The organism is Ruminococcus sp. D54t1_190329_F1, from assembly GCF_015551645.1.
Classification (GTDB): domain Bacteria; phylum Bacillota; class Clostridia; order Lachnospirales; family Lachnospiraceae; genus Blautia_A; species Blautia_A faecis.
In genome coordinates, this window is record NZ_JADNDC010000036.1 from 1 (window position 1) to 40930 (window position 40930).

Genomic DNA, 40930 nt, shown 5'->3' on the forward strand with positions numbered 1-40930 from the left:
ATCAATATAACAAGCCCCAGCAAAAAGCCGGGGCTAATACTTCAATTATTTTAGGACATTTTCAAAAACGCTTGACAGCGCTTAAAATAATACAATCCTATGGACTGCGTTCACAAATAAACACCTCGGGGAACAGCACCTGCTGAATAGTTGCAAAATAATAAAAAAAGGGGCTTGAAAGTAGAAAAAATATCGCCTATAATCCCTCTCAAACGATATTTTTTCTTATGGAGGAAAACTGAATATGCAGACAGATATGACTGTGGGAAAGCCCATGAAAATGCTGTTGAATTTTACTATTCCTGTATTTCTGGGAAATGTTTTTCAACAGCTGTACAGTATGGCAGATGCAGTTATTGTTGGAAAGTTTGTTGGAACCAAGGGGCTGGCAGCGGTAGGCGCTACTGGAACCATTACGTTCCTTATTATTGGATTCCTGATGGGGGTTACAACAGGAGTTACAGTTCTTACCTCTCAGAAGTTCGGAGCAGGAAGAATGGATGAGATGCGTAAGACGGTTGGTAATGCAGCAATTCTTTCTGCTGTGATCGCAGTTGTTATGACTGCAGTAAGCATGTTGGGAATGCACAGGCTTCTTGTATTCATGCATACACCTGAAGATATTTTTGATGGTGCATATGGTTATATTATGATCATCTGTGCCGGAATTTTTACCCAGGTATTGTATAATCTGGTGTCCAGTATCTTAAGGGCACTGGGAAACAGCAAAACGCCTCTTTACTTTTTGATTCTGGCGGCAGGACTGAATATTGTACTTGACCTTGTATTTATTATCTTTTTTCACTGGGGAGCGCCGGGAGCTGCCTGGGCTACCGTTATTTCACAGGGAGTGTCAGGAGTTCTTTGCCTGATTTATATGTGGAAGGCCGTGCCGGAACTAAAGATGAAAAAAGAAGACTGGTATTTTAACCGTGATATTGCCGTAAAACAGATCAGTGTGGGAATTCCCATGGGACTGCAGTATTCCATTACAGCCATTGGAGGCATGATGGTACAGAGTTCTTTGAATATACTTGGCTCTTATGCAGTTGCGGCCTTTACAGCAGGCTCTAAGATTGATAATATCTTTACCCAGGCATTTGTAGCTATAGGAACTACAATGTCTACATATAGTGCACAGAATGTTGGTGCGCGTAAGCTGGACCGTGTGCGTCAGGGGTTCCGGTGTGCAGATGTGATCGGCTGTGCATATGCTGTTGTTGTAGGATTTGTCCTGTTTTTTGTGGGAAAAAGCTTTTCTTATCTGTTTATCTCTGATAATGCAGAGGCGGTGATCCCTATGGTGGATACATATCTTCGCTGTGTTGGAATGTTTATGATTCCCCTTTATGTGGTCAATTGTTACCGTAATGGCTTTCAGGGAATGGGATATGGGCTTCTTCCTATGCTCTCAGGCGTGGCAGAGCTTATTGGAAGAGGTGTGATGGCAGTTGTTGCAGCAGATGCCAGGAGTTATACAATGGCATGCATGGCCAGTCCATTTGCATGGATTGTAGCAACAGTCCTTCTTATTGTACTTTACTTCTATGTGATGAAGGATATGAAGAGAAAATTATGTCTGCAGTGAAAGCCAGGATTACAAATCCGTAAACGTGATTTAATAAAATGAATCTGTTATAGACTGTTAAGGCTGAAAAAAGGTCGATTGCAATCCGAGTTTCCAGTTTGAAAGGGTAACTTCCACATATTCTTTCGGAAGAATTAACTTTCACGGATAAGCTCTTGGGGTGGAAGTTTGAATTGCAATTAACATTAAAGGGATTCTTTTGAAGGAAATATACATTTTAAGATACAAAATGGAAAATATATGTTATAATGAAACAAGGTTTCGCCATTAGATGGAGAAGCCTTGTTCAAACAGTGTTTTTATCAGAGGAGAGTTTTATACATGAGTAAGGACAATAAGCATACTCAGGGAAGCCCGGGAGACTTTGAAGATAAAATAGATTCGGCTATGGCAGGTCTTGAAGCAGATCTGGACGAGGAATTCCACGGCGCAGACTTTTATGATGAAGATGACCAGGAGAGCGATTTTGATTCCTGGGAAGGTGAAGACGATTCCGATGCAGAAGAACTGGCTGAGCAGGATTCTGAAGAGGAGTATCCAGAGGAAGAAGAGTACGACCAGGATGAGGCAGAGCTGAGCACGGAAGAAGAGGACTTCTGGGACGAGGAAGAGACAGAATCTGAAGAAGAGAATTCAGAGGAAGAAGATTCAGAGAGCGAAGATTCAGAGGACGCTGAATCTGCAGATGAACCGGAAACATCTGAAAAAGAGCTTCAGGTGGAAATTATTCCGCCCTATTCAAATAAAGGCAGAAAGCACCGAAGAAAAGATTCTGCCGGTGCGGTAGCACCTAACCAGCCTGAGAAGCAGACTTCTAAGAAATCTGCCAGACCGTCTCCGAAGCCGGCAGCCAGATCTGCCCGTCCGACGAAGATTTCCTATGTTCCTATTACTGATGAGGAACTGGATGAGAAGATCATCCCTGTTCCCAGAAAGAAGCATAAGGGACTTAAAGTTACGGGAATTGTGGCAGCTATTCTTGCGGTGACAGCAGGATGCGCTTATGGAGCAGTGAGTTACTATTATGCAGACAGATTCTTTGAAGGAACCTATATTAACGGAATCAACTGTTCCAATAAGACTGCCTACGAGACAGAGCAGCTGATTGCAGGCAATGTGGAGGATTATTCCATTGAGGTTACCGCGCGGAACCAGGAGCCACAGACCATCAGCGGAAACCAGATCAATTACCGCTATGTGTCTGATGGAGAAGTTCTGGATCTTTTGAAGCAGCAGAAGCCATATGAATGGGTAAAAGGGTTCATGGAGACCAGAAGCTATACCACCCAGGAGAATGTGACTTTTGATAAGAGTTTGCTTCAGAGTGAAGTAAAGGAATTAAAGTGTGCACAGGCAGAAAACCAGGTTGAGCCGGAGAATGCATATGTGGCGCTTGAGGGAAGCGAGTTTACCATTGTTCCTGAGACTGAGGGCAGCAAGCTGAAGGTGAAGGAAGCCTATAAAGCGCTGGATACCGCCATTTCCGGAAGCCAGACATCCATTGATCTGGGAAGTACGCCGGATGTATATGCAGTGGCAGCAGTGACCAGCGATGATCCTACCCTTCAGGCCACCAGGGATGCTTATAATAATTATACCAAGGCCAGCATTACCTATACATTTGGAGAGCAGACAGTCACTCTTGACGGAAGCACCCTTAAGGAATGGCTGCAGTTTGATGACAAGGGACAGCTGGTGCAGGATGATGCTTCCTTTACCCAGCATATCAAGGATTTTGTGGCACAGCTGGCAAGTGAGCATGATACAGTTGGAACAACACGTTCCTTTAATACGACCAGTGGCCGTACCGTTTCTGTTTATGGCTCTGCATATGGCTGGAAGATCGATCAGGACGCAGAAGCAGCACAGCTGACAGAAGAGATCCGTACAGGCACTCAGACTACACGGGAACCGGTATATTCCATGAGAGCCAATTCTTACGGATATAATGACATTGGAAGTACCTATATCGAGGTAGATTTGAGTAGTCAGCACATGTACTATTACCAGAATGGCAGCATCATCTTTGACTCTGACATTGTTTCCGGAGATATCCGTTATGATGACAGAGCCACACCTCCGGGAATTTTCACCCTGTATTATAAGAAGAGCCCGGATGTGCTTCGTGGAGAGAAGAAGCCGGACGGCACTTACGAGTACGAAACCCAGGTTACCTACTGGATGCCGTTTAACGGCGGAATTGGTTTCCATGACGCTACCTGGCAGGCATATTTCGGTGGTGACCGCTATACCTACGCCGGATCCCATGGATGTATCAATATGCCGCTGGATGCAGCAGCTACTCTGTACAGCATTATTGATACCAATGTGCCGATCGTGTGCTTCTACTAAAAGATCATTTATCTGACTGGAAAATTGCGGGAATGATTTTTCAAACATGCTCTAGCTGAATGAAAAGGCAGCTGCATGTCTTTGAGGCTGCGGATAGCAGAACAACACAAAAGAAGTGGAGAATAAGTTAATATGAATATGGATTCATTTGATATGATACTGACTATAGCAGCTCTTGTAATGGGAGTTATGCTTCTTACCGGTCATGGAGATGTTCTTATGAAAGGCGGAAATGCCGCTGAGCGTAAGAAGCTTTACGATGACAAAAAGGTCCAGCTGGTTTCCGGCGTGACCCTGCTCATTTTCGGAATCCTCACCGGTCTGGATATGGTGATCAAGAGCTATGTGTACGATATCATTTATCTGGCAGCAGTAATTATTATCTTCATTATCATGGTGGTAGTGATTCGCAAGAAATGTAAGAAATAAGATGAAAAAGAAGCACTTGTATATCTGGAAATTGATATACAGGTGCTTCTTTTGTAATCCAGATATTGAGCTGTACTAGAGCGTGTTTGAAAAATCATTCCCGCAATCTGCTGTTGAATAACTGTGTGTCACATTCTCGTTACTTCAGTGATGAGTCAGGCACACTATTTTTTGAAAAGTAAGGACTGCTAATAAAAATTTGTATAAATAATTAGAATAATTTCAACAAATCCGCCGGCTTCTCAATCACATAATCCGGTGTATCTACCTGTCCAAATCCATAGGAAGCAAATACAAATGGTACCCCTGCCTCCTGACATGCCTGGTAATCTCCGAAGGTGTCTCCTACATAAACAGGTGCTTTCAGCTGATACTTCTTAGCAATAGAACGGATATTAGCCGCCTTGGCTTCCCCGCTGTCTCCAGGACAAAGATGGCCGGTGAAGTATTTTCCCAGCCCTGTTTTCTCAAAAACAAGCTCAATATATCCAGCCTGGCAGTTGCTTACTACAAAAAGCGGGTAGCGTTTGTTAAGCTCCTTCAAAGTTTCTTCTAGTCCGTCGTAAACAGGTGCGCCCATCGCACCCAGCAGATCGTGCTCAGCCTGGCAGCAGATATCGATAACCCGAAGCTGTTCCGCTTTGGTCTGTTCTGGAAGGATTGCCTTCGCAATATCCGGGAGAAGTCTGCCAAACAGCCCTTTCAGCTGATCAGCCGTCACACGGACATTAATATTCTCTTTTTCTAAAGCCTTATTCCACGCCATAGCTACAACGTCAGTGGAGTTCCATATAGTTCCGTCAATATCAAAAATAATACTGTCCATTTGAGGTTTTTAGTCCTTTCTGGTGTGCTTAAAATTCTAAAATTGCTTCTTTTCTCATTCTGTTTTGCAATCTGACGGTTTCTATTCTATATAGGAAAATCAAAAAAATCAATCTCCTAATATGGGATTTTTCAATTTTAACTGGCTTTTTGCCGATTTTATGTTATGATAGGAAAGGTGACTGCTGCTTTTGAACTATTGGTCAGTTTTATATTGCAGTGAAATAGTTACATTATTTCTTAAGACTGTCATTGAAGAAAGCCTTTTTCAGACACGTTTTGGGAGTCAGACAGCAGCACGAGGTGAACTATGAAATACGAAAATATTACAGAAGGCCGTTTCCTGGATCGTCCGAACCGATTTATTGCACATGTGGAGATCGCGGGACAGACAGAGACGGTTCATGTAAAGAACACAGGCAGATGCAGGGAGCTTTTGATTCCTGGTGTCCAGGTTTTTCTGGAAAAGAGCAGTAATCCGGCAAGGAAAACGGCATACGATCTGGTCTGTGTAAATAAAGGCGGACGCCTGATCAATATGGATTCCCAGATTCCCAATAAAGCCGCCCTGGAATGGGTAAGGGCAGGACATCTTTTTCCAGAGGAAGTGCAGGTAACTCCTGAGAAAACTTATGGAAATTCCAGATTCGATCTGTATGCCTGTTCAGATAAGAGAAAGGCTTTTATTGAGGTCAAAGGTGTAACCCTGGAAGCAGATAATATTGCCCGTTTTCCCGATGCTCCTACTGCGAGGGGCGTGAAGCACCTGGAAGAGCTGATTCATTGCATGAGGGAAGGGTATGAGGCTTATCTGCTTCTGGTGATCCAGATGAAGGGAATTACAAGATTTGAACCAAACTGGGATACGCACCGGGAATTTGGGGAAACCTTACAGAAAGCGAAAAAGGCAGGGGTGCATATTCTGGCCTATGACTGTCTGGTAGAGCCAGACGGGATGGAAATACAGAATCCAGTGCCTGTGTGTTTGGAGGAAACTAGATGACAGATGAGTTTATACAGCCTCTTCTTGCCTGGTATGATGAGAACAAAAGGATTTTGCCCTGGAGGGATAAGTACAACGCCTATTACACCTGGGTATCCGAGATCATGCTCCAGCAGACCCGCGTGGAAGCTGTAAAGCCCTATTTTGAAAGATTTATTAGGGAACTGCCGGATATCCAGGCCCTGGCAGTCTGTCCGGAGGAAAAGCTGTTAAAGCTATGGGAAGGTCTTGGATACTATAGCCGTGTGCGGAACATGCAGCTGGCAGCCAGGGAAATGGTAGAAAAATATAATGGCAGACTTCCTGACGACTTTTCCCTTCTTATCTCGTTAAAGGGAATAGGAAGTTATACCGCAGGAGCCATCGCTTCCATAGCGTATGGCATTCCGGTGCCAGCCGTAGATGGAAATGTTTTCCGTGTAGTCACCAGAATGACGGAAGATTCGGAAGATATTACCAGACCTGCATTTCGCAAAAAGACAGAAAGCGCATTGCAGAAAATTATCCCGAAAGACCGTCCAGGTGATTTTAATCAGGCAATGATGGAGCTTGGAGCAGTAGTGTGCGTCCCCAACGGACAGCCCAAATGTGATCTTTGTCCGGTGAGATGCTTTTGCCAGGCGGGACTTCACGGCACCATGGAAAAGTTTCCGGTGAAAGCACCAAAGAAGCCAAGAGTGGTGGAAGAGCGTACCGTGCTGGTTATTCAGGATGGAAGCTGCACTGCGATCCGCAAGCGACCGCCGAAAGGTCTTCTTGCCGGATTATACGAGCTTCCCAATACAGAAGGATACCTGAACCGTGAGGAAGCCCTGGAATACGTGAAAGAGCTTGGCGCAGAGCCCTTATATATAGAAGAACTGCCAGATGCCAGGCATATTTTTTCCCACATTGAGTGGAGGATGAAAGCGTACCGGATCCGTGTGTCCTCCCTGGAGCAGACACATGCCCCGGGAATTCTTTTTGCAGATAAAAAAGAATCAGAGAGAAACTACGCCATACCTTCTGCGTTTGGCGCTTATGAAAAATATATGTAATGGTTCAGCTGGAGTTTTTGAGAACATAATTCAAAGAAAAAAAAGGAAAATACATCGCAAGGTGCGTAATTTTAAAATACAGAATCGTTACACTACATGAGGAGGAAAATAAATGAAATTACTGAGCATAGCAATTCCATGTTATAATTCTGAAGCTTATATGGAGAACTGCATCAAATCCCTTTTACCAGGCGGAGATGAAGTAGAGATCCTTGTAATTGACGATGGATCCAAGGACAGAACAGCCGAGATCGCAGATGAATACCAGGAGAAATATCCAGGCATTGTCCGCGCCATCCATCAGCCAAACCTTGGCCACGGCGGCGCCGTAAACACCGGTATCCACAATGCCCAGGGGCTCTATTTCAAGGTTGTAGACAGCGATGACTGGGTAAATGAAGAATCCTACAAAGAGATCCTGAAAACTCTGGAAGAGCTGGTAAAAGGCTCCAAAACAGTTGATCTTCTCATCAGTAATTTTGTATACGAGAAACAGGGTGCTACCCGCAAGAAGGTTATGCAGTATCGTCACTGCCTGCCAGTGAACCAGATTTTCACCTGGAATGAAGTAGGTCACATGCCAAAGGGAAAATATCTTCTCATGCACTCCATGATCTACCGTACCCAGCTTCTCCTTGAGTGCAACTTGACTCTGCCGGAGCATACCTTCTACGTAGATAATATTTTTGCCTTTGATCCGCTGCCGTATGTACAGAACATGTACTACCTGGATACTAATTTCTACCGTTACTTTATCGGCCGCGATGACCAGTCCGTAAACGAGACAGTTATGATCCGCAGAATCGACCAGCAGCTCCGCGTAAATAAACTGATGGTAAATTCCTACACCAGCTGCGGCAGCATGAATAAACGCACCAGAGCCTACATGATCAGTTATCTGGATATTATTACTACCATTTCCTCCATTATGCTGATCCGCTCCGGCACAAAGGAAGCTCTCGACAAGAAGAAGGAGCTTCTGGAATATATCCGCTCCACGAACCGTGCCCTCTACGGAAAACTTCGCCACAGCCTCATGGGTAACTTCATGAACCTTCCAGGCCGCGGCGGACGTAAGGTGTCTGTAGCTGCATACAAGCTTTGCCAGAAGTTCTATGGATTTAACTGATTAATGATAAGGGCGTTCTGGAGATTTTTGAAAAATCATTCCTGCAATCAGTACGCCCCACTTTGCGGCATATTTTATCCATATTCGGTTGCCGTCGCCCATATTTTTGTTAATAAAAAAACGCGCCTTCCAATTTCTGGAAGTGCGCGTTTTGTTTAATAATGTTTCCTGCGATTATTCCGTCCAATTCTCTCTACTGCCATGCCACTTGCTTCTTCTCCCGCCTTCTGCGGATAGAAAAACAGATATCCAAACAGCGCCAGCGTAGCACCACAGCACACATCAATTACGGAATGCTGCTTCAGGAACATAGTAGACATGATAATAAGTAATGTAAGAACCAATGATCCATACCTTACCCCTTTGTGGTCTCTCAGCGCCTCACAATTGGTAAGTGACATATGAACTGCCAGAGAATTAAACACATGAATACTTGGCAGAACATTGGTCGGTGTATCCGTCCGATACAGCCATCTTACCATATCTGTAAACACGTTTTCCCTTGGAAACTCCGATGGTCTTAAGTGCAGTACATTTGGATATATATAAGACACGATCAGGAAAACAGTCATACCCATCATCATATTGAAAATCAACTGATAATATTCTTTTTTATTCTTGTTCCTGAAGATAAAGTACAAAACTGTGACAATCTGATAGGGAAACCATAACAGATAGGGGACAATAAAATATTCACAAAATGGTATGTAATCATCAAAAACAGTGTCGATCACATGAAATCCCCGCACCGGCCTGCGCTCCAGATACTCAAAAAAAAGCATATAAACAATGGCATACGCAAGTATGATCAGACCATGCCTGTATTTTTTTATAAATTGTACCAAGTCTTTTTCACTCCTTTTCCAATCCGGGTTATCGGTCCTGTAATTCCGGATATCCCAAATCGTGAGAGATTATACCACAGGTAAAATGATTTTTAAAGAGCTTTTTTCAATGGAAACTGTTAAATCTTCGCGAATTCCGCCAGATTCCCCGTCAATATGAATGGGAAGAGCGGACGCACTATGTACATGGATATCTCTGCAGGTGAGAATATGTATTCCCCTGATGCCCACATGCTTTCCGAAAAAAGCAGTAGGCAGGCAAAATAAAAGCTTTATCTTACGGATACCTTCCACAAGGATCACGTCCAGAACCTGGTCGTCAGGCTGAGCATCCGGGCAGAACTTAAAACCGCCGCCTTCATATTTCTGATTCATAACCGCTGTAAAATATACGTGGTCATAGGAAAAAGTATTCTCTCCATCAAGGGTCACTGTCATTTTTCCTGGATTAATAAAAATCAGCTGCTTCAATGCAATGAAAAGATAAATCAGCTTTCCCAGCCCAAGACGATTGAATACCTTCTTTAAGGGCGTTGCCAGAACCTCCTGGCATACGCCGGCGTCATATCCGATTCCCGTGCTGATACCGAATCGGGACTTCTTATTATTGCGGAGCAGGTAAGGAACATCCATTTTGCTGATATACTCTGCCTTTAGGATATATTCCAGTGATTCCATTGGATCAAAAGGGAGTCTCATGCTTCTGCAGAAATCATTGCCAGAGCCGGTTGGAATGTATCCGAAGACTACCCGGTCAAAATCGGTGATGCCGGTGAGCACCTCGTGAATGGTGCCGTCACCTCCCACTGCAATGATATATACAGGCTCAGATTCAGTGCCAAGAGCACAGGCATCAGAAGCAATCTCTGCGGCATGTCCAGAATATCTTGTAAGGCAGTACTGGAAATCAACTCCCCGAAGCATAAGCTGCTGATGAATCTCATTCCAGATGGAACGTCCCCTGCCAGAGCGGGAATTGGGATTAACAATAAAATAATACATAACTTCTCCTAGGTTTTTAGAACATGTTTGCAAAATCTCCCATAAATTGTGAAGCACATATCAGGGAACGTATTTGGGGGCATGCTCTGTTGCAAAGAACCTGAAGTATCGCGATGTAGATTCTCTGTCTTTTATGGTTACATAATATCATTGGTGGGATCGTTTTACAAATTAATTTTAACAAAATATTCTTAAAAATTTCTGAAGTGTGTTATAATGTAACTATTCCTTAACAATTATGGAGAGGATTTCACTGTTTGCTTAAGCAGACATCATCAAATACGAAAATAATCAGGAGTGTATACATGAAATCACTTGTAATTGCGGAAAAACCATCCGTCGCCAGAGACATTGCCCGTGTTCTTGGCGCAAACCAGAAGAACGGTGGTATTCTCGAAGGCAAAAACTATGTAGTAACCTGGGCGCTTGGACATCTTGTAACCCTGGCTGACCCGGAAGAATATGACAGAAAGTATGAAAAATGGGAAATGGCGACTTTGCCCATGCTCCCCAAGGAGATGAAGCTGGTAGTCATCCGCCAGACAGGCAGGCAATTTTCCGTAGTAAAGACTCAGCTTTTCCGAAAAGATATTGGAGAAATCATTATAGCCACAGATGCAGGACGGGAGGGGGAACTTGTTGCCCGCTGGATCCTGGAAAAAGCAGGCTGCCATAAGCCAATTAAGAGACTGTGGATTTCCTCAGTCACAGATAAAGCAATTAAAGAAGGCTTTGCCAATCTGAAAGACGGGCATGACTATGACAATCTTTATCGTGCAGCTGTTGCAAGGGCAGAAGCAGACTGGCTGGTGGGAATGAACGGTACCAGAGCCCTCACCTGTAAATACAATGCCCAGCTTTCCTGTGGCAGGGTGCAGACCCCCACCCTTGCCATGATCGCAAAGCGCGAAGAAGAAATCCGCAAATTTGTTCCAAAGGAATATTATGGTATTTCTCTGGAAACCCAGGATGTGAAATGGACCTGGAGAGATGAGAAAACAAAGAGCTTCCGTACTTTTTCCCGGGAAAGGGCAGAGCAGATCAAGGGCAGGCTGGAGAACGCTGCTCTTGAAATAACCAGTGTAGAGAAAAAAGCGAAAAAGACTATGGCCCCAGGTCTGTATGACCTGACAACTTTGCAGAGGGAAGCCAACCTGAAATATGGTTTTTCTGCAAAAGAGACCCTGAATATTATGCAGCGCCTTTACGAAAACCACAAAGTACTCACATATCCCCGAACCGATTCCCGATACATTGGAAAAGACATTGTTCCTACTATTAAGGAAAGGCTGAAGGCCTGCGGAATCGGTCCGTACAGGAAGCTTGCAGGCGCACTTATGAATAAGCCTGTGCAGGTGAATGGAAGCTTTGTGGATGATAAGAGGGTCAGTGACCACCATGCGATCATTCCGACAGAACAGTTTGTTCAGCTGGACCACATGACAAATGAAGAACGGAAGATTTATGATATGGTTGTCCGTCGTTTCCTTGCGGTTCTTTATCCTGCAAGTCAGTATGAGCAGGTGACCATGGAGGCGAAAGCGGCAGGAGAAACATTTGCAGCCAGCGGCAAAGTGATAAAGAGCCTGGGCTGGAAGGAAGTTTACGAAGGCGGGGCAGATGATGATTTGGAAGATGAGGCGGAAGATGAGAAAAAACTGAAAGACCAGCGCCTTCCGGAGATGAAAACAGGAACCAGACTAAAGATTTTGAAAACTTCCTTAAATACAGGAAAAACAAAACCGCCAGCAAGATTCACAGAGGCAACTCTTCTTGCAGCTATGGAAAATCCGGTGAAATTTATGGAGACAAGGGATAAAGAAGCGGTGAAAACCCTTGGAGAGACTGGGGGGCTTGGAACCGTTGCCACAAGAGCAGACATTATTGAGAAACTTTTCCATTCTTTTATGATGGAGAAAAAAGGCAATGAGATCCATATTACCTCCAAGGCAAAACAGCTTCTGGAGCTGGTGCCGGAAGATCTGAAAAAGCCCGAGCTCACGGCTGACTGGGAGATGAAGCTTTCCCAGATTGCAAAAGGCAGGATACGTCAGGGGGATTTTCTTCACCAAATCCGTGACTATACCTGTGAAATTGTGGATGAGATCAAGACCGGGGAAGGCACTTTCCGCCACGACAATCTTACAAATAAAGTGTGTCCGCAGTGCGGCAAAAAACTTCTGGCTGTTAACGGAAAAAACAGCAAAATGCTGGTATGCCAGGACCGTGAGTGCGGTTACCGTGAAACGATTTCCCGCACCACCAATGCCCGTTGTCCGAAATGCCATAAACGTATGGAAATGTATGTAAAAGGTAAGGAAGAGACGTTTGTCTGCCAGTGCGGTTATAAAGAGAAGCTTTCCGCGTTCCAGGCAAGACGTCAGAAAGAGGGCGCAGGAGTAGGCAAGCGTGACGTGCAGAACTATCTGCGCAGGCAGCAGAAAGAGGCAAATGAGCCGGTGAATAATGCTTTTGCACAGGCATTGTCTGGAATTAAGCTGTAAATACAGAGGATAGATAATACGGAGATGCTGTTGATGGCAGCATGTTATATTACTGTTCACTGGCAATGTCCCGCGGGGTGTTTTTGGTGAATATCGTTTACAGAAAAATGGGGAATCTCAGCGGGAAATCTTGAAAATGCATGATTTCAGTGCATCGCGAAGTGAACCGTAACCATGTTTGTCTACAAAAAAATAAAAGAAAGAGGAATTTGCATATGCGCCGAGAAGTATCTTTGGAAGAGATTTCCGACGGAAGACTTTATGAATTAAACGATATGGTAAAGGCAGACTGTCAGGATTGTGCGGGCTGTCATGACTGCTGTGAGGGTATGGGGGACTCAGTTGTGCTGGATCCCATGGATGTGTACCGTCTGTGTACGAATCTGGGAAAAACACCACAGGAACTGGTAAGCACCGGGCTGATCCAGTTCGATGCCATGGATGGGAATATTCTGCCTCATCTTTGCATGAGTGGAAAAAACCAATGCTGTGTTTTCCTGAATGAACAGGGACGGTGCAGCATTCATGACTTCCGTCCTGGGTTCTGCAGACTTTTCCCATTGGGACGTTTCTATGAAAATGGAGGATTTAAGTATTTTCTGCAGATCCATGAATGTAAGAAGACAAGCCGGAGCAAGATCAAGGTAAAGAAATGGATCGACACTCCGGATCTTCGCCAGTATGAAAAGTTTGTAGCTGACTGGCATTATTTTTTGCTGGATGTGCAGGAGGTTCTTTATAATGCCACAGATGCCCAGCTGATCAAAAATCTGAATTTGTATGTGGTGAATCGTTTTTATATGAAAACATATGAAGTGGGCAGAGATTTCTATGAGCAGTTTGAAGAAAGACTGACAGAAGGAAAGCAGCTGTTAAGTCTGGCATAATTGAATAGAAAAACTCCCGGAACACTTGAGCCTGTTTGAAAAATCTTATAGAAAGCTTTTTCAGACACGCTCTAGAGCGCCCGGGAGTCTTTTATTTTTAGATTGCAGTATTCCATTAGAAGCTTTGGGAGGGACTATGGTGTCTGCGCACTAAAAATCAGAAATATATATCAAATGTTAAGTGAAAATCAAATTGTTGAAAAGTAGTCCGTATAATAGAATACACGAATTTCTCCATTTTGGCAAGAGATTTTTTGTAAAAAACTAAGAAATGCCAAGATATATAAAAAATAAGATAGTTACTGGTCACAAAGTGAACAATAATACAAGACAATGCTGAATTATGAAACAGGCCAACTCATTCTGGACATTAGAGAAAAATGTTGTTATAGTAAGAAAGAAAAATTAGAGAAATATATCCCTTTAAATACACAGGAAAGAGGAAAAAGCTATGCCAGTATTTGATTTCAGCGGTGCTTCTGCAAGCAAAGCGGAGGCAAAGTGTACTTACACAACATTTCACAGCAGCCATACGAAGCCTTCACCGGAGCAGCCGATTATGGTGCTTGACAATAAAGAGAGACAGTGGAAACATCATTCCTGCGGTGTGTTTACCAATCCGGTAAACCGTACTGCTTTTGATTTTAAGGAAGAAGACGGTAACCATACAGCAGATGTGGTGAAAATTGATTCCAGATTTACCAGTCTTTTGAAATGGCTGGGAGACAGCAGGATCAATGTACGTTTGTCTGGTACTAACAGGGAGGACGGATATGCGGTATACCGCATTCGCGAAACTGCTTTTGGCGGCGGCACAAAGCTTTCTGCAGAGGATGGCTTTCTGCAGTTTATGATTGAGAGACTTCTGGAGAGTAATGCACCTGCCGAGGCAGAAGAGGATGAGGAACAGGAGGAAAACGGTGATGAGATGAAACTTACCAGCATTCAGAGCATTACCGATTTTATGACCTGCGCAGGCAAAACACTGCCGGATAATATCAGACTCTGGACCAGAAGAAATCTGGCAGTGGCAAGATCCAGTGAAGTTTCTCAGGAAGAGCGCCATCATGCACAGAGGGCTCTTTCTATTATGTTGAATATCCAGTGGAAGAACAATTATTTTGAAGCAATCGATCCTGTTGAGGCAAGGAGAATCCTGGATGAAGAGCTTTATGGAATGGAGCGTGTGAAACAACGTATTATTGAGACGATTATCCAGATCAACCGTACACATACCCTTCCGGCCTACGGACTTCTTCTGATCGGACCTGCCGGTACTGGCAAATCCCAGATAGCCTATGCAGTTGCAAGAATCCTGAAACTTCCGTGGACTACGCTGGACATGAGCTCAATTAACGACTCCAAGCAGCTTACCGGAAGCCCCCGTATTTACGCAAATGCAAAGCCCGGAATTATTATGGAGGCATTTTCCATGGCTGGTGCCTCTAATCTGGTATTTATTATTAACGAGCTTGATAAGGCAAATTCCGGCAAAGGAAATGGAAATCCGGCAGACGTACTTCTTACCCTTCTGGACAATCTTGGATTTACAGATAACTATATGGAGTGTATGATCCCAACTGGCGGTGTTTATCCAATTGCTACTGCAAATGACCGTGACCAGATCAGTGCACCGCTGATGTCCAGATTTGCAGTAATTGATATTCCGGATTATACAGCTGAGGAGAAGAAAGTAATCTTTTCCAGATTCTCTCTTCCGAAAGTTCTTAAGAGAATGCATATGGAAGAGAGTGAGTGCATTATCACAGAGGGTGCGCTGGAGGCAATCATCCAGCGTTATTCCAATACTTCAGGTATTCGTGATCTGGAGCAGGCAGCAGAGCACATTGCGGCAAATGCACTGTATCAGATCGAGGTCAACCATGTAGAGAAGGTAGAGTATACCAGAGAGATGGTGGAGGAACTGCTGAAATAGAAAAAGATGAAAAACTGCATTTGATAACAATATTTGCAAAACAATCGTAATATAAAAATATACATAAGAAATATATAACAGGAGTGATAAAAATTGGAATTCTGGGACATCTATGATATTAACAAGAGACCTACCGGCCGTACCATGAAACGAAACGACTGGTGTTTAAAGGACGGAGAATACCATCTCACCGTACTTGGAGTAGTGGCAAGACCAGATGGTACGTTTCTCATTACCAAACGTGTGCTGACAAAAGCCTGGGCACCAGGCTGGTGGGAGGTTTCCGGTGGTGCAGCACAGGCAGGGGAATCCTCTTATGACGCTGTACTCCGCGAAGTGAAAGAGGAGACAGGTCTTGACGTAAGCAGTGCGCAGGGCGGCTATCTTTTTACTTACAAAAGAGAGAATCCAGGGGAGGGAGACAACTATTTCGTAGATGTTTACCGCTTTGTGATGGATGTGAAAGAAGAAGATCTACACCTTCAGGAAGAAGAGACAGACGGCCACATGTTTGCCACCCTGAATCAGATCAAGGAATTTGCAGCCCAGGGAAAATTCCTGCACTATGACAGTATTCAGGCTGCCTTTGAGAATCTGTAGATTTATTATATATTCTGCAGGAAATAACTGTGATATGCAGGGGGATTTTTTTTACGAATTCTGATGAAATGGGAATATTAATTAGAGCGGCTGGTCAGACTGCGAGCAGTACAATTCTGTTAAGGGTATGTAAAATATAATTGAGATAAAAATAGTTTCTTGTAATTTGAAGAAAGGTGTATTATAATAAGCAACGAAATCTGAATAACGACCAGGGGAGTTTCAATTGAGAAGCTGAGAGTAAGGTAGTCCTTAGACCCTTTTAACCTGTTGGATCATGCCAGTGTAGGAAGTGTTTAACGATGTAATTAGGAGCATTTGTCTGGATGGCAGGTGCTCTTTTTTTCATACTGACTGACAGAGCCTGTTCAGTTCCGTCACAGTTTCAAGAATGGTTCTTATTCGATTTTTAACGCAAAGTCCTGTTTATGGGACAGAAAATAGGAGGAAAAGAAAATGAACGCAAGTGTAGCAATTCAGGTACTGCCAAATGTACAGGATGAAGAGGAAGTTATCCGCATTGTAGACGAGGTGATCGCCTACATCAGATCTACTGGTCTGAACTATTATGTAGGACCATTTGAGACCACCATTGAAGGTGATTATGACCAGCTGATGGACATTGTAAAAGAGTGTCAGCATGTAGCTGAGCGCGCAGGCTGCAAGGCTATGAGCGTATATGTTAAAATTGCATACAAACCAGAAGGGGATGTACTTACCATTGAAAAGAAAGTTACCAAACATCACCAGTAAGATACCTCCAATTGCAGCCATGGCCGTGATTCTGCTTGGCTGGGAAGTGGTAAGCATTTCGGGAATTGTTCCCTCCTACATGCTTCCCTCTCCGGTAGCAGTGCTGACAGCCCTGTTTGTCGATCTGCCAACCATACTTTTCCATGCGAAATTCACTTTGCTGGAATCCTTTTACGGACTTCTCATTGGAATCGCGCTGGCATTTGTGTTTGCAACTATGATGGATCGGTTCCGTGTAATGGATCAGGCATTTTATCCGATCATGATCATTACGCAGACCATACCGACCATTGCCATTGCGCCAATTCTGGTGCTTTGGATGGGATTTGGAATGGCACCGAAGATCACTCTGGTTGTGATCACCACTTTTTTCCCAATTACAATCGGACTGCTGGATGGATATAAAAGTGTGGATCCGGATGCCATTCGTCTGATGAAGGCCATGGGAGCCAGCCGGGCACAGATTTTCCACCATGTGAAATTTCCAGGTGCTTTGCCCCAGTTTTTTTCCGGGCTGAAAATATCTGCTTCCTATGCAGTTGTAGGAGCAGTTGTTTCTGAGTGGCTAGGTGGATTTAACGGACTTGGTGTTTATATGACCCGTGTAAAAAAAGCATATTCTTTTGATAAAATGTTTGCAGTCATTATCTTCATTGTGATCATCAGCCTTTTACTTCTTCTGGCAGTAAATATTGTCAGCCGGATCACAATGCCATGGCTGCAGGTAGAAAAGGAGAAAAATCATGAATAAGAATCTGAAAAAAGTAATCGCACCAGTTGCAGCGGCAGCTATGGTGCTTGCAGTTCCTACAGGTGTATATGCAGAAGATGGTGCACAGGAGAAAATCACATTCTGCCTGGACTGGACACCGAATACCAACCACACCGGACTTTATGTAGCACAGGCAAAAGGCTACTACGAAGAAGCTGGTCTTGATGTGGAAATCGTTCAGCCACCGGAAAATGGTGCAGCCCTTATGTGCGCAGCAGGTCAGGCTCAGTTTGCGATCGAGGCCCAGGATACCATGGCTGCTTCCCTTGCACTTGACGAGCCTCTTGGAATCACAGCGGTTGCAGGAATCATTCAGCACAACACCTCCGGAATCCTTTCCCGAAAAGGTGACGGAATTGATAAACCAGCCGGACTTACCGGAAAAACCTATTCCACATGGGATTCCCCAATCGAGCTTGCTATGCTGGAAAATGTTGTAAACGGCGACGGCGGAGATTTCAGTCAGGTTACCCTGATCCCTAATGATATTACAGATGAGCCAGCAGCACTTGCTGCCAATCAGACGGATGCCATCTGGGTATTCCAGGGCTGGGGCGGAATCAATGCTGACGTAGAAGGTGTAGACTGCGACTATTTTGCATTCTCTGATATCAATCCTGTATTTGACTACTACACACCGGTTATCATTGCAAATAACGACTATCTTGCTGAGAATCCGGATCAGGCGAAAGCATTTATGGAAGCAACTGCAAAGGGATATGAGTTTGCAGCAGAGAATCCGGATGAGGCAGCACAGATCCTCATTGACGGCGATAATACAGGCTCTCTGAAGGATGCTGAAGATCTTGTAAAGAAGAGCCAGGAATTCCTTTCCACAAAATACATTGACGATGCAGAAAGCTGGGGCGTAATTGATGCAGACAGATGGAATGCATTCTACAAATGGCTGTATGAGAACCAGCTTTGCGACAAGGATCTTACTGGAGTCGGATTTTCTAACGAGTATCTTCCACAGTAAGGAATGAAAGAGAAAGAAATTAACGCATAGAGCTATTCTGCTAGGAAAATTTACCCCAATTTTTGCGGAAAATGGAACTGGTTATGGAAGTAGCGCTGTGTATAAGGAACGAATATGTCATCAGAACAAAATAAAGTAATTTTACGAGCAGAACATATTTCAAAAACATACGGTGAAAAAAAGGTTTTGGAGGACATTTCCATTTATCTGGAGCAGGGGGAACTGGTTTCCCTTCTGGGAGTCAGCGGTTCCGGAAAGACCACATTGTTCAATGTGCTTTCCGGTATTATCCCACCTGATGAAGGAAAGGTCTATCTGAAAGATCAGGATGTGACTTCCACACCTGGAAGCATCAGTTACATGCTGCAGAAGGATCTTCTCCTTCCCCACAAGAAAGTGATCGACAATGTAGCACTTCCCCTTGTACTGAAAGGCGTGAAGAAAGCAGAAGCCAGGGAAAAGGCCAATCCGCTTTTTGCAGAATTTGGTCTGGAAGGCACCCAGTATCAGTATCCAAGCCAGCTGTCCGGTGGTATGCGTCAGCGTGCGGCTTTGCTTCGAACCTATTTAAGTTCCAGCGGAGTTGCCCTTCTGGATGAGCCTTTCAGTGCACTGGATACATTGACAAAGGCCAGCGTGCATAAATGGTATCTGGAAGTTATGCAGCATATTGATCTGTCTACCTTGTTTATCACCCATGATATTGATGAGGCCATTCTTTTGTCCGACCGGATTTACATTCTGAACGGAACTCCGGGAACCATCAAAGATGAGATCGTGATCCAGGAGAGAAAACCCAGGGCAGCGGATTTTGCATTGTCAGAAGAATTTTTGGAATATAAGAGACGGATTATCAGTAAGCTATAGTTTTTTTGGTTGATGAAAATAAAACTTCCCGGCAGGTTTCATACTTTTGAGTTTGAGCGCTCAGAAGCAGAAGCCTGCCGGGATCTTTTTATATAAAATATCCAGTTGACTTGCTATTGTGAAGCGGACACAAAAATGATACTATTAGTACTATAACTAAGAAGGAGAAAAGTGTAGGATGAGGAAAAATGAAAAAAGAAATGGAAAAGCACTGCTTCCTATAGTAGTGTTTGTTGTTTTGTATCTGGGGCTTGGCATATTATTTGAGTATGGCCTGGATATCGAGATGGGATTTTATAAAATTCCCGTTGTTGTAATATTTCTGGTTGCATTACTTGTTGCCTGTATACAGAACTGCGAGCTTAAATTGAATGATAAGCTGGAAGTTATGGGGATGGGAATCAGTGATCCTAACATTATTACAATGATCATAATTTTTATGCTGTCAGGTATTTTTGTAGGTATAGTCGGAAGAACATCCGCAAACAGTGTTGCATATTTTATTTTGTCACTGGTTCCGCCTCAGTTTGCAGTTGTTGTGCTTTTTGTGGTCAGCTGTTTTGTTTCTCTTGCAATGGGTACCTCTGTAGGAACAATTACACTGATCGTTCCAATTGGAGTTGCAGTAGCAAGGGTATCCGGATTTGCACTGCCGGTTTGTATTGGTTCTGTCATGAGCGGCGCCATGTTTGGAGATAATCTGTCATTTATATCAGACACAACCATTGCCGCATGTAATGGACAAGGCTGTGAAATGAAAGATAAATTTAAGGAAAATTTCTTTATTGCACTGCCGGCTGCCATTGCCAGCATTGTTATTCTGCTGGTTTTGTCTGTGAAAAATTATAATGGTGGATTTATCGAAGAAAAATACGATTTAATACAGACCGTTCCCTATATTCTGGTTCTTATAGGTGGTATCATCGGATTTAATGTATTTTTCGTACTGATTACAGGTATTCTAAGTGGCTCAGTTATTATGATTGCAACAGGAATGATAGCACCAACAGACCTGATCGGAAATATGGGAACTGGTGCTGCAGGGATGTTTGAAACCAGTATGGTTGCGATTCTGGTAGCTGCAATTTGTGCCCTGATCAAGGAGTATGGTGGATTTTCCGCTTTATTATACTGGATAAAGAAAGTGTTTAAAGGAAAAAAAGGCGGGCTCCTGGGAATGGGACTGTTAGTTGGGCTAATGGATATTGCAACTGCCAATAATACAGTTGCGATCGTTATGGCGAACCCGATTGCAAAAGAAATGTCAAAGGATTACGGTATCAGCGCCAGAAAAGCTGCTTCTATCCTGGATACATTTTCCTGTATTTTTCAGGGGATTTTACCATACGGAGCGCAAATGCTGGTTGCTGTTTCTGCTGCAGCCAGTTTAGGAGAAGTGGTCAGTGCATTTGATATACTTCCAATGCTGCTGTATCCTTATATGCTGCTGCTTAGTTCACTTGCTTTTATATTTACCATGAAAGTTCCGGATGGCAGACAGTGAATGGAGAAGCCTAAGCCTGTGCTCACACATACCTATCTGCTCTGCAGAATTGAGGAAGCGTATGAGCTCTTTGAAAATAAGAGAGATGGCGTAATTAAAGTGGCTGTGGAATGCTGAATAAAATCCGCAATCTGCACGCCCACTTTGCGGTATATTCTACCCGAATTCGGTTGCTGCCCGCTATGGCGCCCTCATCCGGATAAAATCTTCCACAAATTGTGACGCACATCTTGCAGAAAGCCTTTTTCAAACACTTGCAAGTAAATTATTACCTATAAAACAGTAATAAATTCTGTGAAAATTGTGCAATAGTAATGATTCGTATATTGTGAAGCGGGCACAAAAATGATACTATCATTATATAAAGAAGCAGGAGGTAAGTACGTGATGAAGAAACTTACAACAGCAAAAATATGGCAGTTTGCAGCAGGTCAGTTTGGATGGGCAATGTTGTCCGGAATCATTTCAAACTGGCTTGTGTATTTTTATCAGCCAGATGAAACCGCCATCAGCCAGGGGCAGAACGTATTTATTCCACAGGGACTGGTGGTGCTTGGCATTTTCACTATTATCGGAGGAATCACAGCCTTCGGGAGAATTTTTGATGCTTTTACAGATCCTATGATCGCGTCCTGGTCGGACCGGTGTACAGCCAAAGATGGACGGCGAATTCCATTCCTGAAATGGGCGTCCTTGCCTCTGGCACTTTCCACAGTGCTGGTGTTCTGGTCCCCGATTAATGAGAAAAGCTGGCTCAATGCAGCGTTTTTGCTGGTGATGGTTCTGGCCTATTACCTTTCCATTACAGCTTATTGCACACCGTATAATGCCTTGATTCCGGAGCTGGGACATACTCAGCAGGAGCGGCTTAACATTTCTACGGTGATTTCCTTTACATTCATTGCAGGAACTGCAGTTGCATACCTGGCACCAACTATTTGGGGTGCATTTATCCCGGCATTTGGACGTGTTGGCGCCATCCGTGTCACCTTCACGCTGATGGCAGTGGTGGCATTTATCTGCATGCTGATACCGGTATTTTGCATTCGGGAAAAGGATTACGTGGACACAGTTCCAGCAAAAGAGTCTGCTTTTCGCTCCCTGACTGCTACGTTTAAGAATGGAGAATTTTGTAAATTTGTGGGCTCCGATATTTTTTACTGGATCGCCCTTACCATGTTTCAGACAGGTCTGCCTTTCTTTGTGACCAGCCTTCTGAAGCTGCCGGAGACGATGACAACCCTGTATTTTGTGGGGATGACAGCATTGTCTTTGGTATTTTACATTCCGGTAAATAAGCTTACCCCGAAACTGGGTAAGAAAAAGATGATTCTATTTGCATTTGCTGTATTCAGTTTGGCTTATTTCTATACAGGATTTATGGGAAAAATGAGCTTTATTCCGGAAACCGTACAGGGATTGATCCTGACGGTGGTGGCAGCGCTGCCGATGGCGATTTTCGGAATTTTGCCCCAGGCGGTTGTGGCAGATATCGCCCAGAGTGATTCCATCACATCCGGAAGCAACAGGGAAGGAATGTTTTATGCGGCAAGAACCTTTGCATTCAAACTGGGCCAGAGTCTTTCCATGCTGATCTTTACTGCTGTTTCTACGATTGGAGCAGGAGAGGGAACTGGTTATAGAATCGCAGCCTTTGGCGCAGCGGTGTTTTGTATGGTGGGCGGAATTATTCTGGTGTTTTATAATGAGAAGAAGATTAATGGGATTATTGGGGGGATAGTAATAAAGTATTAAGCCTCTCGTAAATTGTAACACACATGTCGCAGTATATCTTTTTTTTAGATACTTTTGAATGAGTTGTGTTATCAGGAATTTGTGAATCGTGATGATTGTTTTTTATGATTTTATAAGCTGCTTGTAAAAGGAGTTTTGGAATGAAAATAATACAAGAAAACAAATATTTAGATACTATGAAAAATGAGGTGGAACCTTATTTAAAGGTCCATTGCCGGGAGGGCTACATTCCCGGAGCAGAAGACATTTACCATGGGAAAAATGGAATTACGGGAAAAATCCATGTGAAGCGTTATCTGGCAGAGAATCCTGTGGGGGTGGCGGTGATCAGTCATGGTTTCACAGAAGGCGCACCAAAATATGAGGAGCTGATTTACTATTTTTTACAGGCTGGCTATCACGTATACATGCCAGAACATATGGGACACGGTCAAAGCTACCGTCTGGCAGCAGATCCCTCATTGGTACATATTGATATCTGGAAGCGGTATGTAAGGGATTTTTTGAAAGTATGCCACGAAATCAAAAGGGCATACCCGGAGTTGCCCCTGAACCTTTTTTCCCACTCCATGGGCGGTGCAATCGGCGCAATCGCCGCAGCCTGGGAACCCGCTCTTTTTCATAAAGTGATATTAAGCTCGCCTATGATCAAACCGCTCACCGGAGGTGTGCCCTGGCCGTTGACCGTACTGATCGCCCATGCAGAATGCTTTTGGGGAAAGGAAGAGTCCTATGTCTTAGGCCAGAAACCTTACGACGGAACCGACACCTTCCAAACCAGCGCCGGCACCTCTGAACCTAAATTTATAAGGTACAACGACCTGAGAAAAGAAAAACAGTTTCTCCAGACCTGTGCACCATCCTATGGCTGGCTGAAAGCCTCCATAAAAATGAGCTGGTATTTAAGATACCACGGCTGGAAGATGCTCCAGTCCCCACTCCTTATTTTTCAGGCCGAAAAAGACGATTTCGTATCCGTCCGCGCACTTCAGAAATTCGCAGCGAAAATCAGAAAGCGCGGTGCAGCTCCCTGTGAATATGTCTACATGCCCGGGACGAAGCATGAGATATATTGTGGCGGGGATGAGACGATGGAAGTATATTGGGATAAAATAGAAAAGTTTTTGGAAGAAAAATAAGTTTGGCGTTGCCTATAAACGAAAATTAGTCTCCTTAATCAAATATAAAAAATCTGGTTGAGGAGAAAGTTTTGCTTATAAAGTAAATAAAAATGTTAAGCTTATAAAGTAAATAAAAATTGACAAAACAGCGTGCTTTTGTTAATTTTTATGAACATAAAAAATCAATAATTATAAGAAAGAAGTTTATCAGCGTAGGAAACTCTACTTTGCGTAGGTACTCAAAAAGTCAAATTTGTTATAGAATCTGCACATGGAGGTAGATATTATGAACCAATATGTTACAAGAACCATAATTAAAGAATTACGTGAAAGAAACAAAATGACACAATTACAGCTTGCTGATAAGCTGGGAGTCACAGACAAAACAATTTCCAAATGGGAAACTGGAAAAGGCTATCCGGATATTACGCTGCTGGAGCCAATTGCAGACGCTTTTTCCATATCTGTCACAGAACTGATCTCTGGCAGTACCGTGAGTAATGCAAATGTGTCAGCCAACATGCTCCGCTCAAAATTTTACGTCTACCCTGTATGCGGCAATGTGATCCATACCATGGGCGAAGCTGTCATACATTGCCACGGCGTGCAGTTGGCGCCCGCGGTCCCAGAAGAAACTGACGAGAATCATAAAATTTTTATCGAAAAAGTAGAAGCCGAATACTTCGTCTGCATTGATCATGATATGACGAAAAAACATTACATTTCCTTTATCGCAGCTGCATCCTCAGACCGCATGCAAATGGTTAAACTCTACCCAGAAGGAAATGCTGAAGCTAGGTTTAAAATCAACGGTGTGAAGAGAATTTTCTTCTACTGTAACAAAGACGGGCTTTTTTCAATAAATGTGGTGAAAGGACTAGACGACAGGGAGAAGTCCTATGATGATGTGGAAGAACGACGGGAACTGGAGAAAGTAGCAGGGATATTGTTTAGGTAAGGGAAAAAGAAACAAGTAAGTTACTGCTTATTGTTAACGTTCTGAGAAGCGTTTTAGGTGAATAAAGTTCACAGTAAAAACGAGAATTTCGGCGCAGAATCATGTGAATGAACTTCTATGCTTTGCGAAGCGTGCTGCTGATCAAGAGCGAATAGTAACTTGTGAATTGAAATTGAGAGGTTGTATATTAATGAAAGAATATACAATCTCTTTTTTGTATGTTACTATTAATGAAAATAGATTGATATTCATTCCATAAAATATCATCAGATCGGGGAACAACAAATGAACTATAAGAATGTAAAAATAGATAAAACGGCAAAAATTGCGAAGCAGTCCGTAATCATCGGTGATGTAACAATCGGTCGCGACAGCTGCGTGCTATACTACAGCGTAATCCGCGGAGATGACGCGCCAATCGCAATCGGCGAGGAAACCAACATCCAGGAAAACTGCACAGTCCACGTCAGCCGAGGCCTGCCAGTCTATATTTGGAATAATGTCACAATCGGCCACAATGCTGTAATCCATAGCTGCACAATCGGCGACCGCACTTTAATTGGAATGGGTGCCATAATTCTTGACGGCGCAAAAATTGGTAGCGACTGCATCATCGGAGCCGGAAGCCTCGTCACCAAAAACACCATCATCCCAGAAGGTTCCCTGGTAATGGGAAGTCCTGCGAAGATTAAGAGAAATCTTACATGGGAAGAGAAAATAGGGATTTTGGAGAATAGTAAGGAATATGTGTGTGTGGCGGAAGAAATGTGGAAGCAGGGAGTGTTGTAAACAAATTAATATTGCGAGATGTATGTGGTTACATCTCGCAATAATGAAACTATTGATTTTCTTTATCTATAATTTTTTTATAGTGTATACGCATATATGATTTCATGCGTTCACCCATAGAAAGCTGTGTTGATTCTGAAATACTTAGTGCTTTTCGCTGTTCATTGTCAATTGATTCTGAGATACATATATTTCCAGTATCAGGATTAAATGATATTAGGTGGCGGTCAAATAAAGCATCATGATTAGCACATAAAAGTAAACCGTTATTTGCATCTATACGTTCTTCTCTGGAAGATTCAGACCATTCTTTAATGTGACTTGCACGTAATACCGATGTTGTGGAAATATTGCAAAGGTTGCAGTGATGACGTTCAAGAAGAAGTAGTCTTCGAAAGGAGCCTTGTGAAACGCGTGTTTTTACAATTCTTTCAATATCTGTTCCAGCATTCGGGGTATTATTAAGGGTATTTTGCAATGCAATTGTTTTAGCATCGTCATACATGACATCTTTTGAAATGATTTGATGTTGTAATTGAATTGCTAATGCTGAATTATATGAAGGATTTAGTACTGCAAAGTTTATATTATGAGAACCATGTGTGTCAGTAATAGAATATAGGTGATTGCACAACTCTGAGGGGATGAGTATGGCAAGGTAGCGCAAATAATCATATCTCAGCATGACAAGAGCATCGTCCTGGAAGGCATATCTTTGGAGTAAAGTAAAGGATTCTTTCGAATCTGGTATATTAATCTGAACTTGCGTGCCCTTGTGTCCGTATTTTTTGTATGCAGAACTGTGAAGGGTTAAATCCCAATTTGATAGATAAGGTGGCACATCAATTGAATGGCGAAAAAAATATGTGTTTCCATCTGAAGAGAGACGGCTTAAAGGATTGTTGATAGCACAAAGATAGCTCAAATTATTATCATATAAATCTATGTCAATACTCTGAGGAGGAGTTGTAGTATTACTCAGACCTTCAAAGAAAAATAATTTCGCCTGTTCTCCTGTGACATCTATATGTGTCTGGTTGACTTTTAGAATAGTATTATTGGCGCTGATTCTTCGTTTCTCTTTTATAATATTCTGATTGGAAAGCTTCTTCACAAATACACCCTGGAAAACATCTGGATTAAGTGGAGTATCTGGAATATGTATATAATTTAGAAAATTATTTAATAGATCAATAATTAATTTATACATGTGCATATATTCCCTTCTTTAATTTTGTATATATTATAGCAAACAAGATGAAAAGTGTATACAGAAAATTATATAAAAGAATCTATTTACACCCTGATAAAAACATTATATAATACCTATATTAAATGGAGGAAATTTTAATGACGAATATAAAGAAAAATAATTGCGGAAGACCTGCAGGAAGAATAAAAACTGCAAAAATAGAAATATCAATTGAACCGACAGTAAAAGATGAATTTATGACATTATTGCGTAAAGAAGGAAAAACTGCTTCTGTAGAAATTGGGTTATGGATCAGAGAGTACATAAAAAATAATAAGCTTGGGGAGGAAGAATAGATGAATGTTGTATCACTCTTCAGCGGACTTGGAGGACTTGATAAAGGTTTTGCAGATACCGGTTATAATATTGTCTGGGCAAATGATTTTGATAAGTACGCGGTACAGACATATAAGGCTAATTTTGGTGATCATATTGTTTTAGGAGATATAAATGAAATTCCATTAGAAATTATACCAGACTGTGATATTCTTATAGGGGGATTTCCCTGCCAGCCCTTTAGTATGATGGGACAACAAAAAGGTTTTGAGGACACAAGAGGAACCTTGTTTTTTAGAATAGCAGAAATAGTGGATGATAAAATTAAAAGAGGAAAGAAGCCGAAAGCGATTATTCTTGAAAATGTCCGCTCTTTACGGACTCATAATAATGGAAAAACATATAAAGAAATACACAGAGTATTACAAGACGTGCTCGGATATAATGTGTTTTGTGATATATTAAATTCAGCCGACTATGGAATACCACAGACAAGAAATAGAACTTACATAGTGTGTTTTGACAACCAGAATGCAAAATTCATATTTCCGCAAAAAGAAAAACTTAAAAAAACTTTACAGGATTTATTAGAGCCGGAAGTTGATAATAAGTATTTTTTGTCAGATAGAATATTACCCACAATATTATCTAATGGAACTGGTGGATATAAAGCAAAATCAGAAATAGATCTTGAGATTGCAAGACCTTTATGTGCAACTATGGCGAAGATGCACAGAGCATGTCAGGATAATTATGTCACACAAAAGGGAAAGATAAGAAGACTTACGCCGCGCGAGTGTGCAAGATTGCAGGGATTTGAAGATTCTTTTGTGATTCCAGTGTCTGACAGCCAGGCGTATAAGCAATTTGGGAATGCAGTTACAGTTAATGTGTCAAGAGCTGTTGCCCAATCGGTAAAGAGTACATTTATAAATCTTGGAGAGTGGGTAGACTGATATGGAATACAAAAACGATAAATGTGAGTTTACTGCGTTTGTAAAAGCAGGACTTGATAGTAAAGAGCAGGAAAATATAGAAATTTGTATTGAAAGAGTAACGAAAACTGTAAAAGAGGACTTCCTTAATGCAAGGGCCAGATTATATAAGGACGAGGTAAAGAACGATGCAGAAGTTATGACTGCATTCAGAAGATTATCCGTTATATGTAATGAAAATGTACAGCAGTGTTATGAATGTCCTGTAAGCAAATATTGTAATACTTATATTGAGAACGCCAGAAAAAATGTTAATGATGATTCACTAAAGATGATAGATTTGTTTTGCGGAGCAGGTGGGTTGTCGTTAGGATTTACACAGGAAGGATTTGTTACTACCTTGGCAAATGATATCCAGGATTGTTGTGTGGATACATATGCACATAACCATCCGGAGACACCCAGAGACCATATTATATTGGGAAACATAAAAGATGTGGTAAACGAGCTTGATGAATTGCTGGATGGAAGAAGTGCTGACATTGTTATTGGTGGACCACCTTGCCAGGGATTTAGTATGGCTAACAGACAGAGGCTGATAGACGATCCGAGAAATCATCTTTATAAAAGTTATGTTGAAGCAGTAAAAAAAGTTCAGCCTAAATTTTTTGTCATGGAAAATGTCAAAGGGATGCAATCTGTAGCAGAACAGGTAAAAGATGATTTCCGTGCAATCGGGTACTCTGTAGAGTGCCATATACTAAATGCAAAGAATTTCGGAGTGCCTCAAAATCGTGAAAGACTAATATATATAGGTAATTGTCTTGGAATTGATAATGAGAAAATCTTCAATGAGATATTTGAACTTAGCGAAAAGATACCGGAATATAATCTGGGTGATGCTTTATTTGGACTTAGGAAATTGGAAGCTTCAAGAGTGAAAAACTCTACAGAAAGCGGCTCGATAGAAAGTGGATACAAAATAGAAAAGAATTATTGTACTGAAACAAATGATTATATTTCTTATATTAATCAAGGCAGAGTAATTGATGTGGTTTCAAATCATAAGGCCAGATACAACAATGACAGGGATATTGAAATTTTTGGACGAATGGAACCGGGAGATCGTTCAGATGACCCTAAAATAGCAGATATCATGCCTTATGCCAGAAGAAATGGAATTTTTAAGGATAAATATTTTAAACTGGAAAATGATAAGGTTTGTAAAACGATAACTGCGCATATGAAATTTGACTGCAATATGTATATACATCCTACCCAGGCAAGAGGATTAACGCCAAGAGAAGCGGCAAGAGTACAGTCTTATCCTGATGATTATTTTTTCAGAGGGGCATATACGAAGACATATATGCAGATAGGAAATTCTGTTCCGCCACTTTTGGGAAGGGCAATAGCACAAGTGATAAAAGGCTATATGAAAGGCGGTAATGCTTGATGAATTTTGTAGAAGCAATAAGAGTAATAAAGAATATAATTCCACAGTGTTCTGCAAACGAATATGATGGAATACTGGTAAAAAGACTGGAAGCGTCTAATACCCTGGATGAGGGGAGAACAACTAATCAGACACACATAGCAATATCTGGAGAACAGATGAATATGTTCCCGTATCTCATGGCTGATGGTTATTTTAACTGCGATTATAGTGAAAAAGATGAACAGTTAAAAAAATATTTTATAACACAGATCCCACTTTACATTTACCAGGACAATATTTCATATTTAGAGGCTGATGAGAAAAGCGGAATCATTTTTGACGAAAATAAAAAAAGTTGTGTTTGTGCAAGCGTGGTAAGAAGTAGGAGAAAAGAACAGGCAGATCAAGTACAACTTTCATTGATTACTAGTGATGATGTGGATTTTGTTAAGTTTAGAAAGTTGTTACACACCGGAGACTTTCTGGTGATCTTGAAACATAAAGAGAGGTTGAGTTATGATTGTATTGGAATAAGAGCAGCTGATGAAAATAATGGAGAGTATCATCTTTCTGTGCTAAACAACAAATTTTACAAATTACCGACTAATACGAAAGTTGATATAAAGAAATATATTAAAATTAAAGATTCCAAAGTTGAAAATAGAAATTTTACAATCTCGGAATTAGGAAACATTCTTAAAGAAATGTATAGTAATGCAGAAAATAAAATGCAAGTGGCTTCTATCCATATTTTCGGAATAAAGTACGGAAAAAACATTATTCAAAAGGCATTCAAATCATTGGATATAGTTAAAGCTGCTGGAATAAATGAATCATACTCTACAGAATTACAAAAGGCTTTGAATATATACAGATGTCTTGAACAGAATTCATATGGTATTTATATTTCAGATGAGAATGCGATAAAAGAAGAAAAAGAAGTTTTAGGCGAGAGAAAAACAGGAGCAGAAAATATACTTTTGTATGGAGTCCCAGGATCTGGTAAAAGCCATGAAATAAAAACAAAATATTGTAATGATGAAAAAATGATGGAAAGGGTTGTTTTTCATCCCGATTATACATACTCAGATTTTGTGGGGCAGATATTGCCGAGAGTGGAAAAAGATAAAGACGGCAATGAGAAGTTAAAATATGTGTTTACACCAGGACCATTTACCAGAATGTTAAAGAAAGCACAAGAAGATCCCAGTAATCATTATTATCTTGTTATAGAAGAATTAAATCGTGGCAATGCACCTGCAATATTTGGAGAGATATTTCAGTTACTGGATCGAAAAGATGAGGATGAATTTCCTGCAGAAGAAGTTGGGGAGAGTGAATATGGAATTTCAAATTATGATGTTGCAAAAGAGGTATATGGGGATGAAAATCACCCGGTAAGGATTCCTTCCAATATGAACATTCTGGCAACAATGAATACGGCTGATCAGAATGTGTTTACACTGGATACTGCGTTCTTGCGAAGATGGAGTACAAGACAGATAGAGAATAATTTTGAAAAATCTGAACATTCAAAAGATATGATTGATGGTACAAAAGTAAGTTGGGGGACCTTTGCTACTGTAATTAACGATATGATTATTGATAGTAATACTGACATGGTAAGCTCTGCAGATAAGTGTTTGGGAATATATTTTGCAAAGAAAAAAGAATTGGATGCAGATAAGTTCTCTGAAAAAGTGCTTAAACATCTATGGGATAATGCTTTTAGAATGGATCCGACAGTAATATTTAATGAGAGCTGTAAATCTCTGGAGGATGTGGTTAGTAAGTATGAAACAAGTGAAGCTGATAAATTGGAATCTGTATTGAGAACAGAAGTCTATGAGAAGATGCTTTTAAAAATGAAGCAGCGAAATATAGAAAATGATGAAAAGTAGGTGGTGATTTTTTGAGGAAAGTTGATATAAGAAGCAAGTGCAGAGTGAATTCTAATTGTGAAAAGGATACATTTGTTGGATTGAGATGTAGTGATGGCGATATTAGTATCAACTTTCCGATAGGTTATCATATATCTGAAGACGACAATGAACTTCGCAAGGACATTATGTTACTATTTACAACACTTTCGGCTAATACAAAGCGAAAGGAATCAGATGTTCTTAGACAAGGAAATGCTTTTGATGAAATGGAATTTCCGTTGCAGTCATATTTATATCTTATAAAAGATTTTTTTGCAAGAGGTTATTATAAAGAACAGGAAGTTTCATATAAAGTTGCTAAAAAAGGAAAAATAAATTGGAACAGAACAATAAAAACTCAGAAGTCTTATGTACAGGGTACAGATGTATTTTATCTGGATTTTGTAACAAAGAACGATCGTGTTAAAGAAAATGAACTGATTACATTAATACATGAGTATTGTGTGTATGAGAGTTTTGAACAAATGGGATGGCTTTTTACCAGAATAATGCCAGAAAAACCACGAATTATAAAGCGGGACAGAATCTTCCGTTCGGTTCTTAAAGAAAAGCTTGCAAATACATATAATGATAAAAATCGCATATTGTTTAGACATATGTTGGCAATTATTGATTTTGAGGGAGATAGAAATTCTGACAAGACTTATAGATACGGAACTTATCGCTTTGAATATGTCTGGGAAAAAATGATTGATAAAGTATTCGGTATAGAAAATAAAGCTGATTATTTTCCGAAGACTTCATGGTGGATTGATAAGACGAAACATGAAAATGCTTCTCTTGAACCAGATACGATTATGATAAGTGGAACAAATGTGTACATTCTTGATGCAAAGTATTATAAATACGGAGTAACTGGAAATACCAGGGATCTTCCTGAATCAACATCAATTAATAAACAGATTACATATGGGGAGTATGTAGCTACTGAGAAAAAATTTAAGAAAAAACATGGAGATAACATGAGGGTGTATAATGCATTTCTTATGCCTTTTGATTCGTTGAAAAGGAAATGTCCAGATAATTCCCAGATGCTTAAAATAGGAGAAGCAATAAGTAATTGGAAGGATAATTCAGAAGAATATCAGAAAATACAGGGAATTCTCATTGATGTTAAATCTTTAATGAGTATAAATGTCCGGCAGGAAATGAATGAAATAGAAAAATTGGCGAAGTTAATTGAAAGCTGATTGTTGAGGTGATTTTGTGACTGATGTTTTAACAAAAGAACAGCGGCATAAGAATATGAAAAATATTCGCGGAAAAGATACCAGGATAGAAGTTATATTAAGAAAAGCCTTATGGAATAAAGGTTATCGGTATCGGAAAAATTACAAAAAATTACCTGGAAGTCCAGATATTGCGTTGACAAAATATAAGATTGCGATATTCTGCGATGGAGAATTTTTCCATGGAAAAGATTGGGAAAAGTTAGAATTGAAATTAAAGAATAGTAATAACAGTGAATTCTGGATTAAGAAAATATCACGTAACATGGAGCGAGACGACGAGATAAATAAAAAGTTAAACTATGAAGGATGGACTGTTATCCGATTTTGGGGAGAAGATATAAAGAAATATACGGATGAGTGTGTTAAAACAGTGGAAGAGGCAATATTTGATGTGATTATTTGTGATAATGATGAAGGTTAAATTTGGAGGTGCTGACATTGCAGATTGATAAAATTCCCAAAATATTTATATCATATTCATGGAGTAGTGATGCACTTGTACTTGAGCTTGCGAACAGATTGGTTTTCCATGGGGTAGATGTCGTCCTTGACAAATGGGATTTGAAAGAGGGAAATGATAAATATGAATTTATGGAAAGGTGTGTTAATGATTCGAGTATTACAAAAGTACTCATAATTTGTGATAAAGCATACGCACAGAAAGCAAATGACCGTACTGGAGGTGTAGGAGATGAAACAGTAATTATTTCCAGTGAAGTGTACGGAAATGCAAGACAAGAAAAGTTCATCCCAATTATTGCAGAGCGAGATGAAGAGGGAAAGGAATATGTACCAACTTATATAAAAACCAGAATATATATTGATCTTTCGAATCCGGAAAAATATGAGGAAGAATATGAGAAACTTCTTCGAAATATATATGAAAAACCTCAGTTTGTAAAACCACCTCTTGGAAAGAAACCAGAATGGTTGGATGAGGAAAAGACTAATTTTTTTCCAGTAAAAGATTTGATTCGTCAAATCAGAGGAGGTAATACATCAATTAAACGAAAGAGCTGCATAGCAAGATTTCAAGAAGCATATATTGAGGTTTTAAAATCTTATTATATTTGTAATGTAAAACCAGAAGAAGCATATAATAATTTCCTAAATACAAAAACAGTACGTGATATATATTTGGAATTTGTAGAAACGATTGCCGAAACCGAAAGCAATTATGCGGAGACGCTTGCAGAATCTTTTGAGTACTTATATAACAAATTAACTTGTGTAAAAACATTTAATCCACAGGCATATTCTGCAAATAAGAATGATTTGGATGTATATAAAATTCTTTTGTGGGAATTGTTCATCTGTGTTATTGCTTATTTACGTCATATTAAAGACTATGAGGCAATAAATATATTGCTAACATATACATATTTTTTAGAGAACAGTCTTTTTGGTGGAGAAATTAAACAAACTAATTATACAACATTTAGACATCATAGTTTTGTCATTGAAGAACATTATAAGCCAATGTCTCAAATGAAAGATAAGTATACTTTAGTTGGCAATATTATTTGCAGTCAAAGAGAAAAATTTCCGATATATACGGCAGAAGCAATTGCAGAAGCAGATTTATTTTTATATCAGGTTTGTAATGCCTATGATCTTCCTAAAAATGAGCGAATTTGGTATGGCACTTGTTGGTTTCCTACATGTTATATTTATGTTGAAAATAAAGGGCTAGAATGGGAAAGAATGAAGTCACGTAGATATTGTAAAAAAATGGAGGTATTATTTGGCGTAAATGATATTGAAGAACTAAAGGGAAAAATAGAAAAATGTGTGTATAATTCTGAAATAAGTTATTTAAGGGGATGGGATGCTGCGCCTACTATCTTAAACTATATTAAAGTTGAGGATATTGGAACCTTAAATTGATATACGTTATGAAATGGGATTAAATGTCTGAAATTACTAAAGAAGATGCATATTTACGTTTCAACAAGGAACTTATGAAAACAGTTAGAGTAGTTGCAGCTGTAATAAAAACTGTTAATGAAAATGACGAACCCATTATTTTATTGGACGATTGTGACGCACATCTTGCAGAAAGCCTTTTTAAACATGCTCTAGGAATTTTGCACCTTATATTGGATTTACAGAAGCAGAGGTAAAGACGCTTACCGAGAAATATAACCAGGATTATGAGAAGAAAATAACGGGAGGAACCCACCATGGGACATTTCTATTTCATCCGGCACGGGCAGACTGTGTGGAATGTTGAGAACAAAATTTGCGGGGCTACAGACAGTCCGCTTACAGAATATGGACGCGAGCAGGCAAAGAAGACGGGACAGAAGATTCTTACAGAGGGGGTTAAGGCAGATGAAATCCTCTGCTCTCCGCTTAGCAGGGCAGCGGATACTGCCAGGTTGATTTCGGAAATGACAGGAATTCCATACAGGGTGGAACCAAGGCTGATTGAGCAGAATTTTGGAAAATGGGAGTCCACTCCCCGGGATGGGAAGGATTTCAAGAAAGCAAAGGAGTTTTTTGCATGCAGTCATGAAGGCGGAGAATCAACACTTCGGCTGGCACAGAGGATTTATAATCTTCTTGATGAAATAAAAGCAGAGTCCGATAAGAAGACTTACATCCTGGTTGCCCATAATGGAATCGCCAGAGTGGTACAGTCCTATTTTACGGATATGACAAATGAGGAATATGCTGCATTTGGAGTAAAAAACTGTGCTGTGGTTCGATATGATTTTAAATGACAAAAGAATATTCGGAATATGAATGATTATTTTGAAACGGTAAGTAATCTTGAGGTAATTAAGCTGGATAAGAAACGAATAACTCTGTGCCATTATCCTGATTAAAGTGGCAAACGGAGGAGAACAGGGAAAAGAGACTGGAGAATAAACCAAATGATAGTTAATAAATGTTCGGAAATTTTATTAGCAAAATCAAAAAAACTATATGGGAACTACCGGGATAACTGTACAGTTGTCCAGAGAATGCTGGAAAAATATAAAAAGTTATATCCTAATATTTCTGATTATTCTATAATGCATTTTATCGATATTGCAGAATTTTGTGATATGATAATGGATAAGCAGAAACTGGAAAATTTGAATGAAGATGAGTGCTACTGCCTTTTGTCCGCAGCGCTATTTGCACATATTGGATTTGGCTTAAATCAGGAAATTATGAATAGATATGTGGACAAGCTTGGAATTCAGAAGCAGACAGAAGAGCTTACGTTCTTTCAGGTTATGAGTAAATATCATGTTTTGTTCAGTGCATGCCTGTTGGAAGAATACGGCGATATATTTGAATTTCCATCAGATCTGCATAAATATGCCATAATCCGTATGCTTCACTTTATCGGTGAAAATGGTACAGCACCTGTTCAGTTAGAAGAAGCTTTGGTGTTGAACAATCAAAATGTTATCAGGCTGAAGGAACTGGCAGCTGTGTTAGCTGTTGGAAACCAGCTGGCAGAACTAAAAAATGCAAATATTGATTTGAGCTATGACAAGTTCGACAAATATAATTCCGAAGAAATCGTTGGATTTGTTGAAAGAAACGTGGTAAGAAGTATTAAGGTAAAAGATGGCAAGCTGGTGATAGAAGCAGGCGGTTCGGATTCGGCTTATACACTGATTGAGCGGAAGGTAAATTTAATTATTGATAATTTCGGGAAAATTGTCAGTAGTCTGTCTAATCGGTCAGACCACAGTTTTGATCTTTTTTCTATTGCTTCCATAGAGCTTCACCGCCTTCCGTCTGCGGAAACAGCTGAAAAAATCTATCTGAACAAAGAAATCGAAGAATTATGGACAGATGAGGACAGGAAACTGTTTCAGAAGCTTTCTCCTGAGGAAAGAGTGTTTTATGCCGATTATTTATCCACAGAATTCGAGACAACCAAATTCCTTGTAGAGTTCGCGAAAACCAACAAAGCCGTACTGGAAGGATTAGAGTACAGAGTGAAATCACCGAAATCCTTGTACAATAAGCTTTATCAGAGAGTAGAGAAATCCTTCTTTGATTCGCTGGCGGATGTAGTCCGTTATACGATCATACTGGATCCGGAAGATTATGTAGAACAGATCCGTTCTGTTATAACGGCTTTGTCTGAGAAAAACTGGAAAATTTATGCATTAAAAAATTATTGGACTAATGACAGTTTTCCATACAATGGCGTGAATACCAAATTTAAAAATCCGCGCAACTACCGAATTGAAATCCAGTTTCATACAAAGGAAAGCTTTGATGTGAAAATGAGCAAGGAAGACCACGACTTGTATGAGCAGAGAAGAGTCCTTGAGCCTGGATGTGATGAGTATAACAGGATATTGCAGCTGCAGCTGAACTTATATTCTAATATGGAGTATCCAAAAAACATTGCACTTTTAGATAATATTTGAACAAATTAAGGAAAAGGGGAAGAAATATGTTTTCTTTAAAAGAAAAAGAAGTAAATACTGGACGCCAGAGAGAGCTTGACCTGGTAAAAGGCTTTCTGATGATCATGATTGTATTTATACATTCCTTTCAGACAATTGCAGGTGCAGCAGCGGCAGAGTCAAGTGTACATAAAATTATGTTTGCCCTGTTTATGCCTACCGGAGCCTGCTTATATCTGTTTACCATGGGTTTTGGAAGTGTTTTTACACGTCATTCCCAGCCAAAGGACATGGTCAGAAACGGTATAAAACTGTTGATTTACCAAGGCATAAGCAATTTGTGCTATGCGGCAGTCATGACGGTCAGCTACGCCATTAGAAATTCTATTACAGGAGAAGTAGCAGGCAGCAGGGAAGTATTTGAAGCAAGTCGGTATTCCATGCTTACATTTGTGAATATCTTTTTCATATCCGGTATGTGCTACCTTGTACTTGCTTTGTACAGGAAATTTAATGTAAAACTTGGCGGTTACATAATAAGTGCATTGATAGTGGGAATCGTAACACCTTTTACCAAACTGCTGGTTTCTGATAATCAGGCACTTAACTGGCTTCTGGATATGACCTTTGGGGGAAAAGGTGAGACAAGCTTCTGCTTTTTTCCATATCTGAGTTATGTATTTTTAGGATATGTTTTTGCAAAAGTAATCAGAAAAGTACCAGAGGATGAAAAAGGAGCTTTTTACAAAAAGAGCGGTCTGGTATGCGGAATCGTAGCGGCAGCCTGGTTTGTAATCTGCATCGTAATGCATCCGGGTGTTGACGGATTCTTTAATTATATGATCGAACAGTATCGAACTCCCGGACTTGTGAAAGTAGTGGGAACCTTCTGCAGCATTATCCTTGTATTTGCAGTGGCATTTTTTCTCATGCCGATTATAGAAAAATGGAAATTTGTTTACAATAAGCTGTGCTATTATTCCAGGCAGATATCCAAAATGTATGCAGTGCATATTGGAGTATATTGGACGATTGCTGGTTTTGCAGCTTTTTACGAATTTAGTGTAAGAGATTGTCTGATTTTGTCAGTCGTTGTGCTGATCGTAACAGATCTACTTGTGCAGGGATATCTGAAACTGACAGATAAGCTAAAAGGATAAAAATGGAACAATACTATTATAATCATATGAACAAACCCCAGCAGGCTACTTATCACAGCATTTTTGTCGGGGTGAAAAATCTATCGGATGAAATTCAGGTTCCGGCACTTTCCGGAGAGGAGCTTTACAATATTTTTTTCCAGATGAGGCTGGACCATCCGGAAATATTCTGGGTAACTAATTTTAAATATCGTTACTACAAAGATTCGCCGAACCTGATTTTCATACCGGAATATCTTTTTGAGAAAAATAAGATCCGGGAGCATCAGAAGGCTCTGACAGCCAGGGTAGAGAAGCTTGTCCGCCCGGCACAGAAGATGTCTGAGTGGGAAAAAGAGAAATATGTGCACGATTTTATCTGCGAAAATGTCCGTTATGACAAACTGAAAAAAGCATATTCCCATGAGATCATAGGTCCTCTTGGACAGAGCGTCGGGGTATGCGAGGGCATTGCGAAAGCGGTGAAGGTTCTTCTGGATGCGCTGGGAGTATGGTGTGTGATCGCAATTTGCGGTAACAATCCGGAAAAAGGAATCAAATACCGGCACACCTGGAATATTGTGAAGATAAATGGCACATATTATCATTTAGATGCCACTTTTGACAACAGCCTGGGAAAAGATCGCGAAAACAAGGAAATCCGCTATGACTATTTCAACCTGGATGATCAGCAGATCTTTCGCGATCATGAGCCCTTGATCGCGCCTGCGCCTCATTGCAATGATCATGATCATTTTTACTACAAAGAGAAGAAATTATCATTTACCAAACAGGAGGATGTATACAAGCGGTCTTTGCAGGCTGCTAAGAAAGGAAAGGTGCTTGTTTTTCACTGGCGGGGTGGATACCTGACAAAAGAAGTATTAAATGAGCTTCTTGACCTAATCCGCAAAGCAGGCATGGAAAAAGAGAAAAACGCAATGGTCAGCATAAACTGGCCTCAGGCAGTTCTTCGCGTCCAGTATGCTGACATACAGGTACAGGAGAGTGTTATGCTGGAGGAAGCGAATGAAGGGGAGAAGGATTGATGAAATGACCCAAGGAATTTTGTGCTGAAACTGTCCAGGTTACTGTTCAGAAAAAATTAAAACATTGTTGAAAGAATTCTATTGTTATATGATTTCGTAAGTGATATACTTAAACACAAGAAGAACCGTGTAAAATTATAGTTTACTTTTTGCGCGGTTTCTTATATATGCGGTGGTTAGTTTAAACTAACAAAAAGACGGTTTGAAAGATTATAGCGAAAATATAATCAACAAGCTATAGAACTGTTACTATACCGCTGAAGAGAATTATTTTTGCTATATATATGAAAAATTTTTCGATTATACAAGGAAGGAAAATGTAATGCTAATGAATATTTTTGAAGGTATACTGATTCCGTTTGTTGGAACAACACTAGGTGCAGCATGTGTGTTTTTTATGAGAAAAACACTTAGCAAGTCAGTGCAACGTGCACTTGCAGGGTTTGCAGCAGGTATAATGGTTGCTGCTTCAATCTGGAGTCTTCTGATTCCGGCAATTAAACAATCTGAGAATATGGGAAGATTATCATTTGTTCCGGCAGTTGTTGGGTTCTGGATTGGTATTTTGTTTTTACTAGCGCTCGATCATTTGATTCCACATCTTCATGTTGGAAGTGATCAGGCAGAGGGACCGAAAAGCAAACTTGGCCGTACTACGATGATGGTGTTGGCAGTTACGTTACATAATATCCCTGAAGGTATGGCAGTTGGTGTTATGTATGCAGGATTTCTTGCTGAAAATGCACAGATTACAGCAACAAGTGCACTCGTTTTATCACTTGGAATTGCCATTCAGAATTTTCCGGAAGGAGCGATTATATCCATGCCGCTTAGGGCAGAGGGCGAAAGCAAGGGAAAGGCATTTCTCGGAGGTGTACTTTCAGGAGTGGTTGAACCGATTGGAGCAGTACTGACGATTCTTGCTGCACAGCTGGTAATCCCGGCATTACCATATTTACTGAGCTTTGCAGCAGGAGCCATGTTATATGTTGTGGTTGAAGAACTAATTCCGGAAATGTCGCAGGGACAGCACTCGAATATTGGTACGCTTTTCTTTGCACTTGGATTTAGTTTGATGATGATCCTAGATGTGGCATTAGGGTAAGAGGCGAGAAATGATTCTTAGCGATTATGCTGGCAGTTACATTTGAAAGCAGTTTTGGAGATAAATTTATGTATCAACATGCTATGAAGGCACCAGATGAAATGAGGGAATTGCATAAGCAGTTTTATGCTTATATGAAAAGAATGAAGAAATGCGGATGCAAGGCGAAAAGGTACAGTGATTGGAGAAAAAAGCATGAAAAATGAAGAATATAAAAAATGTCAATTAAAGAATTTACAAAAGCAGCAGGAAGATATGAAAGTAGCCATGCTGGTATTTACGAAATGTGCAAGAAAGATTATCCGGATCCACAGGCATTTTTTGACAGTGTGAAGAGATGTCTTCGCCCAAATGGAAGGTTGGTTCTTAGAGATGTGACCAGTGACAACAAAGTATTGGTATGGCTAATGAATACATTGGAAATGCCGTTGGCAAATATATGCGGACATGGAGATGTCCAGGTGCCAACAAGAGATGTGGTCATAAAATGTTGCAAAAAAGCAGGATTAAAAGTAGAAAAATTTGAAATTCGTAAAGGTATGCGAATGCATTGTGTTGTGAG

The 40930-nt window shown here is 40.7% G+C and carries 38 protein-coding genes, 1 pseudogene and 1 riboswitch; of the genes and pseudogenes, 35 read left to right on the plus strand and 4 right to left on the minus strand.

Annotation, left to right across the window (positions count from 1 at the left end):
- The first annotated feature begins 244 nt into the window (after positions 1-244).
- From I2D69_RS15270 to I2D69_RS15280, 3 genes are all read left to right on the plus strand, one after another.
- Positions 245-1588 (plus strand): MATE family efflux transporter, encoded by a 1344-nt coding sequence (locus I2D69_RS15270; RefSeq protein ID WP_173715630.1) that lies wholly within the window; start codon positions 245-247, stop codon positions 1586-1588.
- Between the two features lie 321 nt (positions 1589-1909).
- Positions 1910-3940, plus strand: coding sequence for a L,D-transpeptidase family protein (locus I2D69_RS15275; RefSeq protein WP_243243838.1), 2031 nt, complete (start codon positions 1910-1912; stop codon positions 3938-3940).
- A gap of 132 nt (positions 3941-4072) precedes the next feature.
- Positions 4073-4369, plus strand: a complete 297-nt coding sequence (locus I2D69_RS15280) for a DUF3784 domain-containing protein (protein WP_195380180.1) — start codon at positions 4073-4075, stop codon at positions 4367-4369.
- Positions 4370-4580: 211 nt separating this feature from the next.
- Here the strand turns inward: I2D69_RS15280 and I2D69_RS15285 are convergent, their stop codons facing one another.
- On the minus strand, positions 4581-5195 hold the full coding sequence (locus tag I2D69_RS15285) for an HAD family hydrolase (protein ID WP_195380181.1): 615 nt from the start codon (positions 5193-5195) through the stop codon (positions 4581-4583).
- 309 nt (positions 5196-5504) lie between these two features.
- Here I2D69_RS15285 and sfsA point away from each other — a divergent pair, with 309 nt between their 5' ends.
- From sfsA to I2D69_RS15300, 3 genes are all read left to right on the plus strand, one after another.
- Positions 5505-6197 carry a DNA/RNA nuclease SfsA gene (sfsA, locus tag I2D69_RS15290; RefSeq protein WP_118583848.1) on the plus strand — a complete coding sequence of 231 codons (693 nt, stop codon included), beginning with the start codon at positions 5505-5507 and terminating at the stop codon, positions 6195-6197.
- On the plus strand, positions 6194-7234 hold the full coding sequence (gene mutY / locus I2D69_RS15295; protein ID WP_195380182.1) for an A/G-specific adenine glycosylase: 1041 nt from the start codon (positions 6194-6196) through the stop codon (positions 7232-7234). Before sfsA ends, mutY begins: the two co-directional genes overlap by 4 nt.
- Positions 7235-7346: 112 nt before the next feature.
- Complete coding sequence (locus I2D69_RS15300; RefSeq protein ID WP_118583852.1) at positions 7347-8363, plus strand: glycosyltransferase family 2 protein; 1017 nt, start codon at positions 7347-7349, stop codon at positions 8361-8363.
- A gap of 155 nt (positions 8364-8518) precedes the next feature.
- On the opposite strand, the gene I2D69_RS15305 is transcribed toward I2D69_RS15300, so the two are convergent.
- On the minus strand, positions 8519-9208 hold the full coding sequence (locus tag I2D69_RS15305) for a phosphatase PAP2 family protein (RefSeq protein WP_173735499.1): 690 nt from the start codon (positions 9206-9208) through the stop codon (positions 8519-8521).
- Between the two features lie 69 nt (positions 9209-9277).
- Complete coding sequence (locus I2D69_RS15310) at positions 9278-10210, minus strand: diacylglycerol kinase family protein (RefSeq protein WP_195380183.1); 933 nt, start codon at positions 10208-10210, stop codon at positions 9278-9280.
- Between the two features lie 305 nt (positions 10211-10515).
- Between I2D69_RS15310 and I2D69_RS15315 the strand changes: the two genes are divergently transcribed.
- From I2D69_RS15315 to I2D69_RS15380, 15 genes and pseudogenes are all read left to right on the plus strand, one after another.
- Positions 10516-12714, plus strand: coding sequence for a DNA topoisomerase 3 (locus I2D69_RS15315; protein ID WP_173735501.1), 2199 nt, complete (start codon positions 10516-10518; stop codon positions 12712-12714).
- Between the two features lie 215 nt (positions 12715-12929).
- Positions 12930-13601, plus strand: a complete 672-nt coding sequence (locus I2D69_RS15320) for a YkgJ family cysteine cluster protein (protein ID WP_118583858.1) — start codon at positions 12930-12932, stop codon at positions 13599-13601.
- A gap of 451 nt (positions 13602-14052) precedes the next feature.
- Entirely contained in the window at positions 14053-15537 is a 1485-nt protein-coding gene (locus I2D69_RS15325) for an AAA family ATPase (RefSeq protein ID WP_118583860.1), read from the plus strand.
- A gap of 93 nt (positions 15538-15630) precedes the next feature.
- Entirely contained in the window at positions 15631-16137 is a 507-nt protein-coding gene (locus I2D69_RS15330; RefSeq protein ID WP_173715626.1) for an NUDIX domain-containing protein, read from the plus strand.
- A gap of 203 nt (positions 16138-16340) precedes the next feature.
- Positions 16341-16447, plus strand: a riboswitch (TPP riboswitch).
- A 146-nt stretch (positions 16448-16593) separates the two neighbouring features.
- Positions 16594-16890 carry a thiamine-binding protein gene (locus tag I2D69_RS15335; protein ID WP_118583864.1) on the plus strand — a complete coding sequence of 99 codons (297 nt, stop codon included), beginning with the start codon at positions 16594-16596 and terminating at the stop codon, positions 16888-16890.
- On the plus strand, positions 16859-17641 hold the full coding sequence (locus I2D69_RS15340; protein ID WP_195380184.1) for an ABC transporter permease: 783 nt from the start codon (positions 16859-16861) through the stop codon (positions 17639-17641). The genes I2D69_RS15335 and I2D69_RS15340 overlap by 32 nt, the downstream gene beginning before the upstream one ends.
- Entirely contained in the window at positions 17634-18641 is a 1008-nt protein-coding gene (locus I2D69_RS15345) for an ABC transporter substrate-binding protein (protein ID WP_187566396.1), read from the plus strand. Before I2D69_RS15340 ends, I2D69_RS15345 begins: the two co-directional genes overlap by 8 nt.
- Before the next feature lie 114 nt (positions 18642-18755).
- Complete coding sequence (locus tag I2D69_RS15350; protein WP_118583868.1) at positions 18756-19508, plus strand: ABC transporter ATP-binding protein; 753 nt, start codon at positions 18756-18758, stop codon at positions 19506-19508.
- A 178-nt stretch (positions 19509-19686) separates the two neighbouring features.
- Positions 19687-21012 (plus strand): Na+/H+ antiporter NhaC family protein, encoded by a 1326-nt coding sequence (locus I2D69_RS15355; RefSeq protein ID WP_195380185.1) that lies wholly within the window; start codon positions 19687-19689, stop codon positions 21010-21012.
- A 12-nt stretch (positions 21013-21024) separates the two neighbouring features.
- A pseudogene (locus I2D69_RS15360) lies at positions 21025-21129 on the plus strand (alcohol dehydrogenase); the annotation flags it as partial.
- Positions 21130-21211: 82 nt separating this feature from the next.
- Positions 21212-21298, plus strand: a complete 87-nt coding sequence (locus I2D69_RS21200) for a DUF6783 domain-containing protein (RefSeq protein WP_308768476.1) — start codon at positions 21212-21214, stop codon at positions 21296-21298.
- 101 nt (positions 21299-21399) lie between these two features.
- Positions 21400-22767: an MFS transporter gene (locus I2D69_RS15365; RefSeq protein WP_173735504.1), complete on the plus strand. Its 1368-nt coding sequence runs from the start codon at positions 21400-21402 to the stop codon at positions 22765-22767.
- A 140-nt stretch (positions 22768-22907) separates the two neighbouring features.
- Positions 22908-23906 (plus strand): alpha/beta hydrolase, encoded by a 999-nt coding sequence (locus I2D69_RS15370; RefSeq protein ID WP_173718408.1) that lies wholly within the window; start codon positions 22908-22910, stop codon positions 23904-23906.
- A 268-nt stretch (positions 23907-24174) separates the two neighbouring features.
- On the plus strand, positions 24175-24846 hold the full coding sequence (locus I2D69_RS15375) for a helix-turn-helix domain-containing protein (protein ID WP_173735505.1): 672 nt from the start codon (positions 24175-24177) through the stop codon (positions 24844-24846).
- A gap of 285 nt (positions 24847-25131) precedes the next feature.
- Positions 25132-25635, plus strand: a complete 504-nt coding sequence (locus tag I2D69_RS15380; RefSeq protein WP_195380186.1) for a gamma carbonic anhydrase family protein — start codon at positions 25132-25134, stop codon at positions 25633-25635.
- A 49-nt stretch (positions 25636-25684) separates the two neighbouring features.
- Here the strand turns inward: I2D69_RS15380 and I2D69_RS15385 are convergent, their stop codons facing one another.
- Positions 25685-26845 carry an HNH endonuclease signature motif containing protein gene (locus I2D69_RS15385; RefSeq protein ID WP_195380187.1) on the minus strand — a complete coding sequence of 387 codons (1161 nt, stop codon included), beginning with the start codon at positions 26843-26845 and terminating at the stop codon, positions 25685-25687.
- A 140-nt stretch (positions 26846-26985) separates the two neighbouring features.
- On the opposite strand from I2D69_RS15385, the gene I2D69_RS15390 reads away from it, so the two are divergent.
- From I2D69_RS15390 to I2D69_RS15455, 14 genes are all read left to right on the plus strand, one after another.
- Entirely contained in the window at positions 26986-27183 is a 198-nt protein-coding gene (locus I2D69_RS15390; protein ID WP_173715614.1) for an antitoxin, read from the plus strand.
- Entirely contained in the window at positions 27184-28119 is a 936-nt protein-coding gene (gene dcm / locus I2D69_RS15395) for a DNA (cytosine-5-)-methyltransferase (RefSeq protein WP_173715613.1), read from the plus strand.
- A 1-nt stretch (position 28120) separates the two neighbouring features.
- The gene (locus I2D69_RS15400; protein ID WP_173715612.1) at positions 28121-29554 is read left to right on the plus strand and encodes a DNA cytosine methyltransferase; all 1434 of its coding nucleotides are present in this window, start codon (positions 28121-28123) and stop codon (positions 29552-29554) included.
- Positions 29554-31437, plus strand: coding sequence for an AAA family ATPase (locus I2D69_RS20260; protein ID WP_226815681.1), 1884 nt, complete (start codon positions 29554-29556; stop codon positions 31435-31437). Before I2D69_RS15400 ends, I2D69_RS20260 begins: the two co-directional genes overlap by 1 nt.
- A gap of 11 nt (positions 31438-31448) precedes the next feature.
- On the plus strand, positions 31449-32669 hold the full coding sequence (locus I2D69_RS15410) for an LlaJI family restriction endonuclease (RefSeq protein WP_173771611.1): 1221 nt from the start codon (positions 31449-31451) through the stop codon (positions 32667-32669).
- A 16-nt stretch (positions 32670-32685) separates the two neighbouring features.
- A complete protein-coding gene (locus I2D69_RS15415; RefSeq protein WP_173715610.1) occupies positions 32686-33132 on the plus strand; it encodes a very short patch repair endonuclease in 447 nt (148 codons plus the stop codon).
- A gap of 17 nt (positions 33133-33149) precedes the next feature.
- The gene (locus I2D69_RS15420) at positions 33150-34598 is read left to right on the plus strand and encodes a toll/interleukin-1 receptor domain-containing protein (RefSeq protein ID WP_202031460.1); all 1449 of its coding nucleotides are present in this window, start codon (positions 33150-33152) and stop codon (positions 34596-34598) included.
- A gap of 23 nt (positions 34599-34621) precedes the next feature.
- Complete coding sequence (locus tag I2D69_RS15425; protein ID WP_173735510.1) at positions 34622-34834, plus strand: hypothetical protein; 213 nt, start codon at positions 34622-34624, stop codon at positions 34832-34834.
- Positions 34835-34894: 60 nt separating this feature from the next.
- Positions 34895-35437 (plus strand): histidine phosphatase family protein, encoded by a 543-nt coding sequence (locus tag I2D69_RS15430; protein WP_195380188.1) that lies wholly within the window; start codon positions 34895-34897, stop codon positions 35435-35437.
- A 153-nt stretch (positions 35438-35590) separates the two neighbouring features.
- The gene (locus tag I2D69_RS15435; RefSeq protein WP_195380189.1) at positions 35591-37096 is read left to right on the plus strand and encodes a hypothetical protein; all 1506 of its coding nucleotides are present in this window, start codon (positions 35591-35593) and stop codon (positions 37094-37096) included.
- A gap of 26 nt (positions 37097-37122) precedes the next feature.
- Complete coding sequence (locus tag I2D69_RS15440) at positions 37123-38235, plus strand: heparan-alpha-glucosaminide N-acetyltransferase domain-containing protein (protein WP_118582554.1); 1113 nt, start codon at positions 37123-37125, stop codon at positions 38233-38235.
- A 2-nt stretch (positions 38236-38237) separates the two neighbouring features.
- Positions 38238-39263: a transglutaminase domain-containing protein gene (locus I2D69_RS15445; RefSeq protein ID WP_195380190.1), complete on the plus strand. Its 1026-nt coding sequence runs from the start codon at positions 38238-38240 to the stop codon at positions 39261-39263.
- A 322-nt stretch (positions 39264-39585) separates the two neighbouring features.
- Positions 39586-40368 carry a ZIP family metal transporter gene (locus tag I2D69_RS15450; RefSeq protein ID WP_195380191.1) on the plus strand — a complete coding sequence of 261 codons (783 nt, stop codon included), beginning with the start codon at positions 39586-39588 and terminating at the stop codon, positions 40366-40368.
- Positions 40369-40586: 218 nt separating this feature from the next.
- On the plus strand, positions 40587-40930 hold a 344-nt coding region (locus I2D69_RS15455), incomplete at its 3' end, for a class I SAM-dependent methyltransferase (RefSeq protein WP_243243839.1).

Excerpts from the sequence above, each read along its gene's own strand:
- I2D69_RS15270 (WP_173715630.1), top strand. The coding sequence starts at position 245 with ATGCAGACAGATATGACTGTGGGAAAGCCCATGAAAATGCTGTTGAAT.
- I2D69_RS15275 (WP_243243838.1), top strand. The coding sequence starts at position 1,910 with ATGAGTAAGGACAATAAGCATACTCAGGGAAGCCCGGGAGACTTTGAA.
- I2D69_RS15280 (WP_195380180.1), top strand. The coding sequence starts at position 4,073 with ATGAATATGGATTCATTTGATATGATACTGACTATAGCAGCTCTTGTA.
- I2D69_RS15285 (WP_195380181.1), bottom strand. The coding sequence starts at position 5,195 with ATGGACAGTATTATTTTTGATATTGACGGAACTATATGGAACTCCACT.
- sfsA (WP_118583848.1), top strand. The coding sequence starts at position 5,505 with ATGAAATACGAAAATATTACAGAAGGCCGTTTCCTGGATCGTCCGAAC.
- mutY (WP_195380182.1), top strand. The coding sequence starts at position 6,194 with ATGACAGATGAGTTTATACAGCCTCTTCTTGCCTGGTATGATGAGAAC.
- I2D69_RS15300 (WP_118583852.1), top strand. The coding sequence starts at position 7,347 with ATGAAATTACTGAGCATAGCAATTCCATGTTATAATTCTGAAGCTTAT.
- I2D69_RS15310 (WP_195380183.1), bottom strand. The coding sequence starts at position 10,210 with ATGTATTATTTTATTGTTAATCCCAATTCCCGCTCTGGCAGGGGACGT.
- I2D69_RS15315 (WP_173735501.1), top strand. The coding sequence starts at position 10,516 with ATGAAATCACTTGTAATTGCGGAAAAACCATCCGTCGCCAGAGACATT.
- I2D69_RS15320 (WP_118583858.1), top strand. The coding sequence starts at position 12,930 with ATGCGCCGAGAAGTATCTTTGGAAGAGATTTCCGACGGAAGACTTTAT.
- I2D69_RS15325 (WP_118583860.1), top strand. The coding sequence starts at position 14,053 with ATGCCAGTATTTGATTTCAGCGGTGCTTCTGCAAGCAAAGCGGAGGCA.
- I2D69_RS15335 (WP_118583864.1), top strand. The coding sequence starts at position 16,594 with ATGAACGCAAGTGTAGCAATTCAGGTACTGCCAAATGTACAGGATGAA.
- I2D69_RS15345 (WP_187566396.1), top strand. The coding sequence starts at position 17,634 with ATGAATAAGAATCTGAAAAAAGTAATCGCACCAGTTGCAGCGGCAGCT.
- I2D69_RS15350 (WP_118583868.1), top strand. The coding sequence starts at position 18,756 with ATGTCATCAGAACAAAATAAAGTAATTTTACGAGCAGAACATATTTCA.
- I2D69_RS15355 (WP_195380185.1), top strand. The coding sequence starts at position 19,687 with ATGAGGAAAAATGAAAAAAGAAATGGAAAAGCACTGCTTCCTATAGTA.
- I2D69_RS15365 (WP_173735504.1), top strand. The coding sequence starts at position 21,400 with ATGAAGAAACTTACAACAGCAAAAATATGGCAGTTTGCAGCAGGTCAG.
- I2D69_RS15370 (WP_173718408.1), top strand. The coding sequence starts at position 22,908 with ATGAAAATAATACAAGAAAACAAATATTTAGATACTATGAAAAATGAG.
- I2D69_RS15375 (WP_173735505.1), top strand. The coding sequence starts at position 24,175 with ATGAACCAATATGTTACAAGAACCATAATTAAAGAATTACGTGAAAGA.
- I2D69_RS15380 (WP_195380186.1), top strand. The coding sequence starts at position 25,132 with ATGAACTATAAGAATGTAAAAATAGATAAAACGGCAAAAATTGCGAAG.
- I2D69_RS15385 (WP_195380187.1), bottom strand. The coding sequence starts at position 26,845 with ATGTATAAATTAATTATTGATCTATTAAATAATTTTCTAAATTATATA.
- I2D69_RS15390 (WP_173715614.1), top strand. The coding sequence starts at position 26,986 with ATGACGAATATAAAGAAAAATAATTGCGGAAGACCTGCAGGAAGAATA.
- dcm (WP_173715613.1), top strand. The coding sequence starts at position 27,184 with ATGAATGTTGTATCACTCTTCAGCGGACTTGGAGGACTTGATAAAGGT.
- I2D69_RS15400 (WP_173715612.1), top strand. The coding sequence starts at position 28,121 with ATGGAATACAAAAACGATAAATGTGAGTTTACTGCGTTTGTAAAAGCA.
- I2D69_RS20260 (WP_226815681.1), top strand. The coding sequence starts at position 29,554 with ATGAATTTTGTAGAAGCAATAAGAGTAATAAAGAATATAATTCCACAG.
- I2D69_RS15425 (WP_173735510.1), top strand. The coding sequence starts at position 34,622 with ATGTCTGAAATTACTAAAGAAGATGCATATTTACGTTTCAACAAGGAA.
- I2D69_RS15430 (WP_195380188.1), top strand. The coding sequence starts at position 34,895 with ATGGGACATTTCTATTTCATCCGGCACGGGCAGACTGTGTGGAATGTT.
- I2D69_RS15435 (WP_195380189.1), top strand. The coding sequence starts at position 35,591 with ATGATAGTTAATAAATGTTCGGAAATTTTATTAGCAAAATCAAAAAAA.
- I2D69_RS15440 (WP_118582554.1), top strand. The coding sequence starts at position 37,123 with ATGTTTTCTTTAAAAGAAAAAGAAGTAAATACTGGACGCCAGAGAGAG.
- I2D69_RS15445 (WP_195380190.1), top strand. The coding sequence starts at position 38,238 with ATGGAACAATACTATTATAATCATATGAACAAACCCCAGCAGGCTACT.
- I2D69_RS15450 (WP_195380191.1), top strand. The coding sequence starts at position 39,586 with ATGCTAATGAATATTTTTGAAGGTATACTGATTCCGTTTGTTGGAACA.